Source organism: Bittarella sp. HCP28S3_D9 (assembly GCF_052065655.1).
Taxonomy (GTDB): Bacteria; Bacillota; Clostridia; order Oscillospirales; family Ruminococcaceae; genus Bittarella; species Bittarella massiliensis.
Genome location: NZ_JBQHTP010000008.1, coordinates 1 through 54,927, shown reverse-complemented (window position 1 = coordinate 54,927; position 54,927 = coordinate 1). Strand labels below are relative to the sequence as shown.

The 54,927-nt window shown below is 61.4% G+C and carries 57 protein-coding genes, 9 tRNA genes, 1 riboswitch and 1 other annotated feature (1 of these 68 only partly in view); of the genes, 26 read left to right on the top strand and 40 right to left on the bottom strand.

Going from position 1 to position 54,927, the window contains the following annotated elements; translation table 11 throughout:
• From ACTNAU_RS06120 to radA, 18 genes are all read left to right on the top strand, one after another.
• Positions 1-360: the end of a class I SAM-dependent DNA methyltransferase gene (locus ACTNAU_RS06120; RefSeq protein ID WP_256135691.1), read on the top strand. 408 nt of this gene lie to the left of the window's left edge; the window shows 360 of its 768 coding nt (coding positions 409-768); its start codon lies off the left edge, out of view; it ends in the stop codon at positions 358-360.
• Entirely contained in the window at positions 361-1,242 is an 882-nt protein-coding gene (gene hslO / locus ACTNAU_RS06115; RefSeq protein WP_185915134.1) for an Hsp33 family molecular chaperone HslO, read from the top strand.
• 97 nt (positions 1,243-1,339) lie between these two features.
• A tRNA-Asp gene (locus tag ACTNAU_RS06110) sits at positions 1,340-1,416 on the top strand.
• A 6-nt stretch (positions 1,417-1,422) separates the two neighbouring features.
• Positions 1,423-1,498, top strand: a tRNA-Phe gene (locus tag ACTNAU_RS06105).
• A gap of 5 nt (positions 1,499-1,503) precedes the next feature.
• A tRNA-Gly gene (locus tag ACTNAU_RS06100) sits at positions 1,504-1,579 on the top strand.
• Positions 1,580-1,656: 77 nt separating this feature from the next.
• A tRNA-Cys gene (locus tag ACTNAU_RS06095) sits at positions 1,657-1,730 on the top strand.
• 118 nt (positions 1,731-1,848) lie between these two features.
• Entirely contained in the window at positions 1,849-2,214 is a 366-nt protein-coding gene (locus tag ACTNAU_RS06090) for a nuclear transport factor 2 family protein (RefSeq protein WP_441097876.1), read from the top strand.
• 64 nt (positions 2,215-2,278) lie between these two features.
• Positions 2,279-4,651: an ATP-dependent DNA helicase gene (locus tag ACTNAU_RS06085; RefSeq protein WP_441097875.1), complete on the top strand. Its 2,373-nt coding sequence runs from the start codon at positions 2,279-2,281 to the stop codon at positions 4,649-4,651.
• 116 nt (positions 4,652-4,767) lie between these two features.
• Positions 4,768-4,843 (top strand) — tRNA-Val (locus ACTNAU_RS06080).
• 5 nt (positions 4,844-4,848) lie between these two features.
• Positions 4,849-4,925, top strand: a tRNA-Asp gene (locus tag ACTNAU_RS06075).
• A 5-nt stretch (positions 4,926-4,930) separates the two neighbouring features.
• Positions 4,931-5,006 (top strand) — tRNA-Phe (locus tag ACTNAU_RS06070).
• A gap of 6 nt (positions 5,007-5,012) precedes the next feature.
• Positions 5,013-5,088: transfer RNA gene (locus ACTNAU_RS06065), tRNA-Gly, on the top strand.
• A gap of 77 nt (positions 5,089-5,165) precedes the next feature.
• A tRNA-Cys gene (locus ACTNAU_RS06060) sits at positions 5,166-5,239 on the top strand.
• Positions 5,240-5,358: 119 nt separating this feature from the next.
• Positions 5,359-6,090, top strand: a complete 732-nt coding sequence (locus ACTNAU_RS06055; RefSeq protein ID WP_185915137.1) for an N-acetylmuramoyl-L-alanine amidase — start codon at positions 5,359-5,361, stop codon at positions 6,088-6,090.
• Between the two features lie 135 nt (positions 6,091-6,225).
• Complete coding sequence (locus ACTNAU_RS06050) at positions 6,226-6,369, top strand: hypothetical protein (RefSeq protein ID WP_441097874.1); 144 nt, start codon at positions 6,226-6,228, stop codon at positions 6,367-6,369.
• 96 nt (positions 6,370-6,465) lie between these two features.
• Positions 6,466-9,078 (top strand): bifunctional acetaldehyde-CoA/alcohol dehydrogenase, encoded by a 2,613-nt coding sequence (gene adhE, locus ACTNAU_RS06045; RefSeq protein WP_185915138.1) that lies wholly within the window; start codon positions 6,466-6,468, stop codon positions 9,076-9,078.
• Positions 9,079-9,129: 51 nt separating this feature from the next.
• Positions 9,130-9,885, top strand: a complete 756-nt coding sequence (locus tag ACTNAU_RS06040) for a phosphotransferase family protein (protein WP_185915139.1) — start codon at positions 9,130-9,132, stop codon at positions 9,883-9,885.
• Between the two features lie 134 nt (positions 9,886-10,019).
• Positions 10,020-11,405: a DNA repair protein RadA gene (radA, locus tag ACTNAU_RS06035; RefSeq protein WP_441097873.1), complete on the top strand. Its 1,386-nt coding sequence runs from the start codon at positions 10,020-10,022 to the stop codon at positions 11,403-11,405.
• Here radA and ACTNAU_RS06030 read toward each other — a convergent pair.
• Positions 11,389-11,532 (bottom strand): hypothetical protein, encoded by a 144-nt coding sequence (locus ACTNAU_RS06030; protein ID WP_185915141.1) that lies wholly within the window; start codon positions 11,530-11,532, stop codon positions 11,389-11,391. The genes radA and ACTNAU_RS06030 overlap by 17 nt on opposite strands.
• 398 nt (positions 11,533-11,930) lie before the next feature.
• On the opposite strand from ACTNAU_RS06030, the gene ACTNAU_RS06025 reads away from it, so the two are divergent.
• Positions 11,931-12,911, top strand: a complete 981-nt coding sequence (locus ACTNAU_RS06025) for a tyrosine recombinase XerC (protein ID WP_185915323.1) — start codon at positions 11,931-11,933, stop codon at positions 12,909-12,911.
• 83 nt (positions 12,912-12,994) lie between these two features.
• Here the strand turns inward: ACTNAU_RS06025 and ACTNAU_RS06020 are convergent, their stop codons facing one another.
• The 6 genes from ACTNAU_RS06020 to tgt all read right to left on the bottom strand — a co-directional run bounded on the left by ACTNAU_RS06020 (position 12,995) and on the right by tgt (position 17,607).
• Positions 12,995-13,507 carry an AAA family ATPase gene (locus ACTNAU_RS06020; RefSeq protein WP_441097872.1) on the bottom strand — a complete coding sequence of 171 codons (513 nt, stop codon included), beginning with the start codon at positions 13,505-13,507 and terminating at the stop codon, positions 12,995-12,997.
• Positions 13,504-14,418: a tyrosine-type recombinase/integrase gene (locus ACTNAU_RS06015; RefSeq protein ID WP_216401260.1), complete on the bottom strand. Its 915-nt coding sequence runs from the start codon at positions 14,416-14,418 to the stop codon at positions 13,504-13,506. Before ACTNAU_RS06015 ends, ACTNAU_RS06020 begins: the two co-directional genes overlap by 4 nt.
• 68 nt (positions 14,419-14,486) lie before the next feature.
• Positions 14,487-15,113, bottom strand: coding sequence for a hypothetical protein (locus ACTNAU_RS06010; RefSeq protein WP_441097871.1), 627 nt, complete (start codon positions 15,111-15,113; stop codon positions 14,487-14,489).
• A gap of 319 nt (positions 15,114-15,432) precedes the next feature.
• Entirely contained in the window at positions 15,433-15,855 is a 423-nt protein-coding gene (locus ACTNAU_RS06005; protein WP_185915145.1) for a TIGR04086 family membrane protein, read from the bottom strand.
• Positions 15,856-16,028: 173 nt separating this feature from the next.
• A complete protein-coding gene (yajC, locus tag ACTNAU_RS06000) occupies positions 16,029-16,373 on the bottom strand; it encodes a preprotein translocase subunit YajC (RefSeq protein ID WP_185915146.1) in 345 nt (114 codons plus the stop codon).
• A 103-nt stretch (positions 16,374-16,476) separates the two neighbouring features.
• A complete protein-coding gene (gene tgt, locus ACTNAU_RS05995; protein WP_441097870.1) occupies positions 16,477-17,607 on the bottom strand; it encodes a tRNA guanosine(34) transglycosylase Tgt in 1,131 nt (376 codons plus the stop codon).
• A gap of 250 nt (positions 17,608-17,857) precedes the next feature.
• Between tgt and ACTNAU_RS05990 the strand changes: the two genes are divergently transcribed.
• Complete coding sequence (locus ACTNAU_RS05990; RefSeq protein WP_441097869.1) at positions 17,858-19,297, top strand: alanine/glycine:cation symporter family protein; 1,440 nt, start codon at positions 17,858-17,860, stop codon at positions 19,295-19,297.
• Positions 19,298-19,464: 167 nt separating this feature from the next.
• Here ACTNAU_RS05990 and ACTNAU_RS05985 read toward each other — a convergent pair whose 3' ends face one another.
• Entirely contained in the window at positions 19,465-20,163 is a 699-nt protein-coding gene (locus tag ACTNAU_RS05985; protein ID WP_441097868.1) for a Crp/Fnr family transcriptional regulator, read from the bottom strand.
• A gap of 166 nt (positions 20,164-20,329) precedes the next feature.
• On the opposite strand from ACTNAU_RS05985, the gene ACTNAU_RS05980 reads away from it, so the two are divergent.
• A complete protein-coding gene (locus ACTNAU_RS05980; protein WP_441097867.1) occupies positions 20,330-21,043 on the top strand; it encodes a 4Fe-4S dicluster domain-containing protein in 714 nt (237 codons plus the stop codon).
• A gap of 72 nt (positions 21,044-21,115) precedes the next feature.
• Here ACTNAU_RS05980 and queA read toward each other — a convergent pair whose 3' ends face one another.
• Positions 21,116-22,147: a tRNA preQ1(34) S-adenosylmethionine ribosyltransferase-isomerase QueA gene (gene queA / locus ACTNAU_RS05975; RefSeq protein WP_216401334.1), complete on the bottom strand. Its 1,032-nt coding sequence runs from the start codon at positions 22,145-22,147 to the stop codon at positions 21,116-21,118.
• 76 nt (positions 22,148-22,223) lie between these two features.
• A riboswitch (Lysine riboswitch) is annotated at positions 22,224-22,398 on the top strand.
• A gap of 140 nt (positions 22,399-22,538) precedes the next feature.
• Between queA and asd the strand changes: the two genes are divergently transcribed.
• The 5 genes from asd to ACTNAU_RS05950 all read left to right on the top strand — a co-directional run bounded on the left by asd (position 22,539) and on the right by ACTNAU_RS05950 (position 27,570).
• Complete coding sequence (gene asd / locus ACTNAU_RS05970) at positions 22,539-23,618, top strand: aspartate-semialdehyde dehydrogenase (protein ID WP_185915150.1); 1,080 nt, start codon at positions 22,539-22,541, stop codon at positions 23,616-23,618.
• A gap of 57 nt (positions 23,619-23,675) precedes the next feature.
• Positions 23,676-24,572: a 4-hydroxy-tetrahydrodipicolinate synthase gene (gene dapA, locus ACTNAU_RS05965; protein ID WP_441097866.1), complete on the top strand. Its 897-nt coding sequence runs from the start codon at positions 23,676-23,678 to the stop codon at positions 24,570-24,572.
• A complete protein-coding gene (dapB, locus tag ACTNAU_RS05960) occupies positions 24,573-25,325 on the top strand; it encodes a 4-hydroxy-tetrahydrodipicolinate reductase (protein WP_441097865.1) in 753 nt (250 codons plus the stop codon).
• 35 nt (positions 25,326-25,360) lie between these two features.
• Positions 25,361-25,813, top strand: coding sequence for an ACT domain-containing protein (locus ACTNAU_RS05955; protein ID WP_185915153.1), 453 nt, complete (start codon positions 25,361-25,363; stop codon positions 25,811-25,813).
• A 368-nt stretch (positions 25,814-26,181) separates the two neighbouring features.
• Positions 26,182-27,570 carry an MATE family efflux transporter gene (locus tag ACTNAU_RS05950; protein ID WP_185915154.1) on the top strand — a complete coding sequence of 463 codons (1,389 nt, stop codon included), beginning with the start codon at positions 26,182-26,184 and terminating at the stop codon, positions 27,568-27,570.
• 79 nt (positions 27,571-27,649) lie between these two features.
• Here the strand turns inward: ACTNAU_RS05950 and ACTNAU_RS05945 are convergent, their stop codons facing one another.
• The 31 genes from ACTNAU_RS05945 to ACTNAU_RS05795 all read right to left on the bottom strand — a co-directional run.
• Positions 27,650-28,477, bottom strand: coding sequence for an alpha/beta fold hydrolase (locus ACTNAU_RS05945; RefSeq protein ID WP_441097864.1), 828 nt, complete (start codon positions 28,475-28,477; stop codon positions 27,650-27,652).
• 22 nt (positions 28,478-28,499) lie between these two features.
• Complete coding sequence (gene tyrS / locus ACTNAU_RS05940; protein ID WP_441097897.1) at positions 28,500-29,729, bottom strand: tyrosine--tRNA ligase; 1,230 nt, start codon at positions 29,727-29,729, stop codon at positions 28,500-28,502.
• A 51-nt stretch (positions 29,730-29,780) separates the two neighbouring features.
• Positions 29,781-30,026 (bottom strand) — a binding site (T-box leader).
• 23 nt (positions 30,027-30,049) lie between these two features.
• A complete protein-coding gene (recN, locus tag ACTNAU_RS05935) occupies positions 30,050-31,750 on the bottom strand; it encodes a DNA repair protein RecN (protein ID WP_441097863.1) in 1,701 nt (566 codons plus the stop codon).
• Between the two features lie 10 nt (positions 31,751-31,760).
• Positions 31,761-32,225 carry an arginine repressor gene (locus ACTNAU_RS05930; RefSeq protein WP_021659129.1) on the bottom strand — a complete coding sequence of 155 codons (465 nt, stop codon included), beginning with the start codon at positions 32,223-32,225 and terminating at the stop codon, positions 31,761-31,763.
• A gap of 3 nt (positions 32,226-32,228) precedes the next feature.
• Positions 32,229-33,086 carry an NAD(+)/NADH kinase gene (locus tag ACTNAU_RS05925; RefSeq protein ID WP_216401251.1) on the bottom strand — a complete coding sequence of 286 codons (858 nt, stop codon included), beginning with the start codon at positions 33,084-33,086 and terminating at the stop codon, positions 32,229-32,231.
• Positions 33,087-33,110: 24 nt separating this feature from the next.
• Positions 33,111-33,920, bottom strand: coding sequence for a TlyA family RNA methyltransferase (locus ACTNAU_RS05920; protein ID WP_441097862.1), 810 nt, complete (start codon positions 33,918-33,920; stop codon positions 33,111-33,113).
• Between the two features lie 4 nt (positions 33,921-33,924).
• Positions 33,925-35,775 (bottom strand): 1-deoxy-D-xylulose-5-phosphate synthase, encoded by a 1,851-nt coding sequence (dxs, locus tag ACTNAU_RS05915; RefSeq protein WP_441097861.1) that lies wholly within the window; start codon positions 35,773-35,775, stop codon positions 33,925-33,927.
• Between the two features lie 3 nt (positions 35,776-35,778).
• Positions 35,779-36,252, bottom strand: coding sequence for a divergent PAP2 family protein (locus ACTNAU_RS05910; RefSeq protein WP_216401248.1), 474 nt, complete (start codon positions 36,250-36,252; stop codon positions 35,779-35,781).
• A 12-nt stretch (positions 36,253-36,264) separates the two neighbouring features.
• Positions 36,265-37,149, bottom strand: coding sequence for a polyprenyl synthetase family protein (locus ACTNAU_RS05905; protein WP_441097860.1), 885 nt, complete (start codon positions 37,147-37,149; stop codon positions 36,265-36,267).
• Positions 37,139-37,351, bottom strand: a complete 213-nt coding sequence (gene xseB / locus ACTNAU_RS05900; RefSeq protein WP_021659123.1) for an exodeoxyribonuclease VII small subunit — start codon at positions 37,349-37,351, stop codon at positions 37,139-37,141. Before xseB ends, ACTNAU_RS05905 begins: the two co-directional genes overlap by 11 nt.
• Positions 37,323-38,582 (bottom strand): exodeoxyribonuclease VII large subunit, encoded by a 1,260-nt coding sequence (gene xseA, locus ACTNAU_RS05895; protein ID WP_441097859.1) that lies wholly within the window; start codon positions 38,580-38,582, stop codon positions 37,323-37,325. Before xseA ends, xseB begins: the two co-directional genes overlap by 29 nt.
• Complete coding sequence (locus tag ACTNAU_RS05890; RefSeq protein ID WP_185915161.1) at positions 38,558-39,496, bottom strand: peptidase M22; 939 nt, start codon at positions 39,494-39,496, stop codon at positions 38,558-38,560. The genes xseA and ACTNAU_RS05890 overlap by 25 nt, the downstream gene beginning before the upstream one ends.
• Positions 39,493-39,969: a transcription antitermination factor NusB gene (gene nusB, locus ACTNAU_RS05885; RefSeq protein ID WP_185915162.1), complete on the bottom strand. Its 477-nt coding sequence runs from the start codon at positions 39,967-39,969 to the stop codon at positions 39,493-39,495. Before nusB ends, ACTNAU_RS05890 begins: the two co-directional genes overlap by 4 nt.
• Before the next feature lie 93 nt (positions 39,970-40,062).
• Complete coding sequence (locus ACTNAU_RS05880) at positions 40,063-40,434, bottom strand: Asp23/Gls24 family envelope stress response protein (RefSeq protein ID WP_059005103.1); 372 nt, start codon at positions 40,432-40,434, stop codon at positions 40,063-40,065.
• Positions 40,435-40,523: 89 nt separating this feature from the next.
• The gene (locus tag ACTNAU_RS05875; RefSeq protein ID WP_021659118.1) at positions 40,524-41,108 is read right to left on the bottom strand and encodes a SpoIIIAH-like family protein; all 585 of its coding nucleotides are present in this window, start codon (positions 41,106-41,108) and stop codon (positions 40,524-40,526) included.
• Positions 41,109-41,162: 54 nt separating this feature from the next.
• Entirely contained in the window at positions 41,163-41,684 is a 522-nt protein-coding gene (locus tag ACTNAU_RS05870; protein WP_256135663.1) for a hypothetical protein, read from the bottom strand.
• A gap of 22 nt (positions 41,685-41,706) precedes the next feature.
• Positions 41,707-42,180, bottom strand: coding sequence for a hypothetical protein (locus tag ACTNAU_RS05865; protein ID WP_441097858.1), 474 nt, complete (start codon positions 42,178-42,180; stop codon positions 41,707-41,709).
• Positions 42,181-42,196: 16 nt separating this feature from the next.
• Positions 42,197-43,372, bottom strand: coding sequence for a stage III sporulation protein AE (locus tag ACTNAU_RS05860; protein WP_441097857.1), 1,176 nt, complete (start codon positions 43,370-43,372; stop codon positions 42,197-42,199).
• A 13-nt stretch (positions 43,373-43,385) separates the two neighbouring features.
• Entirely contained in the window at positions 43,386-43,775 is a 390-nt protein-coding gene (locus ACTNAU_RS05855; protein WP_021659114.1) for a stage III sporulation AC/AD family protein, read from the bottom strand.
• 13 nt (positions 43,776-43,788) lie between these two features.
• Positions 43,789-43,983, bottom strand: a complete 195-nt coding sequence (gene spoIIIAC, locus ACTNAU_RS05850; protein WP_021659113.1) for a stage III sporulation protein AC — start codon at positions 43,981-43,983, stop codon at positions 43,789-43,791.
• Positions 43,984-44,004: 21 nt separating this feature from the next.
• Positions 44,005-44,514 (bottom strand): stage III sporulation protein AB, encoded by a 510-nt coding sequence (locus ACTNAU_RS05845; RefSeq protein ID WP_021659112.1) that lies wholly within the window; start codon positions 44,512-44,514, stop codon positions 44,005-44,007.
• Complete coding sequence (locus tag ACTNAU_RS05840; protein WP_441097856.1) at positions 44,507-45,445, bottom strand: stage III sporulation protein AA; 939 nt, start codon at positions 45,443-45,445, stop codon at positions 44,507-44,509. Before ACTNAU_RS05840 ends, ACTNAU_RS05845 begins: the two co-directional genes overlap by 8 nt.
• 125 nt (positions 45,446-45,570) lie before the next feature.
• Positions 45,571-46,041 (bottom strand): GyrI-like domain-containing protein, encoded by a 471-nt coding sequence (locus tag ACTNAU_RS05835; RefSeq protein ID WP_441097855.1) that lies wholly within the window; start codon positions 46,039-46,041, stop codon positions 45,571-45,573.
• Between the two features lie 26 nt (positions 46,042-46,067).
• On the bottom strand, positions 46,068-47,210 hold the full coding sequence (locus ACTNAU_RS05830; RefSeq protein ID WP_441097854.1) for a glycerate kinase family protein: 1,143 nt from the start codon (positions 47,208-47,210) through the stop codon (positions 46,068-46,070).
• Positions 47,211-47,294: 84 nt separating this feature from the next.
• On the bottom strand, positions 47,295-48,725 hold the full coding sequence (gatB, locus tag ACTNAU_RS05825; RefSeq protein ID WP_441097853.1) for an Asp-tRNA(Asn)/Glu-tRNA(Gln) amidotransferase subunit GatB: 1,431 nt from the start codon (positions 48,723-48,725) through the stop codon (positions 47,295-47,297).
• 12 nt (positions 48,726-48,737) lie between these two features.
• Positions 48,738-50,210, bottom strand: a complete 1,473-nt coding sequence (gene gatA / locus ACTNAU_RS05820) for an Asp-tRNA(Asn)/Glu-tRNA(Gln) amidotransferase subunit GatA (protein ID WP_441097852.1) — start codon at positions 50,208-50,210, stop codon at positions 48,738-48,740.
• Positions 50,211-50,223: 13 nt separating this feature from the next.
• Positions 50,224-50,493, bottom strand: coding sequence for an Asp-tRNA(Asn)/Glu-tRNA(Gln) amidotransferase subunit GatC (gatC, locus tag ACTNAU_RS05815; protein ID WP_441097851.1), 270 nt, complete (start codon positions 50,491-50,493; stop codon positions 50,224-50,226).
• Between the two features lie 69 nt (positions 50,494-50,562).
• Positions 50,563-52,536, bottom strand: coding sequence for an NAD-dependent DNA ligase LigA (gene ligA / locus ACTNAU_RS05810; protein ID WP_441097850.1), 1,974 nt, complete (start codon positions 52,534-52,536; stop codon positions 50,563-50,565).
• A 170-nt stretch (positions 52,537-52,706) separates the two neighbouring features.
• Entirely contained in the window at positions 52,707-53,384 is a 678-nt protein-coding gene (gene yunB / locus ACTNAU_RS05805) for a sporulation protein YunB (protein ID WP_441097849.1), read from the bottom strand.
• Between the two features lie 155 nt (positions 53,385-53,539).
• Complete coding sequence (gene pfkA / locus ACTNAU_RS05800) at positions 53,540-54,520, bottom strand: 6-phosphofructokinase (RefSeq protein WP_185915174.1); 981 nt, start codon at positions 54,518-54,520, stop codon at positions 53,540-53,542.
• A gap of 91 nt (positions 54,521-54,611) precedes the next feature.
• Positions 54,612-54,927 (bottom strand): hypothetical protein (locus ACTNAU_RS05795; protein ID WP_441097848.1); only part of this gene is annotated, 316 nt, incomplete at its 5' end.

The window sequence follows — 54,927 nt, the reverse complement described above, 5'->3', positions numbered from 1 at the left end:
ATGGAGGAGGGCGGCGTCTTCCTCTTTGACGTCAACACCCGCTACAAGCACGCCCAGGTGCTGGGGAACAACGCCTACCTCTACGACCTGGGCGACCTCTACTGCGGCTGGCAGAACGAGTGGCGGGAGGAGGAAGGGGTGACCGACATCTCCCTCACCTTTTTTGAAGAGGGGGAGGACGGCCGGTTTGACCGCTGTGACGAGTGTTTTTCAGAGACCTGGTATGCCCCTGAATTTTTGCAGGCGGCCTTGGAAGAGGCTGGATTTGCGCTGCTGCAGCGCTTTGACGGGTATCGTGACCGCCCGGTGACAGAGAAGAGCCAGCGGGTGGTATACCTGGCCAAGAAGGAGGGAAAATAGATGGGACGTGTACTGCGCGCCATCAGTGAAAATGGGGGAGTGGTGATGACCGCCATCGACTCCACCGACGTTGTCGCCCGGGCCGAGCAGATCCACGAGAGCTCTGCCGTGGTCACCGCCGCCCTGGGCAGGTTGCTCACCGCTGCCTCCATCATGGGCTGCGGCCTGAAGGGGAAGGAACAGAGCGTCACCCTGCGCCTCAGCGGCGGGGGGCCGGCGGGGAATGTCATCGCCGTCTCCGACGCCTGGGGCAATGTGCGGGGCACCGTCAGCCAGCCGGTGGTGGAACTGCCCCTCAACCCCTACGGAAAGCTGGATGTGGGCGGCGCAGTGGGGCGGGACGGCACCCTGACGGTCATCCGCGACACCGGCATGAAAGACCCCTATGTGGGCAGCGTGCCCCTGGTGAGCGGCGAGGTGGCCGAGGACGTGACCGCCTATTACGCCGCCAGCGAGCAGATCCCCACCGTCTGCGCCCTGGGGGTGCTGGTCAATCCCGACTTGACGGTGCGGGCGGCCGGCGGCTTTTTGGTGCAGCTCCTCCCCGGCGCGCTGGAGGAGGAGATCGAGCAGCTGGAGGGCAACCTCAAAGAGCTGCCCTCCGTCACCCAGATGCTCGAGGGCGGGATGTCTCTGGAGCAGATCATCGAGCGGGTGCTCGACGGCTTTGCCCCCAATATCCTGGACGAGTTCCCGGTGGAGTACCGCTGCAACTGCTCCCGCCAGCGGGTGGAGAAGGCGCTGCTCAGCCTGGGGAACGAGGAGCTGCAGGAAATGATCGACGAGGGGGAGCCGGTGGAGGTCTGCTGCCACTTCTGTGAAAGAAAATACAACTTCACCCAAGAAGAGCTAAAAAATTTGAAAAATCCTATTGACAGATAAACACATCTCCTGTATACTAATAAACGTTGTCGGACAAGAAACGGCAACCCTGAAAGAGGTCAAAAAGTTCCGCTTTTCTCTTTCAGTTGGTATACATGGCCCGGTAGTTCAGTTGGTTAGAACGCTAGCCTGTCACGCTAGAGGTCGAGGGTTCGAGCCCCTTCCGGGTCGCCAATGTGTGCCTCTGTAGCTCAGTCGGTAGAGCAGAGGACTGAAAATCCTCGTGTCATTGGTTCGATTCCGATCGGAGGCACCATTTCCGCGGGTTTAGCTCATCTGGTAGAGCGCCACCTTGCCAAGGTGGAGGTAGCGAGTTCGAGCCTCGTAACCCGCTCCACGAAAAAGGCGCTAAGAAATTAGCGCCTTCCGTTTTACAGAGCCGGTTATGCAGATATTTTGCATAACCGTGAATATGGCGCCATAGCCAAGCGGTAAGGCAGAGGTCTGCAAAACCTTTATCCCCAGTTCAATTCTGGGTGGCGCCTCCAACAGCAAACAGCTGTCTTTGATGAAATGCAAAGGCAGCTGTTTTTCGTCGCACAGCTGTGCTGCACTGTGGTATACTGAAAAGAAAACGGCGGGGTTGGCCGCCGGGGGGAGAGGGCTATGGAGCAGACGGTCATCGGTCTGGAGCGCGAGATGTGGGAGGCGGTCCTCCGCAGAGATGGGGACGCCTTTCGACGCCTCGTCTCGCCGAATGCAGTGATGATATGCGGCGGTTACCGCTGCTGTGGCAGCGAGTACGCGGAGATGATTGCCGACTTTTCCATCTCCGAATACACAATCGAGCGGATGGAGGTCGTCAGCGCCAGCGGGGACGAGGTGATCCTGCACTACCTGCTCCGGGTGGCCGTCGACAACAGCCGCGATGTGGATTTGGCGGGCCTCTTTCACGTGGTCTCCGTCTGGAAGTGCGCCGGTGGCAGCTGGAATTTGATTTTGAACATGGACGCGAGGATCGTCGAGTGGTAACGCCCCTCTTTTAAAGGAGAGGCGCGCGGCTTTTGCCGGCGAGAGAGGGGAGGTGTTTGACGGGATGGAGGAGAGCACGGAAATCCGCCTGCCGGTCCGCCAACTGGTGGCCCTCACCACCCAGAGCGGCTCCATTGACAGCCGGTTTGCGGGGGCCGACCGGGCGCAGGAGGGCTCGCGCATCCACCGAAAGTTGCAGCGGCAGGAGGAGGGGTACCGCTCCGAGGTGACCCTCTCCATCCACCTGGTCTATCGGGACATCCCCTTTTGGATCCAGGGGCGGGCCGACGGCATCCTCCAGGAGGAGGGAGAGACGGTCATCGACGAAATCAAGACGGTGGCTGTCTCGCTGGATTCCATCGGGCCGGATGACAACGCCGCCTACTGGGCGCAGGCCCTTTGCTACGGCTACATCTATGCCCTGCAGGAGGGAAAGGAGCGCCTCACCCTGCGCTTGACCTACTACCAAATCGACACCGACGAGATTCTCCGCCACCGCCGCAGCCTGGATTTTGCCCAGTTGGAGGAGGGCTTTTTCGACCTGCTCTCCCGCTACCAGGTGTGGGCCGACTTCTGGCAGGGCTGGACGGCCCAGCGAGACGCCAGCATCGCCTCCTCCACGTTCCCCTTTACGCGCTACCGCGAGGGCCAGCGGCGGATGATGGGCGCCGTCTACAAGACCGTTCAGGAGAGGGGCCGCCTCTATTGCCAGGCCCCCACCGGGGTGGGCAAGACCATCTCCTCCCTCTTTCCCGCCGTCAAGGCGGTGGGGGAGGGGATGGCGGAAAAGCTCTTTTACCTCACCGCGAAAACGGTGGCCCGCCGGGCGGCGGAAGAAGGGCTTGTCAAACTGCGGGAGGGCGGTCTGCGCTTTCGCAGCGTCTCCCTGACCGCCAAGGACAAAATCTGCTTTTTGGAGGAGCGCGCCTGCAACCCCGACGACTGTCCCTATGCAAACGGCCACTTTGACCGGGTCTCCGACGCAGTGATGGAGCTGCTTCACGGGCCGGACGGCATCGGCCGGAAGGAGATCGAGGCCTGCGCCAAAAAGCACCGCGTCTGCCCCTTTGAGCTGGGGCTGGACGTCACCCTGTGGAGCGACTGCATCATCTGCGACTACAACTACCTCTTCGACCCGCAGGTCTACCTCAAGCGCTTCTTTTCGGAGGAGCGCCAGGGAGACTATGTCTTTTTGATCGACGAGGCCCACAATCTGGCCGACCGGGCGCGGGAGATATTTTCGGCCCGGCTCTACAAGTCAAAGGTATTGGAGATCAAGCGGCTGCTGGGGAAAGACACCGGCAGCAAAAAGCTCAGCTCTGCCCTCGCCAAGGTCAACAGCGCCATGGTGGCCATGCGCAAGGAGTGCGGGGAAGAGCGCTTCCTCCTCAAAAAAGAGCAGGACGGAGACTTTATCGACCGCCTTGCCGCCCTCAAGGGCCGGTGTGAGGAGTGGCTGGACCGCCACAAGGCCGACTCCCGCTTACAGGCGGTACTCTCCTTTTACTTTGAGGTCAACAGCTACCTCAAGATCGCTCAGCTCTTTGACGAGCGGTACGTCCTCTTCTGCGAGAGAAGGGGGACAGAGGTGATCAGCAAACAGTACTGTGTCGACCCCTCCTACCTGCTGGGACAGGCGATGGAGCGGGGGAGGGCGGCGGTCCTCTTTTCCGCCACCCTCTCGCCCATTCAGTATTTCGCCACCGTTTTGGGCGGTGGGGAGGGGAGCAAGGCCTGCACCCTGCCCTCGCCCTACCCGGCGCAAAACCTCTGCCTGCTGGTGGACGACGCCATCTCCACCAAGTACAACCGGCGGGAGGAGAGCGCGGCCGCCGTCAGCGAGGCCATCTGGCAGGTGGTCTCCGCCAGAGAGGGCAACTACATCGCCTACTTCCCCTCCTATAAATACATGGAGATGGTCTGCGAGCACTTTCGGGACGAGCACCCCGAAATCGCCCTGGCGGTGCAGACCGGGGAGATGGACGAGGGGGAGCGGGAGGCCTTTTTGGCCCGTTTTGACGCCCCCGCCCAGGGCGGCAGCTTGCTGGGCTTTTGCGTGCTGGGGGGGATCTACGCCGAGGGGATCGACCTGCAAGGGGAGCGGCTCATCGGCAGCATCGTGGTGGGGGTCGGCCTGCCCCAGCTAAACCCTGAGACCGACGTCATCCGCGACTACTACGAGGGCCAAAACCGCATGGGGTTTGCCTTTGCCTATCAGTTCCCCGGCATGAACAAGGTGCTGCAGGCAGCGGGTCGGGTGATTCGCAGCGAGGAGGACAGAGGGGTGGTCCTCCTGATAGACGAGCGATTTTCGGCCCCCCGCTACCGCCAGCTCTTCCCCGATCACTGGCGCCATGCCCAGACAGTGCGCTCCCCGGAGGCCATCGCCCGGGCGCTGACGGCCTTTTGGGAGGGGGAGGAGGAGCGCGCTCTTTAGAGGAGAAAAGCCCCCTCGAAAAAGAGAAAAAATGCGAAAGTTTCTATTGACAGAAGTGGGTGGATATAGTAAAATAAATCTCGTCGCTGAAGGGATGAGTTACAGCGGTTGTGAGGGGGAGCATAGCTCAGCTGGGAGAGCATCTGCCTTACAAGCAGGGGGTCACAGGTTCGAGCCCTGTTGTTCCCACCATATATGGCCCGGTAGTTCAGTTGGTTAGAACGCTAGCCTGTCACGCTAGAGGTCGAGGGTTCGAGCCCCTTCCGGGTCGCCAGTTTGGCCTCTGTAGCTCAGTCGGTAGAGCAGGGGACTGAAAATCCCCGTGTCGGTGGTTCGATTCCGCCCGGAGGCACCAAATTATGCGGGTTTAGCTCATCTGGTAGAGCGCCACCTTGCCAAGGTGGAGGTAGCGAGTTCGAGCCTCGTAACCCGCTCCACGAAAAAGGCGCTAAGAAATTAGCGCCTTCCGTTTTACAGAGCCGGTTATGCTGATATTTTGCATAACCGTGAATACGGCGCCATAGCCAAGCGGTAAGGCAGAGGTCTGCAAAACCTTTATCCCCAGTTCAATTCTGGGTGGCGCCTCCATATAAAAGAAAGCCCTGGATCTTTGGTTCAGGGCTTTCTTTTTGTTGCTGTGGAAGGGGAGAAAAGGACGAGACATAACCCCTGCCAAAACAGCATACGTTTACCGAGAGGTGAAAAATATGCTGTTTGTCACAAAAAGGTGCAAGCCCCCCTATCTCCTGCTGGGGATCTCGGTCCTGTTGGCCCTGGTCATCACCCTCTGCAACTTCACGACCTTTGCCATTGCCAGCGACGCCGACCTCAAAAAGAGCCCGGTCATCATCCTGGACGCGGGCCATGGCGGCTTTGATTCCGGTGCGACGTCGGGCTCGGTGGTGGAGAAGGACATCAACCTGCAAATTGCCCTCAAGCTGCGGGACACCCTTGCCTTTCAGGGATACACCGTCATCATGACCCGGGAGCAGGACACCTCCACCGAGAGCGAGGGGAAAAACCTCTCACAGCGCAAGAAGTCAGACATGCGAAATCGCCTCAAATTGATCAATGACCACCCCAACGCCATCTTTCTCTCCATCCATCAAAACTCCTACCAGAGCGCCAACAAGGGCTCCCAGGTATTTTACAACAAGAAAAACGCCGAGGGAGAGCTGTTGGCCAAGTGTATCCAACAGACCATCCGCGCCAACTTGCAGCCCGAAAGCCACCGGGAACACAAGCCCTCCGGCAAGGAGTACTTTCTGCTGGAAAACAGCACCACACCGGGGGTCCTCATCGAGTGCGGCTTCATCTCCAATTCAGAGGAGCTGGCAAAGCTCAAAGACAGCAGCTACCAGCAGCAGCTGGCCCTCTGCATCTACCAGGGGCTCTGTACCTACCTGGAGCAGTCCTCCCAGTGGCAGGAGTCCCGTTAAGAGACAGAAAACCGTGCCCTCGCACCCAATGGGGAGCGAGGGCACTTTTTGTGCGAAAGAGGGAGCGGGCAGGGGAGATGCTCAAACAAAAATAAGCATTATAATTTCTGCCTGAAAAGGCTTTTCTTATGCAATATGACAGGGTATAATAGGGGAGAAGTGAGATGGCAAATCAACGATTTTCTGCCGGAAAAGGGGGAAGGCCATCAATTTGATGATAAAATCTGCTCAAACAGAAAAAGAATTGTTGGGGAAATAGAAAGTGGTGGACATCGTTAAAAAATTATCAATTACCACTTGAAAAAAGCTCGTCATGCTATATACTTGGATATAGTAAGCAGAGCCACCCAACAACCGCATTGGAGGAAAATCAGTATGGCGAAGAAAAACGAAACCGCACCTGTCCTCATTGACAGCGTCGAGGCGCTGATCGCAAAGATGAAGGCAATGAGAGAGGCGCAGAAGGAATTTGCGACCTTTACTCAGGAACAAGTCGACAAGATTTTCTATGAAGCAGCTATGGCGGCCAACAAGCAGCGCATCCCGCTGGCCAAAATGGCGGTCGAAGAGACCGGCATGGGCGTTGTGGAAGACAAGGTCATCAAAAACCACTACGCCGCCGAATACATCTACAATGCCTACAAGGACACCAAGACCTGCGGCGTTGTCGAGGAAGACCCCGCCTTTGGCATTCAGAAGGTGGCCGAGCCCATCGGCCTGGTGGCTGCGGTCATCCCCACCACCAACCCCACCTCGACTGCCATCTTCAAGACCCTGATTTCCCTGAAGACCCGCAATGCCATCATCATCAGCCCCCACCCCCGCGCCAAGAACTGCACCATCGCCGCCGCCAAGGTGGTTCTGGAGGCAGCGGTCAAGGCCGGCGCCCCCGAGGGCATCATCGGCTGGATCGACGTCCCCTCGCTGGAGTTGACCAATGAGGTCATGCGCAGCGCCGACATCATCCTCGCCACCGGCGGCCCCGGCATGGTGAAGGCGGCCTACTCCTCCGGCAAACCCGCCCTGGGCGTGGGCGCCGGCAACACCCCCGTCATCATCGACGACACCGCCGATGTGCGGATGGCCGTCAACTCCATCATCCACTCCAAGACCTTTGACAACGGCATGATCTGCGCCTCCGAGCAGTCGGTCACCGTGCTGGACAAAGTCTACCAGCAGGCCAAGGACGAGTTCGCCTACCGCGGCTGCTACTTCCTGAAAAAAGACGAGATCGAGAAGGTCCGCAAGACCATCCTCATCAACGGCTCTCTCAACGCCAAGATCGTCGGTCAGTCGGCCTACACCATCGCCAAGCTGGCTGGGGTCAACGTGCCGGAGAGCACCAAGATCCTCATCGGCGAGGTCGAGTCGGTGGACATCTCCGAGGAGTTTGCCCACGAGAAGCTCTCCCCGGTGCTGGCCATGTACCGCGCCAAGAGCTTTGACGAGGCCCTGCAGAAGGCCGCTCAGCTGGTCGCCGACGGCGGCTACGGCCACACTGCCTCCCTCTACGTGCACCCCGCCCAGAAGGAGAAGATCGCCAAGCACGCGGCTGCCATGAAGACCTGCCGCGTCCTCATCAACACCCCCTCCTCCCACGGCGGCATCGGCGACCTCTACAACTTCAAGCTGGCTCCCTCCCTGACCCTGGGCTGCGGCTCCTGGGGTGGCAACTCGGTTTCTGAAAACGTGGGCGTGAAACACCTGCTGAACATCAAAACCGTGGCCGAGAGGAGAGAGAATATGCTCTGGTTCAGAACCCCTGAAAAGGTCTACTTCAAGAAGGGCTGCATGCCGGTCGCTCTGGACGAGCTGGGCAAGGTCATGCACAAGAAGAAGGCCTTCATCGTCACCGATACCTTCCTGTACAAAAACGGCTATGTCCACCCCATCGAGGCCAAACTCGACGAAATGGGCATTCAGCACACCTGCTTCTTCGACGTGGCCCCTGATCCGACCCTGGGCTGCGCCAAGGCCGGCGCCAAGGCCATGGCCGACTTTGAGCCCGACACCATCATTGCCTTGGGCGGCGGTTCCGCCATGGACGCCGCCAAGATCATGTGGGTGATGTACGAGCATCCCGACGTGAACTTTGAGGATATGGCCATGGACTTCATGGACATCCGCAAGCGCGTTTACACCTTCCCGAAGATGGGGGAGAAGGCCTACTTTGTCGCCATCCCGACTTCTTCCGGCACCGGTTCCGAGGTGACCCCCTTCGCCATCATCACCGACGAGAACAGCGGCGTGAAATACCCCCTGGCCGACTACGAGCTGCTGCCGAACATGGCCATCGTCGACGTGGACAACATGATGACCCAGCCCAAGGGCCTGACCAGTGCCTCCGGCATCGACGTCATGACCCACGCCCTGGAAGCCTATGTCTCCATCATGGCCTCCGACTACACCGACGGCTTGGCCCTCAAAGCCATCAAGAGCGTCTTTGAGTACCTGCCCTCCGCCTACGAGAACGGCGCCAACGACCCCAAGGCCAGAGAGATGATGGCCAACGCCTCCTGCCTGGCCGGTATGGCCTTCGCCAACGCCTTCCTGGGCCTCAACCACTCCATGGCGCACAAACTGGGCGCCTTCCACCACCTGCCCCACGGCGTGGCCAACGCAGTCATCCTCACCGAGGTCATGCGCTTCAACGCCGTCGAAGTCCCCACCAAGATGGGCACCTTCTCCCAGTACGAGTACCCCCATGCCTTGGCCCGCTACGCCGAGATCGGCCGTTTTGTCGGCCTGAGCGGCAAAAACGACCAGGAGGTCTTCGACAAGCTCTGCGCCAAGCTGGAAGAGCTCAAAGAGGCCATCGGCATCAAGAAGACCATCAAGGACTACGGGGTCGACGAGAAGTACTTCCTGGACACCCTGGACGACATGGTGGAGCAGGCCTTTGACGACCAGTGCACCGGCGCCAACCCCCGCTATCCGCTCATGAAGGAGATCAAAGAGATCTACCTGAAGTGCTACTACGGCAAGTAAGCAAACGTGCCGTCTATTCGCCAATCCCCACCTGGAAGGAGTAAGTGAATCATGAAATTGGAAGAAAAGGATCTCATCGTAGCGCGCCCTTACAAAAAAGTCTATCTCTCCGGCGACAGCGTGGTCAAGGTCTTTGAGGAGTCCCATCCCAAGAAATACGTCTTCAACGAGGCGCTGAACCAGGCCATCGTCGAGGAGACCGGCCTGAACACTGCCAAGGTGCAGGAAGTTTCCCAGATCGACGGGAAATGGGCCCTGGTGTTGGAGCGCAAGCGCGGCAAGACCATGGAAGAGGTCATGGATGAGGACCCGGCCAACCTGGAAAAATACATGGACCAGTTTGTCTCCCTGCAGCTTGAGATGCACAGCAAACAGGCCCCCATGCTCAACAAGCTCAAAGACAAACTCAACCGCCAGATCAGCAGCCTGACCGCCATCAGCGCCACCACCCGGTACGAGCTGCACACCCGCCTGGACAGCATGCCCAAGCACGTGAAGGTCTGCCACGGCGACTTTATCCCCAGCAACGTCATCGTCGGCGAGGACGGCAGTCTGACCATCATCGACTGGGCCCATGCGACCCAGGGCAACGCCAGTGCCGACGCGGCCATGACCTACCTTCTGTTTGCCCTGAAAGACCAGAAGAAGGCCGACATGTACCTGCGCCTGTTCTGCGAGAAGAGCGATACTGCCCTGCAGTACGTGCAGCGCTGGCTGCCCATCGTGGCCGCTGCCCAGCTGACCAAGCACAACGACCTGGAGCAGGACTTCCTGATGCGCTGGATCGACGTGGTGGAGTACGAATAAGAATTCCTACTTCCCTAAATGAGAAAAGAGACCGTCTTGGCGGTCTCTTTTTGTATTTGCAGAAAGGGGAGAGAGCCCTTATAATAGGAACAGAGAGAAGGGGAGAGAGCCCCGTCCGATCTGGGAGGGTACAGATGAAATCGAGTGAGAAGATAGCCTTTACCTGCAGCGAATGCGGGGCGAGTTTCCCCCGGTGGAGCGGCCAGTGCCCCAGCTGCGGCAGCTGGAACACCTTGGAGGAGCACCTAGTGCGCGCCCCCGCCGCCACAAAAGGGGGCGCTGTTGCCCCCAAGGCAGGCGCTCGCCAGTCCGACAGGGTGCCCACCGCCCTCAACCGCGTCAGCGAAGAGAGCGAAGCCCGCTTTTTGACCGGCATCGGCGAACTCGACCGGGTGCTGGGCGGGGGGATCGTCAAGGGGGCCCTGGTCTTGCTGGGGGGAGAGCCGGGGGCCGGGAAATCCACTTTGATGCTCCAGATCTGCGGCTATTTGGCGAGGCAGCTGCAGGTGCTCTACGTCTCGGGCGAGGAGTCTATCCGCCAAATCAAGCTGCGGGCCAACCGCCTGGGCGTCGACGGCGAAAACTTGAAGGTGTTGGCCGAGACCGACATCTACGCCATCTGCGACCTAATCGCCTCGTCCCGTCCTGATTTGGTTGTGATCGACTCCATTCAGACCATGAACTTGAGTGAGCTCTCGTCTTCGCCGGGCAGCGTCGCCCAGGTGCGGGAGTGCACCTCTCTGTTGATGAAGACTGCCAAAGGGGAGGAGATCCCCGTGCTCATCATCGGCCACGTCAACAAGGACGGGGCGATTGCCGGCCCCAAGGTGTTGGAGCACATTGTGGACACGGTCTTGTACTTTGAGGGGGACAAGCACTTTTCCCACCGCATTCTCCGCTCGGTCAAAAACCGGTATGGCTCCACCAATGAAATCGGCGTCTTTGACATGACGGCGGAGGGCCTTAAAGAGGTGCTCAACCCCTCGATGATGCTCCTCGACGGCCGGCCGGCAGGGGTCTCCGGCACCTGCGTGGCCTGCAATATGGAGGGCAGCCGCCCCTTGCTGGCCGAGGTGCAGGCCCTCATCACCAAGTCGGGCTTTGCCGCGCCCCGCCGCGTCTCCACCGGCTTTGATTACAACCGGGCCAACCTCCTCATCGCCGTGATGGAGAAAAAAGGCGGTTTTTTCTTTGGAAACCTGGACGTCTACATCAACGTGGTGGGCGGCATTCGCCTGGATGAACCGGCTGCCGACCTGGCGGTGATCCTCGCCATGTATTCCAGCGTCAAAGACCAGCCCATTGCCAGCGATGTGCTGGCGGTGGGGGAGGTGGGGCTGACAGGGGAGATCCGCTCCGTTTCTCAGCTGCAAGCCCGCATCAGCGAGGCGCAGCGCCTGGGCTTTCGGCGGGTGATCGTGCCCAAACAGAATCTCCGCCACGCCCAGCTGCAGCCGATCAAAGGAATTGAGATTGTCGGGGTGAGCTCCATACAAGAGGCGTTTAAAGCGGCTTTTTGATTTCCTCCAAAGGGGTGAAGTGAACACAGCCTTCGCCCAAACTGTTTCCCATCTGTGACAGATTGGGCAGATTGCAGTAGCCGTCTTTTTGGAATTTGCACTTTTTTCCGCAAATCACCAGATTCATGGATTTGATCGCCTCCCATTTACAAAGTATCCTGCCCAGTTGATTGAGAGAATATCCTCAAAGCCGGGGCGGTGGAGAACCGCTTTGACTTGACAGGTGTTGTGCGACTTCATTTTGTTTCGAAGCACACCAAATCTCTCAATTGATTTCTGCAGAGGGAAGTGTTATATTAGAAATATATAATTGCACTAAATAAAAATTTAGTGCAATACAGGGGGTGCGATTTTTCCCTTCTGCTTTTAAGGCCGTTTCTGCGGTCTTGACGCCCTAGGCTCGTTCACATAGGCTGGCACATCAAACCTGCACATCAAACCTATAGTCAAGGAGGTGTTTTTTTGCCGCTGGACAAATCTATTCTCGCGCAGACGCCCACAGTGATGCGAGACTTTCTCTTTTATATGGAGACCATCAAGGGCCGCTCGCCCCGCACGGTCGACAGCTACTTTATCGACCTGCGCACCTTCTTTCGCTTTCTCAAGCTACACAGAGATCTGGTCGCCGCCGATGTCCCCTTTGACGACATCTCCATTGACGATGTAGACATCGACTTTATTCGCAGCGTCACCCTGTCGGACGTGTATGAGTTCATGTACTTCATCACCAAAGAGCGCGGCAACAGCGCGACGACGCGGGCGCGAAAAGTCTCTTGCTTAAAGTCCTTTTTTAAGTACCTGACAGTCAACGCCAATCTGCTGGAGCAAAACCCCATCAAAGACCTGGAAATCCCGGCCATCAAAAAGAGTATGCCCAAGTATCTCACTCTTGAAGAGAGTTTGGAGCTGCTCAACCACGTGGTGGACGACGGCTACTACGAGCGGGATTTTTGCATGCTGACCCTTTTTCTCAACTGCGGCATGCGCTTAAGCGAGCTGGTGGGAATCGATCTGGGCGATCTCTCCGACAACACTGTCCGCATCACCGGCAAGGGCAACAAAGAGCGGATCGTCTATCTCAACCAGGCGTGTTTGGACGCAATTGAGAACTACAAACCCGTCAGAAGCCGCAATTTGACCGATATAAAGGACAGAGACGCATTGTTCCTGTCCCGTTTGGGCACCCGGATCAGCCGTCGGCGGGTGCAGCAGATCGTGGAGCGAACGCTGCAAAACGCCGGCCTTTCAAACCAAGGGCTCTCCACCCACAAGTTGCGGCACACGGCGGCCACACTGATGTACCAATACGGCGGCGTGGACATACGAGTGTTGAGTGAGATTTTGGGGCACGAACACGTTTCGACCACCGAAATCTACACCCATGTCTCCAACAAACAGATGGAGGAGGCCTCTGCCAAGTCTCCCCTCTCGGGCGTAAAGCCGCCCAAGCGAAAGACCGCACCGAAAATAAAGCCTCAAAAAGACGACAATAAAGAGCAAAAATAGAAGCGCCCTCCTTCCAGTGCAGATACCTCTGGAAGGAGGGCGCTTTTTGAGAAATCATTGTCCGACAATGTGAAAAAGGCCCCTCAAGGGCGCGCGGCGATTTGCCGGGCAATTTCCTCGGCGGCTTCGCGAGCACTGACCCGGCTGACATCGACCTTTTCGCTCTCCATCTGCTCGTAGAGGGGCAGCCGCTGGAGGCTGCGGGGAATGACGTCAGCTGTGCGAAGTCCCTGCTCCACGTCCCTTTGCAGGCGGGCCTGCAGGGCCTCTGGGGTGCAGACAAGGGTGAACACCCGGCAGTCAAAAGGGAGATCGGCGAATCGGTTCAACAGGTCGTCGAGAATCTCCCACTGGTGGATGACCCAGCCGAAGAGGATGTATTGCAGACTGCTGTTTTGTAGGAAATTGCGGAGGAGAAAGGCGATGTTTTCCATCACCATCGCCTTGTTTTCGTCGCTGACGACAAAGGGCTCCATATCCCAGCACCAGTCCCCGTCGAGAAAGACGCTGGGCGTCAGTATCTTTTTGAGGGATCGACAGGTGGCGGTCTTCCCCACCCCCATGGTGCCGTTGATGACGATCAACTGCTTTTTCACGGCTTCTTCCCTCCCCCGGACTTGGCTTTTGGGTGGTGCTTTTTGTAGGAGGTGCGGGCCGCATGCCGGACGGCGTTGTGGTAGAAAGCGGTGGACTGGGGGGTGAGGTGCCCCACCAGCGCCTGCACGCTTTGAATGGGAGCGCCGCTTTGCAGGAGATGGGCGGCAAAGGACTGCCGCAGGGCCTTGGCCGTGGCCCCTTCCCCCAGCCCGGCTTTGGCCGCGTACTTGCGCACCTGTTTGCAAAACCCCTGCCGGGAGAGGGGGCCGCCTTCCAGATTGCGAAAGAGCAGGTCTTGTGAGGCGCCCTCTCCGTCAGACGGAAGGGCGGGCAAGACCTCCCGGCAGTAGCGCTGTAACAGCTGTAGACACTGGGGGTAGAGGGGGACACTCCGCTGCGCGCCATCCTTCCCCTCCACCACAAGGCGGCTCTTTTTAAAGTTGATCTGCCAGGGGTGCAGGGCCAGCAGCTCTTTGACCTGAATGCCGGAGGCATAGATCAGCTCCATCATGGCGCGGTCCCGCAGCCCGGTGGGGGTGGAGAGGTCGGGGACCTGCAGAAGGCGGTCCACATCATCTGGGGAGAGGAATTCGGGAAAGGGGCGCAGGTAATTTTGCACGGCCAACGCCTGGGTCTGTACCTGGCTGTACTCCACCAATTCTGCCTGTTTGAGGTATTTGACAAAGGCGTTGATGGAGGAGACCTTGCGGTTTAATGTGGCCGGCTTGAGGCCCTGTTCGCGCAGTGCGCCCAAATAGGCCTCGACAGCGCCGTCGGTGATGGCGTCGGTGTTGCCGGCAAAGGAGATGGCCTGCAAAAAGCCGTTAACATCGGACAGGTAGGCCCGCGAGGTGCCGGTGGAGACCCTGCCGCAGAGATGGGCGGCAAATTGTTCAGCAATGGAATACATTGCGCTCCTCCCCTCCCCTTTTCATCTTGTTTTTTAAGCAGCGGCCGCCAGCCGCCGACAGTCTTTCCTCACACCTGTATGTACGAGGAGAAGGCCCAAAAGCTGAGCTGCTTGAGAACCGCAGAGGCCACGATCAAAGCGGTGGCGATCCCCAGGCTGTGGGTGAGACGGCGAAAGGGCTGCCCCAACTCCTCCTTCTCGCCCCAGAAGAGATCCTTGCAGACGAGGTAGGAGACCCCTGCGCAGTTTCGAGCAAAGAGGAGGAGGGCGCCGGCGCACAGAACGGCGGGCATCAGCAGAATGAGGAGGTTAAAAACTGCTCCCGACACCCCGTGATAAAAATAGAGATAGCCCCCGGTGAGCCCGGTAGAGACCCCCTGTACCGCCAAAAAGAGGTAGCAAAAGGGCACGCCAATGCCGCTGAATGAACAGCCGTAGAGCCCCAAAAGGATGGCCATCGGCGCCAAAACTCCCTGGGAGAGCACGTCCTGCCAGCGGCTGCTGATGGCGCACCGAACCCATGAACAGGCCGTAGCGCCGCTGCCCGCCTCTGTCCAGGGCAGGCCGGGCACCAATAGAGAACCCGCGACACAGCCCAACACAAAGGTGATCGCCAGGCTCAGCAGCAGTGGGTTGACGGCGCTTCCCCGCCTGTTTCGGCGAGGCCGCCGAGCCGGATGTCTTGTACGTCTCATCTTCTTTTCCCTCCTGTTCGATACAGTCTATGAGGGAGAGGGGGAGATTAGTACAAGCTCTCCCCTCCCTTGTCTCCTGCTGAACAGGAAGGGGCATCCGCCCTTTGGCAGGTGTGGGAGGGGGGAAACTGCGAGATTATGGAAACTACTATACCCCTTAAGTGCCGAAATTACAAGGACAAAATGCTCCCAGCGGTGGATACGCGCTTCCTTCCCCTGCCCTTCTCTTTTCAAATCGGATCAACACAAAATCCCGGGTGCACGGCCCCTGTTCTGGAGCAGCGCATCCGGGAATGGGTTTCAAATAAAACGCTTTGTGTCAGCGGTGCTTTTTGCGGTAGTTGACCCCCCACACGCCGCCCAAACAGGCGGGGATGACGCAGATGGCCAGTTTGGTGATGGCCATGGGGCCAAAGGCAAGCCCAAAGGTGAGCAGGGAGAGCCCGAGATAGAGCAGGTACAGCAGCACCCCCGACAGGGCGCCGATGGCCATTCCGTTTTGTCGGCGGATGCGGGCGGCGACAAAGCCCGCCAAAAAGCCGCCCAACGCCAAGATGGCAGTGGTGCCGGCGATAAAAAAGGCGCCGCCAAAATCGTGTAGGGTCATGGTGAAGGCGAAAATCGCCAGAGTGAGAGCCGTACCCAAAAGCCCAGCGCCGACGCCGATGAGCCAGTGTTTGATGAAACTGCCACCCTCTGTTTTGACCGGCCCCTTTGCCGCGGTTCTCTCCCCTGTGCGCATTGTCTGTTCCCTCCGTCTATTTAGACTTTGGTACAGTCTATGTGCCCGGGCAGCCCTTTATACCGGCGCCTGGGGCGGACAGGACCTGCTTTCCTCTTTCCCTGAAACGTTGCGGCAAAAAAAGCGGCCGGCCCTGCTTTTTGTGCAGGGGCCGGCCGGAAGGAGCGGAAACACTACTTCTTCTCTTTTTCCTTGGGATCGGTGTTGTCAATGGGGTCGGCGAGCTTCTCCACTTCCTGCACGGCCCATTTCTTGACCCGCAGTTTGGTGCGGTCGCTGCCCGTCTCAAAGAGAACGGTGTCCTCTTTGATGGAGAGGACGCGGCCGACGATGCCGCCGATGGTGGTGATCTCGTCTGCAACCTGCAGTTCGTCGCGCATCTTCTTCAGGGCCTTGTCCTTCTTGCTCTGGGGACGGATGAGCATGAAGTAGAAGATGATCAGGATGAGGATCATGGGCAGGAAGGTCATCAGCATATTGGTGCCGCCGGCGGCCTCCAGCAAAAACAAATTCGACATTGATAGTTTCCCTCCAAAAAAATTACAGTATTTTTATTATACTATCTGTTTGCCGGTTTTTCAACCGGTTTGCAAATCTTCACGCGCCGTTCACATCTTCCGCTCAGATGCGGGTGTCCAGCAAATCGACATATTGGGCGCGAAACGCCTCAAAGGTCCCCTCTTCCAGGGCGGCGCGGATCTTCTCCATCAGGGTGTTGTAGAAGTAGAGGTTGTGCATCACCGCCAGCCGCTGGCCCAGCTTTTCGCCGGCGCGGAAGAGGTGGCGGATGTAGGCGCGGGAGTGGCGGCGGCAGGTGGGGCAGTCGCACTGGGGGTCGATGGGCAGGGTGTCCCGCTCGTACTTCTGGTTGTTGATGTTGCGAATGCCCTCCCAGGTGAAGAGGTGGCCGTGGCGGGCATTGCGGCTGGGCATGACGCAGTCGAAGAGATCGATCCCCCGCCAGACCCCCTCGATGATATTGCCGGGGGTGCCCACCCCCATGAGATAGCGGGGCTTGTCCTGCGGCAGGTACTCGTCCACCACCGAGAGGATGTAATACATCTCCTCCTTGGGCTCCCCCACCGCCAGGCCGCCCACGGCGTAGCCGTCCAGGTCGAGGGCAGCGATCTTCTTGGCGTGTTCGATCCGCAGGTCCTCGTAGGTGCCCCCCTGGTTGATGCCAAAGAGCATCTGGTGGGGGTTGTTGCGGTCGGGCAGGGCGTTGAGCCGGGCCATCTCGGCCTTGCAGCGCACCAGCCAGCGGTAGGTGCGGTCGCAGGAGGGCTTGACGTAGCTGTACTCGGCCGGCAGCTTGATGCACTCGTCAAAGGCCATGGCGATGGTGGAGGCCAGATTGGACTGGATCTGCATGCTCTCCTCCGGGCCCATGAAGATTTTTTGCCCGTCGATGTGGGAGGCGAAGGTGACCCCCTCCTCCCGGATTTTGCGCAGCCCCGCCAGGGAGAACACCTGAAAGCCGCCGCTGTCGGTGAGGATGGGGCGCTCCCACCCCATAAATTTGTGGAGGCCGCCCAGTTCGTGGATCAGCTTGTCCCCCGGGCGCAGGTGGAGGTGGTAGGTGTTGCACAGCTCCACCTGGGTGCGCAGGTCCACCAGGTCGTAGGAGCTGACTGCCCCCTTGATGGCCGCCACCGTGCCCACATTCATAAAGGCAGGGGTCTGCACGGTGCCGTGTACCGTTTTGAATTCGCCCCGGCGGGCATGGCCGGACTGTTTGAGCAGGGTGTACATAGTTCACTTCCTTGTCTGGGCGCGCCCCGGTGGACGCGCCGGTTCATACAGGCCATTATTATAGACATTTGGCGGCCAAAAGTCAATTTGGCCGCCCTTGCTTGGACCCATTCCCCTCTCCCCCTATTGGGTCCCAGTTCGACAATGGGGGGCAAATTTGCTATAATGGGGTGCAGCGCAAGGCCCGCCATTCTCGCCCGATTCCCAGAGGGCAGGGACGGAGAGGGCGAAGCGAGAGGAGTTGGGAAAGATGGGGCTGAACGAGATCATCAAGGCGGTCAACGACTTTGTCTGGGGGCCAGTGATGTTGGTGCTCCTGGTGGGGACCGGTGTCTTTTTGACCCTACGGCTGGGCTTTCTCCCCTGGCGAAACCTGGGGCACGCCCTGAAATCGGTCTTTTCGCGGGAGAAAAAAGCCGCCGGAGGAGAGGGGGACATCTCTGCCTTTCAGTCGCTGATGACCGCCCTGGCGGCCACCATCGGCACCGGCAACATCGTCGGGGTGGCCACGGCCATGGTGTTGGGCGGCCCGGGGGCCCTGGTCTGGATGTGGGTCAGCGCCCTTTTCGGCCTCTCCACCAAGTACGCCGAGAGCGTGCTGGCGGTAAAATACCGGGTCAAGACAAAGAGCGGCGAGATGGCGGGCGGTCCGATGTACGCCCTGCGCGACGGCTTCCCCATCCGCTGGGTCGGCGCGGTGCTCGCCTTTCTCTTTGCGCTGTTTGCCGTTCTGGCCTCTTTCGGCATCGGCAATCTGACCCAGGCGAACTCCATCTCCGACGCGGTGGGCTCGACCTTTGGGGTGCCCACCTGGGCGACCGGTCTGGTTCTGGCCCTACTGGTCGGCGTGGTGCTGGTGGGGGGCATTCAGTCCATCGGCAAGGTCTGCGGGGTCATTGTGCCGGTGATGGCGGTCTTTTACTTTGTGGCCGGCATCGCGGTCATCGCCCTCAACGCCGGCAACCTGCCCCAGGGGCTGGTTGAAATTGTGCGGATGGCCTTCTCCCCCACCGCTGTGGCCGGCGGGGTGGGCGGCACCATCACCGCCACCGTCCTCTCCTCCATGCGCTGGGGGGTGGCGCGCGGGGTCTTTTCCAACGAGGCGGGGCTGGGGTCGGCTCCCATTGCGGCCGCTGCCGCCAAGACCGACCACCCCTCCCGCCAGGGCTACATCAACATGACCGGCACCTTTTTTGACACCCTGGTGGTCTGCTCAGTGACCGGGCTGGCCATCGCCTCTTCGGGGGTGCTGGGGACGGCGGGGGCCGACAGCAAGTTGCTCGACGGGGTCAACCTGACCATTGCCGCCTTTCGCACCGCCCTCGGGTCTGCCGGGGGGATGATCGTCACGGTGGGCATCGCCCTCTTTGCCTTCTCCACCATTCTCGGGTGGGAGTACTACGGGGAGAAGTCGCTGGAATACCTGGTGCACTCCCGCGCGGCCAACTACCTCTACCGGGTCCTCTTTTCCCTGGTGACCTTCGTGGGGGCCACCACCTCGCTGGAGGTGGTCTGGAACTTTTCAGACACCATGAACGGGCTGATGTCCATCCCCAACCTGATCTGTCTGCTCGCCCTCAGCGGAGTGGTGGCCCGGGAGTGCCGGGACTACCAAGAGCGCGTCTTGATTCCCCAGAGGGCTGAAAAACGGGCGTTGAGGGCCCAAAAGCGCTCGGCGGGAAAAGCCTAGAAAAGCGAACAAAAGGCGCTGGAAAGGGCGTTTTCCGGGGAGTGTGCTGCCCCTGTAAAAACAGTTGGCGGACGCCGTGGCATTTTTTGTCCCGGCGCCCGCCATTTTTTGCCGTTTTGAAAAAGCCCCCTGTTTTGTTGCCCTCGCGGAGAAAGGGGTTCTTCCCTTTAGCACCCTCCTTTTTCCGGCTCGCCTTCTTCCAAAGGGGTGCAGAGGGAAAAGCGATTTTTGCAGTAGCGGATGACCCCCTCCCGCCGCAGGCGATTGAGGGCGACGGAGAGACCGCTGCGCTCGACACAGAGGTAGTCGGCCAGCTGCTGCTGGTCAAAGGGGATCGAAAAGTGCTCGCTCCCCTGGAGGGCGGCCTGTTCGGAGAGGTAGGAGAGGAGTTTTTCGCGGGTGGTGCGCTTGGAGAGATGGCCAATTTTGCGGTTGAGGAGGATGTTCTTCTCCGCAAGGATGCCCATCATGTTCCCCACCAACTGGGGGTGAAAGGAGCAGGGCGAATCGCCGGAGAAGAGCCGCGCCGCATCGAAGCGGAGGACAGCCCCCTCCCCGCAGGCCAGCACGGCGACAGGCGAGAGCTGGGCGGGTTCCGGCGCACAGGCAAACGCCTCGCCGAAGAGGTCGCCGGGGCCCAATTCCGCCAGGATGGTGCACTCGCCGCTGTACTCCTCCCGCAGGACCTGGGCCCGTCCGGCGACGAGGACGGCGACTTGGCTGACCGGCTCCCCGGCGTCGAGAAGGACGGCCCCCTTGGAGAATTTGTTCCAGCGCGCGCCGAGACAGGACAAGAGCTGTGGCAGCTCCCCCGCCTCGATCCCCGAAAAGAGCGGCGAAGGAGGCAGTTTTGGCAGATGGTGCACGGGTAGATCCCCCTCTCTTCCCGCTTGGCGCCCACGCACAGCAGGAAAATATTTGCTTTTATCTATTTGTTGAATTTTCAACAGAACAAACAGCTGTATTGTACTATACTGGACCCAGGAAAGCAAGGAAATACAGTGTATCAGACCAATTGGGAGGAATTGTGATATGAAGCGTAAAATCATCAAGATCGACCGGGAGGCCTGCGTGGGCTGCGGCCTCTGTGCAGAGGCCTGCCACGAGGGGGCCATCGGCATGGTGGACGGAAAGGCCGAGCTGTTGCGGGAGGACTACTGCGACGGCCTGGGCGACTGTCTGCCGGCCTGCCCAGTGGGGGCCATCACCTTTGAGGAGAGGGAGGCGCCGGCCTATGATGCAGCGGCGGTCAAGGCCGCCCAGTCGGCCAAACAGGCGGGGACAGCCCCCCTCCCCTGCGGCTGCCCAGGCAGCCAGTCGCGGGCCATCACCCCCAAGGAGCCGGCGCGCGAGAGGGCAGTTGCCTGCGGCAGCGAGCTCTCCCAGTGGCCGGTGCAGATCAAACTGGCCCCGGTGGGCGCCCCCTACTTTGACGGGGTGGACCTGCTGATTGCGGCCGACTGCACCGCCTATGCCTACGGCGATTTTCACCGGCGCTTTATCCGGGGAAAAATCACCCTCATCGGCTGCCCCAAGCTGGACGAGGGGGACTACGCGGAAAAGCTCACCGAGATCCTGGCCCAAAACGACATCCACAGCGTTCAGGTGGTGCGGATGGAGGTCCCCTGCTGCGGCGGGATAGAACAGGCGGTCAGACGGGCGCTGGAGCGCTGCGGCAAAGAGATCCCCTGCCGGGTGACGGTGCTCTCCACCGAGGGCGAGGTGCTGGCTGAGCACCGCTGCTGATGCCTTTTCCCGATAAAAAAGTGCGGCTCCCCACAGGTGGGGGGCCGCACTTTTTGCATTGATGCGAGAGGGTCAGAGGATGAACATGGCGTCGCCAAAACTGTAAAAGCGGTATTCTTCCTCCACCGCCACCCGGTAGGCGTGCAGCACATTCTCCCGCCCGGCGAGGGCGCTCACCAGCATGATGAGGGTGCTTTCGGGCAGGTGGAAGTTGGTGATGAGCCCGTCGATGACCCCAAACTTATAGCCGGGGTAGATGAAGATGTCGGTGTCGTCAGAAAAGGCCATCAGTTTGCCGTTTTTCTGGTAGCAGGACTCGAGGGTGCGGGTGCTGGTGGTCCCCACCGAAATGACCCGGTGCCCCTCCGCCTTGCAGCGCTCGATGATGTCGACGGTCTCCTGGGGGATGACGTAGTGCTCGGTGTGCATCTTGTGCTCGAGCACATTCTCCTCCTTTACCGGGCGAAAGGTGCCCAGTCCCACGTGGAGGGTGACCGAGGCGATGATGACCCCCTTGTCGCGGAGGGTCTGCAGCAGCTCGTCGGTGAAGTGGAGGCCGGCGGTGGGGGCGGCGGCAGAGCCCCGCTCCCTGGCGTAGACGGTCTGGTAGCGCTCGCTGTCCTCGAGCTCCTCGTGGATGTAGTGGGGCAGCGGCATCTGGCCGATTTGGTCGAGGAGGTTGTAGAAGTCCTCGTCCTTGCAGTCAAAGGAGATGACCCGGTTGCCGTCGTCTCGCACCTCGGTGATCTCGCCGGTGAGCAGCCCCTCGCCAAAGGTGAGGCGGACGCCGGTCTTCAGCTTGCGGCCGGGTTTGACCAGGCACTCCCAGCGGGTGACGGGGCCCAGCTGTTTGAGCAGCAGCACCTCGCCCTTGGCCCCGGTGTCGGACTTTTGGCCGTAGAGGCGGGCGGGCAGGACCCGGGAGTCGTTGACCACCAGCACGTCGCCGGGCTCGAGCAGGTCGACGATGTCGTAAAAGTGGCGGTGGGTGATCGCGCCGGTGCGGCGGTCAAGCTGCATGAGCCGGGAGTGGTCCCGGGGATAGATGGGGGTTTGAGCAATGCGCTCTTCGGGCAGGTCGTAATAAAAATCGCTTTTTCGCAGCATGGCAAGTACAGTCCTTTGCTTTTCAAATTGACAGATACGGGTGGGGGTGTTATGATAAGGGCAACTGAATATAGATAAAGATAGAGGTGCGGTTTTGATCAGTACCGCCGGCCAGGCGCCAAGCTGCAGAAGCCGGTGGGAAAGGCAACGCCGCCGAAGGGGACGCCTTTGGCATAGGGGCCCCTGGGCGCAGGCCTGAACAAGGCTGCGACTGTCATCATGTGACATGGTGGAGAGCTATCGGATTTGGCTCTGTGTGCCCGCAAAGACGCAGCCGCAGAAGCTCCATACCTTTCTATTATATTGCATGCTATGCCGGTTTTCAACCGGTTTTTTCTTTTTCTGTAGGAAGGGATCAAGAAGGCACGAGGAGAAGGAGGAAATTGTGATGAGAGAGTTTCAAGTGGGGGTTGTCGGCGCGACAGGGATGGTCGGCCAGCGCTTTATCACCCTGTTGGAGGGGCACCCCTGGTTTCACCTAAAGGTGCTGGCGGCCTCCGCCCGCTCGGCGGGAAAGACCTATGAGGAGGCGGTGGGCAGCCGCTGGGCCATGAGCGCCCCCATGCCCGAGTCGGTCAAGTCGATGCGGGTGCTCGACGCCGAAAAGGACATCGACGAGATCACCGGGCAGGTGGACTTTGTCTTCTGCGCCGTCAACATGAAAAAAGACGAGATCAAGGCCTTGGAAGAGGCCTATGCCAAGCGGGAGTGCCCGGTCATCTCCAACAACTCGGCCCACCGCGGGGTGGCCGACGTGCCGATGATCGTGCCGGAAATCAACCCCGAGCACGCCGCCGTCATCGAGGCGCAGCGGGCCCGCCTGGGCACCAAGCGGGGCTTTGTGGCGGTCAAGTCCAACTGCTCGCTGCAGAGCTATGTGCCCGCCATCCATCCCCTGATGGACTTTGGGGTCACCAAGGTGCTGGCCTGCACCTACCAGGCCATCTCCGGTGCGGGCAAGACCTTTGAGACCTTCCCCGACATTGTGGACAACGTGATCCCCTTTATCGGCGGCGAGGAGGAGAAGAGCGAGCAGGAGCCCCTGAAGATTTGGGGCAAGGTCGAGGGCGGCGAGATCGTCAACGCCGAGGGGCCCTCCATCACCACCCAGTGCCTGCGGGTGCCGGTGTCCGACGGACACACTGCGGCGGTCTTTGTCTCCTTTGCCAAAAAGCCCACCGTCGAGGAGATCAAGGCGCGCTGGGCGGCCTTTGCCGGGGAGCCGCAGGAGCTGGACCTCCCCTCTGCCCCCAAGCAGTTCCTCCACTATTTTGAAGAGAGCGACCGCCCCCAGGCCAAGCTGGACCGCAACCTGGAAAACGGGATGGCGGTCTCCATCGGCCGCCTGCGGGAGGACACCCAGTACGACTACAAGTTTGTCTGCCTCTCCCACAACACCCTGCGTGGGGCAGCCGGCGGCGCGGTGCTGATGGCGGAGCTGTTGGCCGCCAAGGGCTATTTGGACTGATTGGCAAAGCCGCAGAGGCGCGGCCTTTGCGCTTTTTGACTGGGAGGAGTGTCACCGATGAAGAAAACTGTATTTACCGGCGCCGGCGTGGCCATTGTGACCCCGTTTTTGGAGGACGGCCAGGTCAACTACCCCAAGCTGGGGGAGCTCATTGACTGGCAGATCGAGAGCGGCACCGACTGCATCGTCACCTGCGGGACCACCGGCGAATCCGCCGCCATGAGCCACGAGGAGCACATGGACGTGGTGCGCTACACCGTAAAAAAGGTGGCCGGCCGGGTGCCGGTGGTGGCCGGTGCGGGCAGCAATGACACCGCTGTGGCGGTGGAGCTGTCCAAACTCAGCAAAGAGGCGGGGGCCGACGCCCTGCTGCACGTCACCCCCTACTACAACAAGACCTCACAGCGGGGGCTGGTCAAGCACTTTACCGCCATTGCCGACGCCACCGACCTGCCGGTGATCCTCTACAACGTCCCCTCCCGCACCGGGGTGGGCATTCAAATCGACACCTACCGGGAACTGGGGAAACACCCCAACATTGTGGCGGTGAAGGAGGCAAACGGCAACATCTCCGAAATCGCCAAGCTGTTTGCCGCCTGCGGCGGCTGTCTGGACGTCTATTCGGGCAACGACGACCAGATCGTTCCCATCCTCTCCCTCGGGGGCAAGGGGGTCATCTCGGTGCTCTCCAACGTGATGCCCAGGGAGGCGCACGAGATCTGCCAGCTCTACTTTGACGGCAAGACTGCCGAGAGCGCCGCCCTGCAGCTGAAACTGCTACCCCTGATCAACGCCCTCTTTATGGACGTCAACCCCATCCCGGTGAAGGACGCCATGAACCTGATGGGGCTGGGCGTGGGTGAATGCCGCCTTCCCCTCTGCTCCATGGCGGAGGGTCAGTTGGCCGCCCTGCGGGAGATTTTGGTCCAAAACGGCCTGGTGGAGGGCAGATAGATGGTCGATATTTTGCTTGCAGGCGCCCTCGGAAAGATGGGCCGGGTGGTCAGCCAGTGCGTGTCCGAGCGGGAGGACTGCCGAATCGCAGCGGGAATCGACATCGCCGGGCCGGCAGAGGGTCTCCCCTTCCCCCTCTACCGCTCCATCGGGGAGTGCCCCCTGGAGGGGGATGTGATCGTCGATTTCTCCCACCCCTCCCTACTGGGAGAAATTTTGCGCTTCGCCCGGGAGAAAAAGGTGCCGGCGGTGATCTGTACCACCGGCCTCTCACCCGAGCAGGTGTCTGAAATCAGGGAGAGCGCCAAAGAGGTGCCCATCTTCTTCAGCGCCAACATGTCCCTGGGTATCAACCTCCTCTCCGCCCTGGCAAAAAAGGCAGTGCAGGTGCTGGGGGGACAGTTTGACATTGAAATCGTAGAGAAGCACCACAACCAGAAGGTGGACGCCCCCAGCGGCACCGCCCTGATGCTTGCCGACGCCATCAACGAGGTGGCAGACGGACGTTACGAGTACGTCTATGACCGCCACAGCGTTCGCCAGAAGCGCGGCAAAGAGGAGCTGGGCATCCACTCGGTGCGGGGCGGCACCATCGTCGGCGAGCACGAGGTGATTTTTGCCGGTCGCGACGAGGTGCTCACCTTGCGTCACAGCGCTGCCTCCAAAGAGGTATTTGCCGTGGGGGCGGTCAACGCAGCGGTCTTTTTGGCGGGACAGAAACCCGGCCTGTACGACATGGCCTCCCTCCTGTAAAGGGAGATGCCTTGCAAGAGAAAGGATGGGCAAAGATGATTGGTGTAACCAGTATTGCGGCGGTTGAGGACCAGATGGTGGTCACCTTCCGCAACATCGACGGTCAGTCGCAGTTTTTGGAAGAGGTCTTTTTGGAGATTGCCAAGGTGGACGTCAACCTGGACATGATCTCCCTCACCACCTCTGAGGATGCCACCTGCAGTTTTTCCTTCACCACCTCCAACCGATATTACGTCAAGGTGGTCGAGGTGCTGGGGGCCATCCGCAGGGATTTTCCCGAAATCAAGTTCTCCATCTCCGACGGGTACGCCAAGCTGGTGGCCGAGGGGGAGGAGATGCAGTTTTGCCCCGGCGTGGCGGCGGCAGTGATCGCCGCGGTCAAGCAAAGCGGCGCCTCCATCGCCATGATCACCACATCAGAGACCGACATCTCCCTGCTGCTGCCCGCCGGAAATCTGAGCGCGGCCAAAGCGGCGCTGGAGGGATAGCGCCTCCTTTTCTCTGCTTTGTACCAAAGAAGGCGGTTTGCTTTTGCAGAGTGCAGTCTAAAAGACGGCACAACAGAACAGTCTGACGGGAGAGCGGTGGCAATGACTTCCCTTCCCGGCCGAAGTTGATGCTAAAGGGCGAAATCGCGTGATAGAAACGGGCCTCCAACTTGGAGGCCCGTTTTGTTGTGCAAAATTTGCATAAATATTTGTGCAGGATATATAAAAAAATTGAAAAAAGATTGGCCTCAAAAATAGCGTGGAATTTGGTCAAATAGCCCTTAAATCGGCTGTCATGTGTTTGCTTTTTGTAAAAGAATATTGTATCATTATTAACGATGTCGAGTTTTAAAAGAGGAGGGTCATATTTGAATCAGAGAAACGATATGACGCGTGGGGACCACATCATGAAGCAGCTCTTCTTCTTCATGCTCCCCATGTTGCTGGGAAACATCTTCCAGCAGTTTTACAACATCGCCGACACGATCATTGTCGGCAACTGGGTCGGCGCGGATGCGCTGGCGGCCGTTGGGGCAAGCAGCCCCATTTTCTTTTTGTTTGTCGCGGCTGCCAACGGCATGTCCGCCGGCGGCGGAGTGGTCATCGGCCAGTACTTCGGCGCAGGCGACCACAAGCGCTGCCGCAAGTCCATCACCACCTTTTTGATTTTTGAAGGGGTGGTCGCCACCGCTCTGGGGATCGTGGGTATTTTCATCTGCAAGCCCATCCTGCGGATGATCAACACCCCGGCCAACATCATCGATGGGGCCAATATCTACCTGTGCATCTACATGGGCGGCCTGGCCTTCAACTTCCTCTACTTCGCCCTCTCCGCGGTCTACCGCGCCCTGGGCGACAGCAAACCCCCGCTCTACTTCCTGATCATCTGCACCATCTTGAATATCGTCTTGGATCTGGTCTTTGTCATCAACTTCGGCTGGGGGGTTGCCGGCGTGGCCATCGCCACCATCCTCAGTCAGACCGTCTGCTGCGTCATCTCCTGGATCGTGCTCTACAAGAAGATCGCCTTCCTGGAACAGCCAGACGAGACCGGATGGGCCCGCTACTACAACAACGAAATGGCCATGAAGATGTTCAAGCTGGCCATCCCCTCCACCATTCAGATGAGCTCGGTCTCCCTGGTGGGCATCATGATGCAGGGGATCATCAACAACTACGGCACCGCCTATATCGCGGCCTACACTGCAGCCAACAAGGTGGACAACATCACCTTTATGCCGGCCATGAGCATCGGCGTGGCCATGAGCGCTTTTACGGCCCAGAACATCGGCGCTGGGAAGATCAAGCGGGTGCGGGAAGGCGTCAAGATGGGCAACCTGCTCTCCCTCATCTTCTGTGTCTCGGTGTCGGCGGTGGTCTTTTTACTGGGGCCCACCATCGTCTCGTGGTTCATCAGCGGCGAGGGTTCGCAGCAAATTATCGACATTGGCTCGGTGATGGTGCGCTTTATCGTGACATTCACCTTCTTGAGCGGGCTGCGAAACGTCTATGAAAACACCCTCAAAGGGGTGGGCGACATGAATATGGTGATGTTCATCACCATTGCGGGGATGGTGGTCCGCTATCTGGCCGCCCTGGTGATGATGAAGCCCTTTGGCTTTGCCGCTGTCTACTACTCGATCCCCATTGCCGCCCTCTTTGAGGTGCTCGCCTCTTTCTGGCGCTGGAAGACCGACAAGTGGAAGCGGACCATTGTGGTGCGCGAAGCGGAATTTGACGAGTCCCTCGAAGTCTAAAAAAGAAAACCCTTCAAAAAGAGCCCCCGGTGCTTGTTCAGAAACACCGGGGGCTCTTCTCTATTTTGCTGTGCGGGCTTTAAAGGCTCTCTTCGTTTTCGATTCCCCGCAACCAGCTCTTGACCGTCTCACAGAAGAGGTTGTGGTGCTCGATCTCCAGGTTGTGACCGGCATTCTCCCACAGCAGCAGTGAGTGGCGGGTGTAGTGGTCCCTCACCAAATCGACACACTGGGTGTAGCCCACCACGTTGTCCTGTTTGCCCAGGAAAAAGAGGGTGGGCACGTCGCAGAGGCCGTTTTCCTCGGGCAGTTCGCTGAAGGCGTACCCCGGGGAGTGGCTGATGCTGCGCAGGTAGGGTTCGTCGATGGCAGCTGCCGAGGCAAGTTCATCCAAGAAGCGGTCGTAGGTGTACTGATCCTGAATGACAAAGAGGTTGGTAAAGAGTACCCGGTGCGAGGCGGGCAGCTGCTTGATGAGTTCCTCGTTGCGGTAGACCACCTTGAAGTTGGGGAGGATGCGCTTTTGGCGGACGGGCTCGACCAGCGGGCAGATGAAGATGCCGCCCATGATGCGCTCGGGCATGGCCGCCAGCAGGCCCCGGAGGATGTAACCGCCGTAGGAGCGGCTGATGGCCAAAAACCGCCCGTCGGGAATGACCTGCTCGACAAAAGTTTTGACAAACTGCAGCATGTCGTCGCTGTTTTTGACCTGGTCGCAGCGGGGGGTCTTGCCCATGCCGGGCAGGTCAAAGTAGATCCGCTTGTAGCTGATGAAGGGGGCAAACACCGGTTCGATGCTGTGCTCCATCTGCACCATGCTCTCGGTCCAGCCGTGGATGCAGAGAACGGGAGTCCCCTCCCCCACGATCTTGTACTCGACCGGTACGCCAAACACTTCTGTCGTCATCTGCGCACACCTCTCTTTTTTGTCACAGGGTGATTTTGTGGAAGGTCTTTTTCCCCTTTTTAATGATGATAAAGCCGTCTTTGAACGCGTCCAGGGAGACGCGGTGCTGGGCGTCGGCGATCTTCTCCTCGCCGACGCTGACGCCGCCCTGCTGCACCAGCCGCCGGGCCTCCCCTTTGGAGGGGGTCAGACCGGCCATCACCATCAGATCCAGCAGACCGACGGAGCCGTCCTGCACCAGGGACTGGTCGAGGGGGGTGGTGGGCATGTGCTCAGAGGCGGAACCGGCGGCGAAAAGGGCCTTGGACGCCTCGAGGGCCTTCTGCGCATCCTCCTCGCTGTGAACCAGCTTGGTCAGCTCAAAGGCCAGTTTCTCCTTGGCGCGGTTGATCTCCCGGTCCTGCAGCGCCTCGTACTGGGCAATCTCCTCCAGGGGCATAAAGGTGAGCATCTTCATGCAGTTGATGACATCGGCGTCGTCGATGTTGCGCCAGTACTGGAAGAACTCGTAGGGGCTGGTCTTCTCGGGGTCGAGCCAGACGGCGCCGCTCTCGGTCTTGCCCATCTTCTTGCCCTCTTTGGTGGTCAACAGGGTGAAGGTCATGCCGTAGGCCTCTTCCCTCTTGACGCGGCGGATCAAGTCCACCCCGCCGAGGATGTTGGCCCACTGGTCGTCGCCACCCAGCTCCATGGTGCAGCCGACGGCGTCGTACATGTGCAGGAAGTCGTAGCTCTGCATGATCATGTAGTTGAACTCGATAAAGGAGAGGCCCTTCTCCATGCGGGATTTAAAGCACTCGGCGGTGAGCATCTTGTTCACTGTAAAGTATACACCAACATCCCGCAGAAAGTCCAGATAATTTAGCTTGCAGAGCCAGTCGGCGTTGTTGAGCACCAGGGCGCGCCCGTCGGTGAAGTCGACGAACTTGGACATCTGCTGCTGGAACCGCTCCACGTTGTGGGCGATCTCCTCCTTGGTGAGCATCTTGCGCATGTCGGTCTTGCCGGTGGGGTCGCCCACCAGAGTGGTGCCGCCGCCCAGCAGGGCAATGGGGCGGTGACCGGCCTGCTGCAGCCGCCGCATCACCGTCAGCTGCAGAAAGTGCCCCACGTGAAGGCTGTCGGCGGTGGCGTCAAAGCCGATGTAGAAGGTGACCGGCTTGTCGCCGTTGAGCAGTTCTTCCACCCTCTCCATGTTGGTCGACTGGGCGATGAGCCCCCGGGCCTGCAGTTCATTAAAGATTCCCACGATACATTCTCCTTTTTCATTTGATAAAAAAAGCCCTCTGTGCATATTTTGTGCACAGAGGGCGAGTTTTCACGCGCGGTACCACCTCAGTTTGCCGTCTCCCGACCCATGTTGGAGGGGCGACGGCCTCGTTGGGGCGCGGTAACGGGCGCCGGACGGCCCTCCCTACTGCCGGTCAAAACCGGGTTCAAAAGGGCGGCTCAGGGGTGTATTCCCGCCGGAAAAGCCGCTTTCTCTCAGCAAATGAAAGCTCTCTTGGGACTTTGGACCGGCGGTACTGGTCCCCTTCTCTGCCTGTAAGCAATTTTTGCATTACCTGTATCTTACCCGTTTGCCAGGCGGTTGTCAACACCGCCCTGGGCGCGGGCGAGCATTTCCCGCGCATTTTGCAGCGATACCCCGCTGACCGCGTCGCCGGAGATGATGCGGGCCAACTCCCGCACCCGGTCCTCCTCCCCCAGCGGGCGGATGTCGGTAAAGGTGGACACCCCGTCGGAGTGCTTGGAGATCAGCAGGTGGTTGCCCCCATAGGCGGCCAGGCTGGCCGAGTGGGTGACACAGATGATTTGGTGGGAGGCGGCGGTCTCTTTGAGTTTTTGGCCGATTTTTTGGGCGGCGCTGCCGCTGACCCCGGTGTCGATCTCATCAAAAATCAGGGTGTCGATTTGGTCCTTCTCAGCGAGGATGTTTTTGATGGCCAACATGATGCGGGAGAGCTCGCCCCCGGAGGCGATTTTGGAGATGGATTTGGGCGCCTCCCCCACATTGGCCGAGATGAGGAAGCGGACGGCGTCCATCCCGTCCCGGTGGAGCTTGGGCTCGGAGACCACCTCGGTGACAAAGGTGACCCCGCTCATGTTGAGGAAGGCCAGCTCCCGGCAGATGGCGGCGGAGAACCGCTCCCCCGCCTTTTTGCGCTTGGCCGAGAGCTGCTGGGCCAGGTCGGTGGCAGTGCGCAGCTCGTCGCGCATCTGCTCTTTGAGGGAGAAGATCTCCTCGTCGCTGCCGGCAAGGGCCTCGAGCTGGCGCTGGCAGTCGTCCCGGTAGGCGAGCACCTCGTCGAGGGTGGCGCCGTATTTTTTCTCCAGTTGCTGCAGGGTGGCCAGGCGGTTTTCCAAAAAGTCGATGTCCACATAGGCGTCCGCATCCGGCCCGCCCGAAAGGGCCGAGAGGTCGGCGGCGTGCTCCTGCAGCTCGTAGAGGAGGGCGGTCAGCTTGTCCCCCACCGCGCCGGTGGCGGGCAGGTATTCGCGGATGTTTTGCAGGGACTGGGCTGCCGTCTGCAGCAGGCCGATGGCGCCGCTCCCCTCCTCCCCGCCGTTCAAACAGTCCTGTGCGGCCTGCAGGTTCTGGGCGATGAGTTCGGCGTATTTGGCCTTGTTGATCTGCTCTTCCAGCACCAGGTCTTCGCCGGGGGCCGGGTCGGCCTCGGTGATCTCGCCGATCTGGTAGGAGAGCAGGTCGATCTGTCGCTCCCGCTCGCTGCGGCGGGCCTCCAAGTCGGCGATGGTGCGCTTGAGGTCCCGCACCTTGACATACTGAGCCTGGTAGCGCTCGAGCAGGGGTTCCAACTGGCCGTAGGTGTCCAGCACCCGGATGTGGCTCTTCTCGTCCAGCAGCTGCTGGCTGTCGTGCTGGCCGTGGACGTTGATGAGCAGCTGCCCCAACTCCTTGAGGATGGACACGTTGGCCGGACGGCCGCCGATCTTGCAGGTGTTTCTGCCGTCGCGCCCGATTTCCCGCACGATCAGCAGGCTGCCGTCGGGACAGTCGTACCCCATCTCCTCCGCCCGGGCGGCCACCGCCGGGGAGAGCTCCTCAAACAGGGCGCTGATCAGGGCCCTGTCGGCCCCCTGGCGCACCATGTCCTTGGAGGTGCGGTTGCCCAAGATGGCGTTGACCGCGCCAATGAGGATGGATTTTCCCGCGCCGGTCTCGCCGGTGAGGACGTTGAGCCCCGCCTCCAGCGGCAGGGTTGCCCGCTGGATGACGGCGACATTTTCAATGTAGAGTGTTCGCAACATGGCGCTCTTCCTACCTGTTCTGGGGGATGTAGGTCCGCAGCTCCTCGCAGAGCTCCCGGGCGTACTCCTCGCTCTTCATCAAGATAAAAAAGGTGTCGTCCCCCGCCAGGGAGCCCACAAAGCCGTTCCACTGCATCTCGTCAAAGGCGGCGCAGGCTGCAGAGGCCAGCCCCTTGTAGCAGAAGGCGCAGACGATGTTCTGGGCGTAGTCGACCTGGCGCAGGGCCTCGGCAATGATGATCGAGTAGTTGAAGTTGACGCCGCCCGCACTGCCCGGGCGCTGGGGGGTGGTGTAGCGGTAGACGCCCTCGCGCGAAAGGCTCTTCACCAGGCGCAGCTCTTTGATGTCCCGAGAGATGGTGGCCTGGGTGACGGCGAACCCCTCTTCCTGCAGCTTTTTGAGGAGTTCTTCTTGGGTGGTAATGTCGTATCGGGAGATGAGGTCGATGATTTTGGCCTGGCGCTTTGCTTTCACGTTTCAATCCCCTCTTTCAATGAATTTGGCCTTGATGACTTTAAAGAACCCACTGCGGTCCAGCAGGACGAACTTGACCTTTTTGTCCGCCCGGCGGATAAGGATCTGGTCCCCCCCGCCGATTTTGACTGAGTGCTCGCCGTCGATGGTGACGTAGACGTCGTTTTGGTTGCGAGCGCCCTGGCGGATGGCGAGGGTGCTCTCCGGAGAGAAGAGGATGGGGCGGGAGAAGAGCGAGTGGGGGCAGATGGGGGTCATCTCCAAGGTGTCGATGGCCGGGTCGATGACCGGCCCCCCCGCCGAGAGGGCGTAGGCTGTGGACCCGGTGGGGGTGGAGACGATGACCCCGTCGGCCCGGTAGTTGATGACCTGCTCCTCGCCGCACCAGATGTCCAGGTCCAGCAGGCGGGAGACGGTGCCGCCAGTGACCACTACGTCGTTGATGGCGGTGTAGCAGCGCTCGCTCCCCCCCTGCGTGATCACGGCATCCAGCGCCATCCGCTCCTGGATCGCGTAGTCGTCGGCCACCAGCTGCTTGAGGAGGTCGAGCCGGTGGCAGTCGATACAGGCGAGAAAGCCCAGCCGCCCGGTGTTGATGCCGATGATGGGCTTGTCGTGATGAATGGCGTGTTTGGCCTGGTGGACCAGGGTGCCGTCCCCCCCCACGCAGAGGATGCAGTCGCACCAGTCATAGCCGACGGCCGATTCGACAAAGCGAACGCCGGGGAGATGGACCTTCTCCCGCAGGTAGGCGGGCATCCAGACCTCGGCCCCGCAGTCGACGAGGATCTGGCAGGCCTCTGGGGTGTATTTGAGGGTGCGCGGCTTGTCCAGGTTGGGGATGACGAAAAAAGAGTGCAAATGCCCTTCCTCCTTCTCTCTAAATCAGACGGAAAGCGCCCGGTGGGAGGCGGTCACCATTTCGGCGACCTGTTCGCTGCCAATGGTCGGCAGCCCCTCCCCCGCTCCCTTTTCCAGGAAAATCAGGTATTCAATATTCCCTTCAGGGCCTTTGACAGGTGAAAAGTCAAGTCCCTTTACAGCGAATTGGTTCTCCCCAGCCAAGGAGATGACCTTTTCGATGACCTCGCGGTGGGTGTCCGGGTCGCGGACGACCCCCTTTTTGCCCACCTTTTCCCGCCCAGCTTCAAACTGGGGTTTGATGAGGCAGACGGCCTGGCCGCCGGGGGCGAGAAAGCGCCAGATGACCGGCAGCACGTGAGAGAGGGAGATGAAGGAGACGTCAACGCTGACAAAGTCCAGCGCGTCGGGGACCTGCTCTTCGGTGAGGTAGCGGATATTCTGCCGCTCCAGGTTGACCACCCGTTCGTCCGAGCGCAGTTTCCAGGCCAGCTGACCGTACCCCACGTCCACAGCATAGACCTTCTGCGCGCCGTTTTGCAGCATGCAGTCGGTAAAGCCCCCGGTGGAGGCCCCCACGTCCATGCAGATCTTGTCCTTCAGGGAGATGGGAAAGGCGGCCATGGCCTTTTCCAGCTTGAGGCCGCCCCGGCTGACGTAGGGCAACTTGGCGCCCCGCAGTTCGACGGCGTCCCCCTCTTTGACGGTGTCGCCGGCCTTGTCGGCCTTTTGGCCGTTGATGTAGACATCGCCGGCCATGATGTAGGCCTGGGCCTTCTGGCGGGTCTCCGCCAGCCCCTGTTCGGTCAGATAGACGTCCAGTCTTGTCTTCATGCAATCACTCCTGCTCTAAAAAGCGGGCTATGCCGGCCTCGTCCATTCCCAGGTGGGCGAGGGTCGACTCCACCGAGGCCTGGGGGATGATGCCGTCTTCAATGGCGCGGATGTGGATGCGCCCCCGGTAGCCGCTCTCGGCCAGCCGGGAGGCCAGCCGCTCGCTGACGCCGCCGCTGCGGATCCCCTCTTCCACAAAGTAGACGGCTTTGTAGGAGCAGAGCAGCTCGCAGACATCTTCCCCCAGGGGGAAGAGCTTGGTCAGTTTGAGGACGGCGGCCCCCGCCTTCTGGGCGGCGGGATAGACCTCGGCAAAGAGGCGGCCGTAGGTGAGCACCACCTTGCCGCCCTTCTTTTTGCCCGGGAAGAGATGGTAGTCCTCGCAGGGCAGGTCGTCCAAAAAGGCGAGGCGTTTGTCCTCCTTTCCGCGGGGATAGCGGAGGGCACAGGGCCCCTCTTCCCCGTAGAGGCAGGCGTTCAGACAGTGGCGCAGCTCCCGGTAGGTGGCGGGGGAGTAGAGGGCCATGGTGGGGACGGATTGGAGCATCGACACGTCGTAGATGCCCTGGTGGGTCTCCCCGTCCTGCCCCACCAGACCGGCCCTGTCGATGGCCAGCACCAGGTGGGCGTGTTGCAGGGCCACATCGTGGATGATCTGGTCGTAGCAGCGCTGCAAAAAGGTGGAGTAAACGGCAAATACCGGCCGCAGCCCGCCGGTGGCCAGCCCGGATGCAAAGGTCACGGCATGCTCCTCGGCGATGCCCACGTCGTAAAAGCGGTTGGGGTACTTGTGTTTGAAAAACTGCAATCCGGTGCCGTATTTCATGGCTGCGGTGATGCCGCAGATGGAGGGGTCTTTGATGGCCTGCCCCACCAGGGCGCGGCCGAAGGCGGTGGAGAAGGAGTCCTCGTTGGAGATGTCGGGGTTCCCCTTTTCGATGTCGAAGCTGGAGACCCCGTGGTAGGCGCCGGGGTTTTCCTCCGCCTTCTGGTATCCCTTTCCCTTTTGGGTGGCAATGTGGATGAGAACGGGCCGGCTGATGCGCTTGGCCCGCATCAGGGCGCCGCAGAGCATGTCGATGTCGTGCCCGTCGATGGGCCCCAGGTAGTCAAACCCCAGGTCCTCAAAGAAGGTGTTGTGGTAGATGGCGGTCTTGAGCTTTGACTTGGAGGAGACCAGGGCGTCCTTGATCTGCCGGCCCACCACCGGGGTGCGCTCGAGGAGGTGGGAGACCGAGTCCTTAAAGCGGAAATAGCCCGGTTTGGTGCGGATCTCCGAGAGGTAGTTGGCCACCGACCCCACGCTTTTGGAGATGGACATGTCGTTGTCATTGAGGATGATGATCAGGTTGCCCCGGGCCTTGCCGGCGTTGTTGAGCCCCTCGTAGGCCATGCCGCCGGTAAAGGCGCCGTCGCCGATGACGGCGATGACATAGCCGTCGTCCCCCCGCTGGCGCTTGGCCTCGGCCAGCCCCATGGCGGCGGAGATGGAGGTGCTGGCGTGCCCGGCCACAAAGGCGTCGTGCTCGCTCTCATACGGCTTGGGAAAGCCGGAAAGCCCCCCCTCGGTGCGGATGGTGTCGATCCGGTCCCTGCGCCCGGTGAGCATTTTGTGGGTGTAGGACTGGTGCCCCACGTCCCAGACAATGGCGTCTTTGGGGGTGGTGAAGATGCGGTGCAGGGCGATGGTGAGTTCCACCACCCCCAGGTTGGAGGCCAGGTGGCCCCCGTTTTGGGAGACCACCTCGATGAGCCGCTCCCGGATCTCCTCCGCCAGGGTATTGAGCTCAGCGGTGGAGAGCATCTTCAAATCACTGGGTCCGTTGATGCGCTGTAAAATGGACAATCCGTTCACCTTCTACGTCAAAGATACCAGCATGGCCACCAAAATGCCCAGCAGGGCGCCGCCGAGCACTTCCAGCGGGGTGTGGCCGAGGGACTCCTTCAAGTCCTTTTTGAACATATCGTCCTCGTCTTCGTCGGGGGCGTCCTGGCTCTTCTCCCAGGTGAAGATGATCTTGTTGAGGACTTTGGCCTGTTCTCCTGCGCTCCTGCGCACCCCCATGGCGTCGTACATGACCACGCAGGCCACCAGGAAGGCCAGGGCGAACTCCGGGGAGGAGACGCCCACCGTGCGGGCGATGGCCACAGTGAGGGAACAGACCAGGGCCGAGTGGGCGCTGGGCATCCCCCCCGCCCCCACCATCCGCTCCAAGTTGAGCTTTTTGGTGGCGATGAAGGTAAAAATCGTCTTGAGGAGCTGCGCGCTCAACCAGGAGATCAGGGCAACATTTAAACAGTAGTTGCCGAACATCTGTCGTAAGATATCCATATCAACCGCCCTTTAGCTTTCTCTGTCCACCAGCGACTGGCAGAGGTGGGCCAGGCACTCGCCCTGCCCGCCGGGGACCGCCCTTTGCAGCTTGCAGAGGGCCCGGTCGGTGCAGGCGCGCACCTGCTCGCGGGAGGCCTCTACCCCGTAAAGGGTGACAAAGGTGGTCTTTCCCTGCTGGGCGTCGCTGCCGATGGGCTTGCCCAGCTTGGCCTCGTCCCCCACGGCATCCAGTATATCATCTGCAATTTGAAAAGCCAACCCGACGTCCTCGGCAAAATCGCCCAGAGCGCGCTGGCTGTCCTCCCCCGCGCCGGCGGCAATGGCCCCCAGCTGGGCGCTCACCGAGAGGAGGGCGCCGGTCTTGAGCCGGTGCAGGGTGGCCAGCACCTCCGGCTCCATGGGTCTGTTCTCATAGGCCAGATCGATGACCTGCCCGCCGATCATCCCCCGGTAGCCGGCGGCGCGGGCCAGAGCTGCCACCGCCCGCAGTCGCAGCTCCTCGGGGAGAGGGGCGCCAGCCGCGGTCTCAAAGGCAAAGGTCAGCAGGGCGTCCCCCGCCAGCAGGGCGGTGGCCTCGCCGTAGACCTTGTGGCAGGATGGCTTGCCCCGGCGCAGGTCGTCGTCGTCCATGCAGGGCAGGTCGTCGTGGATGAGGGAGTAGGCGTGCACCATCTCGATGGCGGCGGCCAGGGGGAGCGCCTCCTCCCGCCGGCCGCCCAGGGCGGCGCAGCACTCGAGGACAAAGAGGGCGCGGATGCGCTTGCCGCCAGCCAACAGGCTGTAGCGCATGGCCTCGGCCACCTCCCGGTAGAGGGGGTCTCCGTCGGGGACGGCGGTCTGCAAAAAGGCCTCGATGGCGGCCAGGTCGCGCTCGAGCTGTTCTCTACAGTTCATCGTCCATTCCCTCCAATTTGATTTCCTCCACCGTCTGGCGGGCGGCCTTGAGCTGGCCGTAACAGTCGGACAGCAGGGCCGCCGCCTTGGCGTAGGTGGACAGGGCCTCCTCGAGGGGGAGATCGGCCCCCTCCAACGAGGCGATGGCCTGTTCCAGGGCGCGGTAGTTCTCTTCAAAGCTCGCTTTCTTTTTGGTCGGCATGGCTGGGCTCCTCCCCTATCTGGTCGACGGTGCAATCGGCCTCGCCATCGCAAAAGCGAAGGGAGAGCCGGTCGCCCGGTTGTATCTGCATAATGGAGTGGACGGCGGCGCCGCCCTTCTGTGCAATGGCGTACCCCCGGGAGAGCACCTTGGCGGGGTTTAGGCTCTCGCAGAGGTCGGCGGCGCTGCGCCAATCGGCTTCCAGCTTGTCCAGCCACTTGGCGCAGGCCGCCTGCAGCCGGTGGCGGAGGGCTGCTAGCCCCTCGCCCCGCTCCCCCAGCAACTGGGCGGGCGAACAGGCGCGATGGTGCAGCTGCAACTGGTAGAGGGCCTCCTTCTTTCGGGTGTAGAGGCGGTGAAGGGCCGTCTCCATCCGCAGGGAGACGCCGTTTAGCTGGCGGGCGATCTCCCCGCTGTCGGGGGCCACCAGTTCGGCCGCCGCCGAGGGGGTGGGCGCCCGCAAATCGGCCGCCAGGTCGGCGACGGTGAAGTCGATTTCATGCCCCACCGCCGAGATGACCGGCACCGGGCAGTCGGCGATGGCGCGGGCGATCTCCTCCCGGTTGAAGACCCAGAGATCCTCCTGGCTGCCGCCCCCTCGGGTGAGGATACAGGCGTCGTACCGCCCGGCGATGGAGACGTAGCGCAGCGCCCGCACAATGGAGGGGCAGGCCGCCTCCCCCTGCACCGACACCGGGATGAGGGAAACGGTGCAGAGGTTGTACCGCCGCGCCAGGACCCCCAGCACGTCCTTGACCGCCGCCCCCGACTTGGAGGTGATGAGGGCGATGTGCTGGGGAAAGGGCGGCAGGGGCTTTTTGCGCTCGGCGTCGAAGAGCCCCTCGGCGGCCAGCTTGCGCTTGAGCTGTTCCAGAGCCAGCTGCCGGGCGCCGACCCCTTCGGGCAGGATGTCCTTGGCGTAGAGCTGGTAGACCCCGTCGCGCTCAAAGACCGAAACAGTGCCGCGGACGATCACCGACATCCCGTCCTCTGGGGAAAAGGCCAGCCGGTTGGCATAGGACTGAAACATCACCACCTTGATGGAGGCGCCGGCGTCCTTGAGGCTGAAGAAGAGGTGGCCGGTGCGAAAGTGGCGGTGGAAGCTGGAGATCTCCCCTCGGATCAGCAGGTCTTTGAGCTTGCCGTCGGACTCGACGATGGACTTGACATAGGCGTTGAGCTGGGTGACGGTGAGGGCGGCGCCGGTCATCTCCCCCACCTCTCTCTGCACAAGAGGGCGATGCCGGCGGCGTTGTCGCTGGAGAAGCTGGCCGGGGCGCAGACCCCGCCGTATTTTTGGGACAGGGTTGCCGAGAGGATGGAGTTGGACATCACCCCGCCCGAGTAGAGGACGGGCAGCGGCCCCAGCTTCTCCAGCAGCCGGGCGGTCATCCCGTCCAGGGCGGCCAGCAGGTAGTCGAGGCAGTAGCGGGCCACGTCGGCCGGGGCCTCGCCCTGCGACAGCATCTTTCGACACTGGTTTTCGACCCCGGAGAGGCAGCAATCGCAGCCCTTGAAGGTGGGGTGGGCCTGGTAGTGCTTTTCGCTCTGGCAGGCCAGCTTGTCCAGCGCCGGGCCGGCGGGAAAGGGCAGCCCCAGCAGCCCCCCCACCCGGTCGACTGCCTGTCCGGCCTTCAGGTCGAGGGAGCCGGCCAGGTAGGTGGTCTTGCAGATGCGCTCCCCGTCGGGCTCCACCAGCACCGCTTCGGTGGTGCCGCCGGAGACGTGAAAGGCCAGAAAGGGCCCCTGTAGGTAAGGGAGGGCCCCGCCCCCGTAGAGGGCGGCGGCAATGTGCCCCTGCTGGTGGGAAAAGCGGTAGAGGGGCAGCCCCAGCAAGTTGGCGATGAGGGTAGCGCTGGAGAGCCCCACCAGGAAGCAGGGCATGTAGGAGCCCTCTATATCCCGGGGGCGGTCGGACACGCCAACAGCCAGAACATCCCCGACGGGGATCCCGCCGAGGATAGAGGTGGTGAGTTCACTGAAATTTTTGACGTGCAGAAAACAGGCGTCGCTCTGGCGAAGCCCCATCTGTCCCTCTTTGACCGGGAGGGGCAGTCGGATATTCTGCACCACCTCCCCCTCGGCCGAGCAGACGGCGAGGGAGGAGGTGTAGTTGCTGGTGTCGAGGCCGAGAAAGTACTTCATTGTTCCTGCGGCTGCACCGGCAGCTCCTCGTCCTCGGTCGCTTCGGGCAGCGCCTCGACCTGCAGGGCCTCTTCGGGCGTCCCCAGCTCCTTTGCCACCGCGCCCAAAAGCCCGTTGACAAAGGCGTAGTCGTCGTCGGTGCCGTACTTTTTGGCCAGCTCCACGGCCTCGTTGATGGCGACCCCCACCGGGCAGAAGTCGGCGGCGATCTCGGCCAGGGCCACCCGCAGGATGGAGCGGCAGACCGGAGAGATGCGCTCGAGCGTCCAGCCCTTCAGGTGGCGGGCGATCTGCTCGTCCAGAGCGGGGGCGCGCTCGCACACCTGGCGAAAGACGTTCAGGGCGTACTGGCTCATCCGCAGTGTGCCGCACTCGCTCGCGCCGGCGATGATGTCCTCGGCGCTCTCGTCGGACAGGAAAAACTGTTCAAAGGTCAGCACAAAGGCCGCCTCTCTCGATTCACTTCTGGTCATATTTGTCTCCTCGCTGTGTTGGAATATAGGGCGTGGGGCCGCCCCACAAAAATACCCTCCTGTGACGGTACACGGGAGGGTATGGGGCGAATGTCAGTGCTCTTCCCCGCTCTCACTCTCAAAGGCGATCCCCTGCACGACGATATTCACCTTGGAGACGGTGATACCCGTCATGCTCTGGATGGCGGATTTCACGCTGTTTTGCACAGCCAAGGAGACGTCCGGGATGCTGACCCCCTGGTAGAGGTCCAGGCAGATATTCACCGTGGCGATGTCGCCGTTTAGCTCGATGCCCACCGGGTTGCGGCGGATCGCCTTGGCCCACAGCCCCTTGATGTTGGAGTTCTCACAGGTGACCTGGGCCACCCCCTTGACCTCCCCCGCCGCCATCTTGGCGATGGTGGCCAGCACCTCTTCAGAGACCTTCAGGTTGCCGATGGTGTCCTTCAAATTGGGTTCGCCCATCAATGCGCCCTCCTTTATAGCAATGCATCATTCTGTATAACATACACCCTGTATGCTGTATATTATACCACAAAAAAGGAGAGAGACAACTATTTTACCTCGGTTATTGTGATATTTTCCGCCTTGACGCCGGCCTCGCGGATGATGATCTCCTTGATTTGGTTGGCGGTGTCCTCGTTGAGGCCGTCGGTCTTGACCACCGCGTCGGCCTTTTCGTTATTGATATATACCAGGCAGTCGGAATAGCCCTTGGCCTTGATGAGGCTCTCGATCTTTCCCTCGGTCTCCACCGCCTTGACCATGTAGGAGAGGGAGTTGGTCAGGGATTTCTTCTCCTCCTCTGAAATGGTGGTGTCCTTGAGGGATTTTTGCAGTTTGTCCAGGGCCTCATCCCGGCTCTTCTGGCGGTTGGTGCGGGACTCGGCGAAGTACTCCTCCCCCTTTTCCACCGGGGCGGAGGTCTCCTCCTTCTCCCCCAGCTCCTCGTCGCTCTTGGAACTGCCGTCGCCCGAGCCGTTGACGTACTCGGCGTCGCCGTAGTTGCCCGACGCCGAGAGGGAGTCGGTGGTGGTGAAATCGCTGCCCGATTTGGCGAACTGCCAGTTGAGATAGACCGCCACGCTCAGCGCCAGCACCAGCGCCCCCAAGATGACCTGCTTCTTTCCTGCTTTCATGATTTGTTTACCCCTTTCTTTGCCTTTTCTGGGCACCCCGTGCCAAAGGGCGGTCTACCCGCCTTTTTTCGCTATGTAAACGCGGTTGGAGGGGACGTCCAGTAGGGTCGTCACCGCCTCCAAAACCCGCCCTTCCACAGTGGGGTCGCCCCCTCCGTCGCAGACGATGAGCACCCCCTTGATGACCGGTTCCAACGTGCTCTGCACCACCGCCTGTTTCTTGCCGTTTTGGTCCTCCACCAAGAGGTAGCTCCTCTCGGTGCTCTCCCGGCTCTTGCCGCCCTGGCCCGCCATGGCGTCCACGCTCTTTTTCTCCTCGTAGAGGTACTGGCTCTCGGAGGAGCGCTCCAGGGTGACCATCACCTCCACCCGACCGACCCCCTGCACCTTTTGCAGGATGTCCGTCAGGTTTTTCTGGGTCTGCGACACGTACGCCTCCTGGCTGACAGGGGCCGAAGGGGCGCCTGTCCCCTGGGAGGACTCCTTTTTGGACTTGCCGTTGCCCCCCAGACTGCTGAGAAAGATGAGCAGCACCCCGACGGCCCCCAGGATGACGATGAGTTTTGTTTTGTCCACTTTTGTGAGAAGTTCCTTGCACCTATCCAGCATCTTCTGTGTCCTCCGCACTCGAGGTGGGCAGGCCGAATGCCTCGCTGACCTGGCGCTCCAGGGCCTCGTCCCGCCCTTTTCCCGTTTGGATTTTGATTTCGCTAATATCTATGCGCCCCCCCTCGTCCACATGAGTGCGCACCTCTATTTTTTCATAGTCCTTCCCCTGCCCGTCCAAGTAGGCGCCGATCTGGGTGCGCAGGTTCTCGGCCGCCAGGGCCGCCACCTGTTTTGTGATCTGTTCCTGTGCCTGGCCCACCTGGGGCAGCTCCCCCGCCGAGGGGAGGGTGACCGAAACTCCGCCCAGCCCCGACAGGGGGGCGACGATACAGGCCAGGAAAAAGACGTTGACCGCCACCTTGAACACCGACTCCATGCTGCGGGAGGGGGCCACCATCTTGAAGATCCCGCCGCAGATGCAGCTGAGACAGAGGGCGAACCCCCACTGCTGAATTGCCTGCACGACCCGTTCCCCCTTTTTAGCCGACGCCCATCATGACGATGACCGTGGTGATGATGACCAGCAGCGCGTAGGTGAAGAGGAGCGCCACCGCAATGGTGAGACAGTTGCCGATGGATTTGAGGGTGTCCCGCACCGACGAGACCCCCAGCATGTCGCAGAAGAACGCCCCGGCCCAGAGGGTGGCTTTGTAGAGCAGGCAGCGCAGCAGCAGCGGCACAAAGGAGACGACCACCGCGGCGATCCCGAAGACCCCGACCCCGTTTTTGACCACCTTGAGACAGCCGTAGACCGAGGAGAGGGCGTCGGAGACCGCGCCCCCCACGATCGGCACCATGTTGCCGATGAGGAGTTTGCCGGTCTTCATGGCCAGGTTGTCCGAGGCAGAGGTGACAAAGCTCTGCATCGAGAGGACGCCACAGAAGATGGTCAGCAGCAGGGTCAGCAGCAGCACCACCGCGTTTTTCAGCCCCCCGCTGATGGCCGAGACCCGCAGGTCGCTCTGCACCGCGCCGGTGACCGAAAAGGCCAGCATCAGCCCCAGCAGGGGGACGATGGTGGAGGAGCAGATGGCCGAGACCCCCTGCACCACCAACATCAGCACCCCGGAGTAGGCCGTGGCCGTCAGCGGCTGGCCGGAGGTGGCCGCCACCGTGGAGTAGATGGGGGCGAAGGTGGCGATGAACTGGTTGGTGGAGAGAAGGGTCTGGTTGAGGTCTTGGATCAGCCGGTAGACCGGCGCGACCACCGCCACCGCAATGCAGAGGGCGGCCACCACCGACACCACCGGAGAGAGGCTTTCGGAGAAGAAGGTGCTCTTCATGCTCTCGGCCATGGCGCAGACCAAAATGGTGACCACGATGAGGGCCAGTATGCGGATGGGCTCTTTGGCGGTGGTCTTGATCGACTCCCAGAGGCTGCCCAGCAGTTTGGGCAGGTCGAGAAAGGAGAGGGCGCTCTCCCCCGTCAAATCGCCGTCGAGAAGGCCGCTGTCCTCCAGGGTATCTCGGGCCCCTTCGGGAAGGGCGTCCTCTAACTGGGAGGCGCCGCTCAAATCGTACTGTTCCTGCAAGATCTGCTGGGTGTCGGTTGCCGGGCTCTCCTCCTCCCCCTCTTCGGCAAAGGCGGTCCAGGGTGAAAAAAAGAGGAGGGCCAGGGCCAGCAGCAGGGCGGCCAAGATTCTTGGATGTCTCACAGCGCCGCCTCCTTTACAGGAAAATCAGGTCGTCCAAAAAGGAGACCACTGTTTTCAGCATCGGCAGGGCCAGGGCCAACACCGTGACCTTGCCCGCCAGTTCCACCTTGGAGGCGATGGCCTGCTGCCCGGCGTCCCGGCAACTGTCGGCCGCCAGCTGCACCACGTAGCAGACCCCCAGGCACTTGAAGAGGGTGCCGATGTTTTCGGCCACCCCCTCTGACAGCAGCGAAATGGAGAGGACCTCCTGCAGCACCGGCAGCAGGGAGGCGGCGATATAGCCAAAGAGCAGCACCCCCGCCCCCACCGACACCACCACGGCGATTTGGGGGCTGTACTGCTTGAGGGTGAGGGCCAAAATCGCCGCGACGATGGCAAAGACCGCCACGCCCAGCACGTTCATTTCCCCCACCGCCTCACAGGTCGAAGATGGCCTTGACGGTGTCAAACAGGGTGCTGATCTCCCCGATGATCATCATCAGGACCACGATGAGCCCCGCCAGGGTGGTGAGCATGGCCTGCTCCTCCCGCCCGGAGCGGATGAGCACCTGGTTGAGCACCGCCACGATGATGCCGATGGCGGCAATTTTGAAGATGAGATCTACGTCCATTTTCGCGTCCTCCTTTTGGGGCTACCAGAGGATGATGGAGAGGCCCAGCCCCGCCAGCACCCCCAGGGTGTTGTACATCTTTCCATTTTTTCGGTAAGCCTCTCGGGTCTCCTCCAGCTGTTCCTCCAACTTCTGCACCAGCAGGGCCAGGCGGGAGAGTTCCACCGGGGAGGGGCGGGTGCCGAATTCCCGCCCAAAGTCCAGCATCAACTGGCGAAGGGCAGGCGGACTCTTTTGCAGGCAGCGGCACCCCTCCACCGCGCTGCAGAAACTGGCGGAGAAGTCGCCGGTCTCCATCCCCCTGCAGCAGAGGGGGAGAAAGTCAAGCCCGGCAAAGCGGGGGTCTTGGGCGGCCTGTTGCAGCAGTTCTCCCACCGGCGCGCCGCCGTAGGTCAGCTCCCCCTCGATCCCGCGGAAAAATTTGAGCAGGGTCTGCACCAACCGCTCCTCTTCTCGGATGCGGCCGGAGAGGTAGAGTCCCCCCAACGAACAGGCCGAGAGGAGGAAGAGGCAGCCGATTGCCTTAACCACGGGCAGCCCCCCTCTCACAGTGGGCCCTGACCGAGAAATCGTGCGGCGAAACCTGCAGAAAGTGGGTGAAAAAACCCTGTTTGAGCAGCGGGGCCAGGGCGGGGTTTCGCCGCAGGTCCTCCACCGTGTCTCCGTGGGCGGTGGCGATGACCCATACCCCCGAGACGGCACAGCGCCGCAGGGCCGCCACGTCCTCCTCGTTGCCGATCTCGTCGCAGGCCACCAAGTCGGGGGACATGGTGCGCACGCAGCGAAAGATGCCCTCGGCCTTGGAGAAGTAGCTCTGCACGAAGGCGCCCGGGCCCAAATCGGTCTGGCACTGGCCCCCCAGGCAGTTGGCCAACTCCCCCCGCTCGTCCACCACCCCCACCTTTAAATAGCGCTCCCATCCACCGTCGGAAAAGGCGCGGATGAGGCCCCGCAGAAGGGTGGTCTTGCCGCAGCCCGGCGGGCCGACGATGAGGGTGTTCCCCAGCCCGTGCAGCCGGTAAAAGCGGAGGACAGCCGGGTCGGCGGGCAGCGCCCCCCGGGCGATGCGCAGGTTGACGGCCTCAAATTCGTGCACCGTCTCCCCCGTCTCGGGGGAGTAAAACCGCTTGCCACACAGCCCCACCCGGTGCCCGCCGCGGATGGTGAGAAAGCCCTGGGCGATCTGGTCCTGATGGGAGTAGAGGGAGTACTCGCAGCAGGCCTGCACACAGGAGCGCACCTGGGCGGCGGTGGCGCAGATGGCCCCTTGGGGCTCGTCCAGCAGCGCCCCCTCCCCCAGAAAGCGCAGCCGCCCCTCCCCGTAGAGGGAGACGGGCTGCCCAGAGGTGAGGCGGATTTCCTGACAGCGCTCCCAAACGGGCTGGGGCAGGGCCAGACAGCCGCTGCGAATGGGTTCGGGCAGAACGGCCGTCACCTGCTCAAAAGGGGTTTCTCGACTCATGGTTCATCCCTCCCACAACTTGTACACTAACACTATATGGGTTGTCCCACCGGGATAGAACCTGTCCCAAAACGCAAAAAAGGGCCCGCAGCGCATCCGCTGCGGGCCCTTTTGTCAAGTGGGGCTCAGAGTATTTTTTCTCGGATGGAAAAGAGGAGGTCCACCGAGGGGCGCCTGCCCAAGCTCTTTTCCGTGTGGCGCTCAAATTCCAGGCCACAGGCCCGGTAGGGGCTGTCGGGGAGCCATCGGGTATAGAAATACCGCTTGGCCGCCCCGATTGCCGCCCCCCAGAGAAAGGCCCAGCGGGGGCGAACGACCATTTTGCCGTAGAGACCGGTCGGCAGGGTCAGTTCCCGAAGCGCCGGATGGGGCTGCGCGCCCCCCACGAAGAGGGAGAAGCGGCCGCTTGCCTCGTCGTAGTCTCGGGAGAGGACATAAAAGGGCAGCACCTGCTCTCCCTGCCGCTGGATCGCCGCCCGGTACCGACGCGAGAGGGCGGGGATGTCTCTGGCGACCGTTTTGTTGCTGGAGGGTTGCCAGAGGCCGTAGAGGGTGAGTGCCTCCAACTGCAGGCACTCCACCGTCTGTCTTCTCATCCGTTTGACAGCGCCTTTCAAATTGGTTATTGCCAGCCCATCGACCGGCAGAAGTGCAGCAGGTTGTCGACCGTCTGCCGAAGGTTGTCGGCACTGCGGTGGCGGGCGGTGGCAAAGGCCTCGGCCCGGGGGTTGATGGAGAAGATGCCCGAGACCCCCTCTGCATAGGCGGCCTCGGCGCCCTCGCCGATTTCCCCCACCAGGGCAATCACCGGCACCCCCTGTGCCCGGGCCCGGCGGGCGACCCCGACCACCACCTTGCCGCGCAGGCTCTGGCTGTCGATCCTCCCCTCCCCGGTAAAGACCAGGTCGGTCTCCCGCAGCAGGTCGTCAAAGTACACCGCGTCGAGCAGGGCGTCGATCCCCATCTGCAGCCGAAAACCCAGCAGGGCACAGACGCCGCCCCCCATCCCGCCGGCAGCCCCCGCCCCCGGCAGCAGCTGCAAGTCCCGACCCGTCTCGGCCAAGACCACCTCCGCCAACCGCCGCAATCCCCCATCCAGCTGCATCACCTGTTCGGGGGTCGCTCCCTTTTGGGGGGCAAAGACGGCAGCCGCGCCGCTGGGGCCGTAAAAGGGGTTGTCGATGTCGCAGATGGCGACCTTTTCGGCGGCGGCCAGCCGCGGGTCGAGCACGGAACAGTCGATGGCGGCGATCCGCCCCAGGGTGCCGCCAACAGGGATAAAGGGGACCCCCTTGTCATCCAAAAAGCGGACCCCCAAGGCGGCGGCCGCACCGGCCCCGCCATCGTTGGTAGAGCTGCCCCCCAGGCCCAGCAGGATCTTCTCGCACCCCCGCGCCAAGGCGTCGGCAATCAGCTGTCCCACCCCGTAGGTGGTGGTGCGCAGAGGGTCTTCCCGCCCCTCCACCAGGGGGAGTCCGGCGCAAGCCGCCATCTCGATGACGGCGGTGCGGGGGCGGCCCTCCAAGATGCCGTAGAAGGCGGTGCGCTCCTCAAAATAGGGGCCCGCCACCGGCAGGGTGATCTTCTCCCCCCCGAGGGCGGCGAGAAAGGCATCCACCGTCCCCTCGCCGCCGTCCGCCACCGGGATGGCCCGCAGCTGGGCCGAGGGGTCGCAGCGGCGGACGCAGTCGGCCAGAATGTCGCATATCTGCCCAGAGGTAAGGGTGCCCTTAAAGGAGTCGGGCACTGCGAGGTAGCGCTTCATCGACAGAGTCTCCCCTCTCTTTTGCCTTGACAGGAGAGGGGGAAAGCCCGCAGGCTCTCCCCCTCTCGCTCAAAGCGGATATTTTTAGATTTTTTCTTCCAGCAGCTGGCGCATCAGGCCGGGGTTCCCCTGCCCCTTGGAGCGCTTCATGCACTGGCCCACCAGGAAGCCCAGCACATTGGTCTTGCCGCTGTGATAGTCCTCCACCGCCTTGGCGTTTTCGGCCAGCACCTCGGTGACGATGGCCTCCAACACGGCGGTGTCGCTGACCTGGGCGAGCCCCTTGTCCTTGACGATCTGGTCGATGGCGATCTCCCCGTCGTCGAGGATGCACTCCAGCACCGTCTTGGCGGAGGTGGTGGAGATGGTTTTTTGGTCGATCAGGGAAATCAGTTCCACCAGCCGCTCGGGGGTGAGGGCGAGATCATCCAGTTCGCAGCCGCGTTCGTTGAGGACCTTGGCGATGTCGCCCAGCAGCCAGTTGCAGACCGACTTGGGTGCCACCTTCCCCCCCTCGAGGCACTGCTCAAAGAAGCGGGAGCGGCTCACGTCCTCGGCGATGAGGGTGGCCTCTTTCTGGGGCAGGCCGTAGGAGGTCATATACCGCTCGATCTTCTGGTTGGGCAGTTCGGGGATGGTGGCCTTGAGCTCCTCCACATGCACTTCGGGGATGTAGATGGTCCGCAGGTCGGGCTCGGGGAAATAGCGGTAGTCCTGGGCGTCCTCCTTGCTGCGCAGCAGCTCGGTGACCCCCTTGGCGTCGTTCCAGCGGCGGGTCTCCTGCTCGATGACGCCGCCGGCGTCCAAGATCTCCTTTTGGCGGGCCATCTCGTACTCGATGGCGCGGACGGCGCCGCTAAAGGTGTTGACGTTCTTCATCTCGCAGCGGGTGCCGAAGGTGTCCGACCCCTTGGGCATCAGGGAGACGTTGACGTCGCAGCGCAGCGAACCCTCCTGCATCTTGCAGTCGGAGATGTCCAGGTAGAGGAGGATGGAGCGGATGGTCTCCAGGTAGGCGTGGGCCTCTTCCGGGCTGCGGATGTCGGGCTCGGACACGATTTCGATGAGGGGGACGCCGCAGCGGTTGAAGTCCACCAGGGAGCCCTCGAAGGACTCGGCGTGGATGAGCTTGCCGGCGTCCTCCTCGATGTGGATGCGGGTGATCCCCACCCGTTTCTTCTCGCCGTCGACCATGAAGTCCAGGTAGCCGTTTTCACACAGGGGGATGTCGTACTGGGAAATCTGGTAGGCTTTGGGCAGATCGGGGTAGATGTAGTTTTTCCGGTCCTGCTTGGTGACGTTGTTGATGGTGCAGTGGGTGGCGTGCCCCATGCGGATGGCGTACTCCACCACCTCCTTGTTGAGGGTGGGCAGGGTGCCGGGCATCCCCAGGCAGATGGGGCAGCACTGGGAATTGACCTCGGAGCCAAAGGAGTTTTTGCAGCCACAGTAGATCTTGGTTTTGGTGGAGAGTTCCGCATGGATCTCCAACCCGATGACAACTTCGTATTCCACGGTAAACCCTCCTTATTTCGACGCGATGGCGGGGACGGTAAACTGATAGCCCGTCGCCTGTTCGTAGCGGTGCCCGGCGCTGAGCAGCACGTCCTCCCCGAAGTGGGGGCCGATGAGCTGCATGCCGATGGGCAGCCCCTGCCTATCCCTGCCACAGGGCATGGCCAGGGCGGGCAGCCCGGCGATGTTCACCGGCACGGTGCAGATGTCGGACTTGTACATCTTCACCGGGTCATCGATGTTTTCGCCCAGCTTGAAGGCCGTCTGGGGGACGGTGGGGGTCAGCAGGAAATCGCAGTCGGCAAAACAGGCGTCAAACTCGGCGCAGAGGGCGCTCTGAAAGGCCTTCCCCTTTTTGTAATAGGCGTCAAAATAGCCGGAGGAGAGGACGTAGGTGCCCAGCATGATGCGGCGCTTGACCTCGGCGCCAAAGCCCTCGGTGCGGGTGTTGACATACATCTCCTGCAGGTTCTGGTAGTGCTCGCTGCGGTAGCCGTATTTGACCCCGTCAAAACGCGCCAGGTTGGAGGATGCCTCCGCCGAGGAGATGATGTAGTAGGCCGACAGGGCGTGGGGGGAGGAGGGCAGCGAGACCTCTTTCACCTGGGCGCCCAGGGAGCGAAAGACCTCGGCGGCCTGCATGACGGCGGCGGAGACCTCCTCATCGATGCCCTCACCGAAGTACTCCTTGGGGATGCCGATGGTCATCCCCTTCACGTCGCGGGCCAGGTAGTCGCGGTAGTCCGCCCGGTGACCCCGATCGCAGGAGGTGGCGTCCATCTCGTCTGCGCCGGAGATGGCCGAAAAGAGCATGGCGGTGTCCTCGCAGCTGCGGGCCATGGGGCCCACCTGGTCCAAAGAGGAGGCAAAGGCCACCAGCCCGTACCGGGAAACGGCCCCGTATGTAGGCTTGAGGCCCACAATGCCGCAGAAGGAGGCGGGCTGGCGGATGGAGCCGCCGGTGTCGGAACCCAGGGCCAAAACCGCCTCGCCGGCCGCCACTGAGGCGGCGCTGCCGCCCGAGGAGCCGCCGGGGACCCGGCTCAAGTCGTGGGGGTTGTGGGTCTTTTGGAAGTGGGAGTTCTCGCAGGAGGAACCCATGGCGAACTCGTCCAGGTTCACCTTGCCGGTGATGGGGAGGAGGTTTTCCTCCACTTTTTTGACCACGGTGGCGCTGTATGGGGGGACGAAGTTGTAGAGCATCTTCGAGGCGCAGGTGGTGGTGACCCCCTCGGTGCAGAGATTGTCCTTGACGGCGATGGGGATGCCCGCCAGCGGGGGCAGCTCCTCCCCCGCGGCGAGCTTCTCGTCCACCAGGGCGGCGGTCTTGCGGGCCGACTCCTCGGTGAGGGCCAGGTAGCTTTGCACCTGGGGCTCACAGGCGGCGATCTGCGCAAACACCGCATCGGTGATCTCTGCGGCGGTGATCTCTCTGTCGCGCAGCAGCTGGTGCAGCTGGGCGGCGGTCTTCTGAATCAGTTCCATTTCCCTGCTCCTCCTATTCCAGCGTTTTGGGGACGACGACGCAGCCCGCCTCTACCTGGGGGGCGTTTTGCAACAGCTTGTCCCGCGGGGTGGAGGGGCGGACCTCGTCCTCCCGCAGCTGCATGGCGTCTTCCACCTTGGGTTTGGCGTCAAAATCGGCCTGGTCAGGCAGGGCCTCCACCATCTGGATGATGTCGCTCATCTGCTTTTGATAGGTCTCGATCTCATCGTCCTCGATCTTCAAATAGGACAGCTTGGCAATGTGCCGCACGTCGATTTCCATATCCATTCCTCCATCTGTATAACGGTTTATGTCGCCCCTGCAGAGCGGCGATCTCTGGCCAAAATACCCCTACTGGATCAGCTCTAAAAACGCCTCTTCCGTGAGGACGGGGACATCCAGGCTCTCGGCCTTTTCCAGTTTGCTGCCGGCGTCCTCCCCCGCCACCAGGTAGCTGGTGGCCTTGGAGACGCTGGAGACGACCTTGCCCCCGTTTTGCTTGATGAGCCCTTCGATCTCCTTGCGGGTGAAGCGGGTGAGCTTGCCGGTGACCACGAACTTCTTGCCGGTCAGCTTGTCGCCCACCGCCTGCTTGTGGGCGGTGGTGTTGACCCCCCGGGCCACCAACTTGTCGATCACCCGGCGATTTTCCTCCTGGGCAAAGAAGCGGACCACGTTCTGCGCCATCACCCCGCCGATGCCGTCGACGGCGCTGATCTCCTCCTCGCTGGCGGCCATGATGGCCTCCAGGGTGGGAAAGCGCTCGCAGATCAGTTCCGAGGCGCGCTTGCCCACATTCTTGATCCCCAGCCCGAAGAGCAGCCGGGGCAGGTCGTTTTTCTTGGACGCCTCGATGGCGGAGATGAGGTTTTGGGCCGCCTTTTCCTGAAAGCCCTCCAGCTCCACCACCTGCTCAAAGGTGAGGGCATAGAGGTCGCCAAAATCCTCTATCAGGCCGGCTTTTTGCAGCGCCTCGATGATGGCGGGGCCCAGGCCGTCGATGTCCATGGCGTCGCGGGAGCAAAAGTGCCACAGCCGGCGGAAGTTTTTGGCCGGGCAGTGGGGGTTGGGGCAGCGGGTGGCCGCCTCGTCCTCCGCCTGGACGGTCTTGGTGCCGCAGGAGGGGCAGTAGGCGGGGATCTGAAAGACCTGGGAGCCCTCGCAGTGGCGCTTGACGGCCACCACCTCGGGGATGATCTCCCCCGCTTTGCGCACCACGATCACGTCGCCAATGCCCACCTGCTTTTCGTTGATGAAGTCCTGGTTGTGCAGCACAGCGCGGCCCACGGTGGTGCCCGCCAAGATGATGGGGTCAAAGAGGGCGGTGGGGATGAGGGCGCCGGTGCGCCCGACGCTGATCTCCACCTCCCGCAGGATGGTCTCCTTCTCCTCCGGCGGGTACTTGTAGGCGATGGCCCACTTGGGGTATTTGGAGGTGCTGCCCAGCTCCTCCCTCTCGTGCAGGTCGTCCACCTTGACCACCGCGCCGTCGATGTCGAAGGAGAGCTTTCCCCGCAGGCCGTCAATTTCGCGGATGCGCTCCACCGCCTCCGCGGCGCTCTGGCAGAGGACAAAGTCGGGCGAGACGGGAAAGCCCTGCTGGGCCATCCAGCGCAGCGTCTCGCTGTGGGCGGTGAAGGCCTTGCCCTCGACCTGTTGCAGGTTGAAGACAAAGATGGAGAGCCCCCGCTCCCCAGTGATGGACGCGTCCTTTTGGCGCAGGGAACCGGCGGCGGCGTTGCGGGGGTTTTTGAAGGGCTTCTCCCCCTCCTCTACCTGGCGCTCCACCAGTTTTTCAAAGCTGGCGCGGGGCATGTACACCTCGCCCCGCACCTCCAAAAAGCCCTGAAAGGGGATGGTTTTGGGGATGTCTTTTATGGTGCGCAGATTGACGGTGATGTCCTCCCCCACCAGGCCGTCGCCCCGGGTGGAGCCCCGCACCAACCGGCCGCCCCGGTACTCCAGCGAGACCGAGAGGCCGTCGATCTTCATCTCCACCACGCAGGGCATGACCCCGCCCTCGGGGGTGATCTTCTGCAAAAACTCCTCCACCTCTTCCACCGAGAAGACGTCCTGCAAACTCTCCATCTTCACCTGGTGGGCGACCTTTTCAAACTGGTTGGAGGAGACGCCCCCCACCCGGTCGGAGGGGGAGTGCTCGCTCTTGTACTGGGGGTGCTCGGCCTCCAGCGCCCGCAGCTCTTGGGTGAGCTGGTCGTAGTCGTAGTCGCTGATTTCGGGGTCGTCCTGGTTGTAGTAGCGGTCGTTGTGGTACTCGATCTGCCTCTCCAACTCCCGCATCCGCTCAAAAACGGCGTCTGGCATAGCTGTTTCTTCCTCCGTTCATACACTCGTCTAGTATAGCATATCTTTTCCCCCTTTTACAGGGGCTGCCCTCAAAATTATGGGGCAAATTTCCACCCCCTATACCCTTTTGCAACGGCTTCCAAAAAGCCGGGCGACCCTGTTTGCAGGGCCGCCCGGCAAGCGCTTGGCTATTTGGTGTAGTCGTTGATTTTTCCGATGAGGGAGGAGTCGTCCCCGTTCACATGGGTGAACTGATCCGGCGTCGCCCCGACGATGACGGTCTCTGCCAGGGTGTAGCCGACGTTGAGCTCGGTCTGGGTCACATATCCCGGAATGATGGCCGAGAGCATGACCGAGACCTTCAGCACCACCCGGTGCCTAGTCTGGTTGATGCCCGCCGAGTCGAATTGGCTGTCCACCGAGCAGGCGGCATAGGACGAGGGCTGCACCCGCAGGGTGATGTCAGGCCCCACGCCCTGCAAAATCTGGGTGCCCAGCAGGGAGCCCACCGGGATTTTGATGCTCTGCAGCCCGATTTGGGACATCTCGCTGTTGATGCGGTCGGTGATCCCCGCCTTGAAGAGATTGACGTTGACGGTGTTGAGCGAGATGCCGGTGACCTGGGCATTGGCGTCCCGAGTGACGGTGGAGAAGGTCTCGTAGTCCACCCCCTCCTTCCCCAGGTAGTCGAGGATGGCCGCGTCGATCACCTCGGTGGCGAAGCTCTTGATTTGGTAGGTGGCAAAGGACTGCACCATCGGCCGCAGTTGGTGGTCGATCGCCGCCACCGCCCCCAACAGGACAAGCAGCAACACCCCCACCCGCAGCAGCCATTCCCGCCGGTGACGCTTTTTGCGGTGCCGCATCTGCATCCCCTCCCCCGCTCAAAATCTCTGCTCCATTCTATGAGGGGGCGAAAAAAAGGTGATAATCAGCCCCAAAGAGCGCTGTTTTCCCCTTTGAAATGAAAAAAAGCGCCCTCTGCCAATACAGGCAGAGGGCGCTGGAAAGCCAAACTTTGCTAGATGGAGATGGCATGGCCGATGTTGAGCAGCCGCTCGTCGATGGTTTTGTGCATGGCCAGGGCTTCGTTGATCTCAAAGTCGACCAGTTCGCCCTTTTGAATGGCCACCACCCGGTTGCCGATATTCTGGGAGAGCAGCTCCACGGCGCGATAGCCCATCTTGGTGGCCATCACCCGGTCGCGCAGGGTCGGGCTGCCGCCGCGCTGCACGTGGCCGAGCACGGTGGTGCGCGAGTCGATGCCCAGGGTGTTCTGGATCAGCCCGGCGATGTCGCCAGCGCTGCCCACCCCTTCGGCCACCACCACGATGAAGTGGCGCTTGCCCACGCTCTGGGAATAGCGGATGCGGTCGAGCAGGTCCTTTTGGGGGTCAAAGGGCTTTTCGGGGACCAGGATGACGCAGGCCCCGCAGGCGATGCCGGTGTTCAGGGCGATGTGCCCGGCCCGGCGGCCCATCACCTCGACCACACTGCAGCGCTCGTGGGAGTGGGCGGTGTCCCGCAGCTTGTCGACCATCTCCATGGCGGTGTTCATGGCGGTGTCGTAGCCGATGGTGTACTCGCTGCAGGCGATGTCGTTGTCGATGGTGCCGGGGACGCCGATGCAGGGGACCCCGACGTTGGAGAGATCCTGCGCGCCGCGGAAAGAGCCGTCGCCGCCGATGACCACCAGGCCGTCGATGCCGTGCTTCTCGCACATCTCCTTGCCCTTCATGACGCCGGACATCTCTTTGAACTCCAGGCAGCGGGCAGTGTAGAGAATGGTGCCGCCCCGCTGAATGATCTCGGACACCGAGCGGATGCTCATGTCCATGATCTCCTCGTTGAGAAGACCGGAATAGCCGCGCATGATCCCTTTGACCTTGATGCCCATGGAGATGGCGGTGCGGACAACTGCGCGAATGGCGGCGTTCATGCCCGGGGCATCCCCGCCGCTGGTCAAGACGCCGATCGTCTTGATCTCTTTATCGGTGTGCATGGTGCGAACCTCCTATATGTCAACTACCTTTTTCACATACGAATTTATTGTACACGGCAGCCCAATCGATTGCAAGGACAAAAATGGGAAATCAGGAAATGATAACGTTTTTATCTCCGAAAATATTCTTTAAAGTCCGCATCAGATCCTCTGTCGGGCCCACCCGCAGACTCTTGCTCTTGAGCTTTTTGCGGATGTCGGCAAAGCAGATGTAGACCGGGTAGTCGCCGGGGTATCCCCCCACCAGCGAGGGGATCTTGGCCATCAGCGCCTCGTTGCGGTTGGGCAGAAGGATGTAGAGGGCCTGGCCGTCGGCCCGCTCAGGCGGCGGGGCGGCCGGCGTCTGCGGCGCGGGGGGGGTGGCTGCGGCCGCCGGTGCGGGCGGGCGCTCCCTCCCGCCTCTGGGG

Coding starts and splice junctions, on each gene's coding strand:
- gatA (WP_441097852.1), bottom strand. CDS start 50,210: ATGGAACTGATTCAGAAGACCGCCGCCCAGCTGCACCAGCTGCTGCGC.
- ACTNAU_RS06015 (WP_216401260.1), bottom strand. CDS start 14,418: ATGTATTCCATTGCTGAACAATTTGCCGCCCATCTCTGCGGCAGGGTC.
- ACTNAU_RS05830 (WP_441097854.1), bottom strand. CDS start 47,210: ATGAAGCGCTACCTCGCAGTGCCCGACTCCTTTAAGGGCACCCTTACC.
- gatC (WP_441097851.1), bottom strand. CDS start 50,493: ATGGAAATCGACGTGCGGCACATTGCCAAGCTGTCCTATTTGAAGATC.
- dapB (WP_441097865.1), top strand. CDS start 24,573: ATGGTCGATATTTTGCTTGCAGGCGCCCTCGGAAAGATGGGCCGGGTG.
- ACTNAU_RS05880 (WP_059005103.1), bottom strand. CDS start 40,434: ATGGGCGAACCCAATTTGAAGGACACCATCGGCAACCTGAAGGTCTCT.
- ACTNAU_RS05945 (WP_441097864.1), bottom strand. CDS start 28,477: ATGACGACAGAAGTGTTTGGCGTACCGGTCGAGTACAAGATCGTGGGG.
- ACTNAU_RS05835 (WP_441097855.1), bottom strand. CDS start 46,041: ATGAGAAGACAGACGGTGGAGTGCCTGCAGTTGGAGGCACTCACCCTC.
- ACTNAU_RS05920 (WP_441097862.1), bottom strand. CDS start 33,920: ATGAAGACAAGACTGGACGTCTATCTGACCGAACAGGGGCTGGCGGAG.
- ACTNAU_RS05980 (WP_441097867.1), top strand. CDS start 20,330: ATGAAGCGTAAAATCATCAAGATCGACCGGGAGGCCTGCGTGGGCTGC.
- ACTNAU_RS06005 (WP_185915145.1), bottom strand. CDS start 15,855: ATGCGCACAGGGGAGAGAACCGCGGCAAAGGGGCCGGTCAAAACAGAG.
- ACTNAU_RS05840 (WP_441097856.1), bottom strand. CDS start 45,445: ATGAGTCGAGAAACCCCTTTTGAGCAGGTGACGGCCGTTCTGCCCGAA.
- tgt (WP_441097870.1), bottom strand. CDS start 17,607: ATGTACACCCTGCTCAAACAGTCCGGCCATGCCCGCCGGGGCGAATTC.
- ligA (WP_441097850.1), bottom strand. CDS start 52,536: ATGCCAGACGCCGTTTTTGAGCGGATGCGGGAGTTGGAGAGGCAGATC.
- radA (WP_441097873.1), top strand. CDS start 10,020: ATGAAATCGAGTGAGAAGATAGCCTTTACCTGCAGCGAATGCGGGGCG.
- yajC (WP_185915146.1), bottom strand. CDS start 16,373: ATGTCGAATTTGTTTTTGCTGGAGGCCGCCGGCGGCACCAATATGCTG.
- ACTNAU_RS06040 (WP_185915139.1), top strand. CDS start 9,130: ATGAAATTGGAAGAAAAGGATCTCATCGTAGCGCGCCCTTACAAAAAA.
- ACTNAU_RS05890 (WP_185915161.1), bottom strand. CDS start 39,496: ATGAAGTACTTTCTCGGCCTCGACACCAGCAACTACACCTCCTCCCTC.
- xseB (WP_021659123.1), bottom strand. CDS start 37,351: ATGCCGACCAAAAAGAAAGCGAGCTTTGAAGAGAACTACCGCGCCCTG.
- recN (WP_441097863.1), bottom strand. CDS start 31,750: ATGTTGCGAACACTCTACATTGAAAATGTCGCCGTCATCCAGCGGGCA.
- yunB (WP_441097849.1), bottom strand. CDS start 53,384: ATGCGGCACCGCAAAAAGCGTCACCGGCGGGAATGGCTGCTGCGGGTG.
- ACTNAU_RS05955 (WP_185915153.1), top strand. CDS start 25,361: ATGATTGGTGTAACCAGTATTGCGGCGGTTGAGGACCAGATGGTGGTC.
- spoIIIAC (WP_021659113.1), bottom strand. CDS start 43,983: ATGGACGTAGATCTCATCTTCAAAATTGCCGCCATCGGCATCATCGTG.
- ACTNAU_RS06055 (WP_185915137.1), top strand. CDS start 5,359: ATGCTGTTTGTCACAAAAAGGTGCAAGCCCCCCTATCTCCTGCTGGGG.
- ACTNAU_RS06025 (WP_185915323.1), top strand. CDS start 11,931: ATGGAGACCATCAAGGGCCGCTCGCCCCGCACGGTCGACAGCTACTTT.
- hslO (WP_185915134.1), top strand. CDS start 361: ATGGGACGTGTACTGCGCGCCATCAGTGAAAATGGGGGAGTGGTGATG.
- nusB (WP_185915162.1), bottom strand. CDS start 39,969: ATGACCAGAAGTGAATCGAGAGAGGCGGCCTTTGTGCTGACCTTTGAA.
- ACTNAU_RS06050 (WP_441097874.1), top strand. CDS start 6,226: ATGACAGGGTATAATAGGGGAGAAGTGAGATGGCAAATCAACGATTTT.
- ACTNAU_RS06030 (WP_185915141.1), bottom strand. CDS start 11,532: ATGAATCTGGTGATTTGCGGAAAAAAGTGCAAATTCCAAAAAGACGGC.
- ACTNAU_RS05875 (WP_021659118.1), bottom strand. CDS start 41,108: ATGAAAGCAGGAAAGAAGCAGGTCATCTTGGGGGCGCTGGTGCTGGCG.
- asd (WP_185915150.1), top strand. CDS start 22,539: ATGAGAGAGTTTCAAGTGGGGGTTGTCGGCGCGACAGGGATGGTCGGC.
- ACTNAU_RS06010 (WP_441097871.1), bottom strand. CDS start 15,113: ATGAGACGTACAAGACATCCGGCTCGGCGGCCTCGCCGAAACAGGCGG.
- ACTNAU_RS06085 (WP_441097875.1), top strand. CDS start 2,279: ATGGAGGAGAGCACGGAAATCCGCCTGCCGGTCCGCCAACTGGTGGCC.
- adhE (WP_185915138.1), top strand. CDS start 6,466: ATGGCGAAGAAAAACGAAACCGCACCTGTCCTCATTGACAGCGTCGAG.
- dapA (WP_441097866.1), top strand. CDS start 23,676: ATGAAGAAAACTGTATTTACCGGCGCCGGCGTGGCCATTGTGACCCCG.
- ACTNAU_RS05905 (WP_441097860.1), bottom strand. CDS start 37,149: ATGAACTGTAGAGAACAGCTCGAGCGCGACCTGGCCGCCATCGAGGCC.
- pfkA (WP_185915174.1), bottom strand. CDS start 54,520: ATGCACACCGATAAAGAGATCAAGACGATCGGCGTCTTGACCAGCGGC.
- ACTNAU_RS05990 (WP_441097869.1), top strand. CDS start 17,858: ATGGGGCTGAACGAGATCATCAAGGCGGTCAACGACTTTGTCTGGGGG.
- ACTNAU_RS05855 (WP_021659114.1), bottom strand. CDS start 43,775: ATGAACGTGCTGGGCGTGGCGGTCTTTGCCATCGTCGCGGCGATTTTG.
- ACTNAU_RS06090 (WP_441097876.1), top strand. CDS start 1,849: ATGGAGCAGACGGTCATCGGTCTGGAGCGCGAGATGTGGGAGGCGGTC.
- ACTNAU_RS05910 (WP_216401248.1), bottom strand. CDS start 36,252: ATGGATATCTTACGACAGATGTTCGGCAACTACTGTTTAAATGTTGCC.